The 57170-nt window shown below is 73.8% G+C and carries 51 protein-coding genes, 3 pseudogenes and 1 riboswitch (1 of these 55 running past the window's edge); of the genes and pseudogenes, 27 read left to right on the top strand and 27 right to left on the bottom strand.

Annotated features, from left to right (window positions below; all coding sequences use genetic code 11):
• From ABD324_RS04185 to ABD324_RS04170, 4 genes are all read left to right on the top strand, one after another.
• The coding region (locus ABD324_RS04185; RefSeq protein ID WP_344412506.1) for a histidine kinase at positions 1–615 on the top strand (615 nt) is incomplete at its 5' end.
• A gap of 102 nt (positions 616–717) precedes the next feature.
• A complete protein-coding gene (locus ABD324_RS04180) occupies positions 718–1452 on the top strand; it encodes a beta-phosphoglucomutase family hydrolase (RefSeq protein WP_344412503.1) in 735 nt (244 codons plus the stop codon).
• A complete protein-coding gene (locus tag ABD324_RS04175; RefSeq protein WP_344412501.1) occupies positions 1449–3809 on the top strand; it encodes a glycoside hydrolase family 65 protein in 2361 nt (786 codons plus the stop codon). The genes ABD324_RS04180 and ABD324_RS04175 overlap by 4 nt, the downstream gene beginning before the upstream one ends.
• An 82-nt stretch (positions 3810–3891) precedes the next feature.
• Positions 3892–4977 (top strand): DNA topoisomerase IB, encoded by a 1086-nt coding sequence (locus tag ABD324_RS04170; protein WP_344412498.1) that lies wholly within the window; start codon positions 3892–3894, stop codon positions 4975–4977.
• On the opposite strand, the gene ABD324_RS04165 is transcribed toward ABD324_RS04170, so the two are convergent.
• Positions 4967–5743 (bottom strand): RNA polymerase sigma factor SigF, encoded by a 777-nt coding sequence (locus tag ABD324_RS04165; RefSeq protein WP_344412496.1) that lies wholly within the window; start codon positions 5741–5743, stop codon positions 4967–4969. The genes ABD324_RS04170 and ABD324_RS04165 overlap by 11 nt on opposite strands.
• A gap of 153 nt (positions 5744–5896) precedes the next feature.
• Between ABD324_RS04165 and ABD324_RS04160 the strand changes: the two genes are divergently transcribed.
• Positions 5897–8164, top strand: coding sequence for a HelD family protein (locus tag ABD324_RS04160; protein WP_344413402.1), 2268 nt, complete (start codon positions 5897–5899; stop codon positions 8162–8164).
• A 405-nt stretch (positions 8165–8569) separates the two neighbouring features.
• On the opposite strand, the gene ABD324_RS04155 is transcribed toward ABD324_RS04160, so the two are convergent.
• Positions 8570–9553, bottom strand: coding sequence for a tyrosine-type recombinase/integrase (locus ABD324_RS04155; protein ID WP_344412494.1), 984 nt, complete (start codon positions 9551–9553; stop codon positions 8570–8572).
• A gap of 275 nt (positions 9554–9828) precedes the next feature.
• Here ABD324_RS04155 and ABD324_RS04150 point away from each other — a divergent pair, with 275 nt between their 5' ends.
• A complete protein-coding gene (locus tag ABD324_RS04150) occupies positions 9829–10938 on the top strand; it encodes a coiled-coil domain-containing protein (protein ID WP_344412492.1) in 1110 nt (369 codons plus the stop codon).
• Between the two features lie 810 nt (positions 10939–11748).
• On the opposite strand, the pseudogene recQ reads toward ABD324_RS04150, so the two are convergent.
• The 3 genes and pseudogenes from recQ to ABD324_RS04135 form a co-directional block, all read right to left on the bottom strand.
• Positions 11749–13572: pseudogene (gene recQ / locus ABD324_RS04145) on the bottom strand (DNA helicase RecQ); the annotation flags it as partial.
• A 155-nt stretch (positions 13573–13727) separates the two neighbouring features.
• Positions 13728–15611: an ABC transporter ATP-binding protein gene (locus tag ABD324_RS04140; protein ID WP_344412489.1), complete on the bottom strand. Its 1884-nt coding sequence runs from the start codon at positions 15609–15611 to the stop codon at positions 13728–13730.
• A complete protein-coding gene (locus ABD324_RS04135; RefSeq protein ID WP_344412487.1) occupies positions 15608–17443 on the bottom strand; it encodes an ABC transporter ATP-binding protein in 1836 nt (611 codons plus the stop codon). Before ABD324_RS04135 ends, ABD324_RS04140 begins: the two co-directional genes overlap by 4 nt.
• A gap of 189 nt (positions 17444–17632) precedes the next feature.
• On the opposite strand from ABD324_RS04135, the gene fgd reads away from it, so the two are divergent.
• Positions 17633–18637 carry a glucose-6-phosphate dehydrogenase (coenzyme-F420) gene (fgd, locus tag ABD324_RS04130; protein WP_344412485.1) on the top strand — a complete coding sequence of 335 codons (1005 nt, stop codon included), beginning with the start codon at positions 17633–17635 and terminating at the stop codon, positions 18635–18637.
• A gap of 99 nt (positions 18638–18736) precedes the next feature.
• Positions 18737–19201 carry an ATP-binding protein gene (locus ABD324_RS04125; RefSeq protein ID WP_344412483.1) on the top strand — a complete coding sequence of 155 codons (465 nt, stop codon included), beginning with the start codon at positions 18737–18739 and terminating at the stop codon, positions 19199–19201.
• A 61-nt stretch (positions 19202–19262) separates the two neighbouring features.
• Here the strand turns inward: ABD324_RS04125 and ABD324_RS04120 are convergent, their stop codons facing one another.
• From ABD324_RS04120 to ABD324_RS04100, 5 genes are all read right to left on the bottom strand, one after another.
• On the bottom strand, positions 19263–20132 hold the full coding sequence (locus ABD324_RS04120) for an AfsR/SARP family transcriptional regulator (protein ID WP_344412481.1): 870 nt from the start codon (positions 20130–20132) through the stop codon (positions 19263–19265).
• A 235-nt stretch (positions 20133–20367) separates the two neighbouring features.
• Positions 20368–21315, bottom strand: a complete 948-nt coding sequence (locus tag ABD324_RS04115) for an ATP-binding protein (protein WP_344412479.1) — start codon at positions 21313–21315, stop codon at positions 20368–20370.
• Positions 21312–22220: an MEDS domain-containing protein gene (locus tag ABD324_RS04110; protein WP_344412477.1), complete on the bottom strand. Its 909-nt coding sequence runs from the start codon at positions 22218–22220 to the stop codon at positions 21312–21314. Before ABD324_RS04110 ends, ABD324_RS04115 begins: the two co-directional genes overlap by 4 nt.
• A gap of 182 nt (positions 22221–22402) precedes the next feature.
• Positions 22403–23974: an acetolactate synthase large subunit gene (locus ABD324_RS04105; RefSeq protein WP_344412475.1), complete on the bottom strand. Its 1572-nt coding sequence runs from the start codon at positions 23972–23974 to the stop codon at positions 22403–22405.
• On the bottom strand, positions 23971–24471 hold the full coding sequence (locus tag ABD324_RS04100; RefSeq protein ID WP_344412473.1) for an OsmC family protein: 501 nt from the start codon (positions 24469–24471) through the stop codon (positions 23971–23973). The genes ABD324_RS04105 and ABD324_RS04100 overlap by 4 nt, the downstream gene beginning before the upstream one ends.
• Before the next feature lie 52 nt (positions 24472–24523).
• On the opposite strand from ABD324_RS04100, the gene clsA reads away from it, so the two are divergent.
• From clsA to ABD324_RS04075, 5 genes are all read left to right on the top strand, one after another.
• On the top strand, positions 24524–25150 hold the full coding sequence (gene clsA, locus ABD324_RS04095) for a cardiolipin synthase ClsA (RefSeq protein ID WP_344412471.1): 627 nt from the start codon (positions 24524–24526) through the stop codon (positions 25148–25150).
• A gap of 9 nt (positions 25151–25159) precedes the next feature.
• On the top strand, positions 25160–25567 hold the full coding sequence (gcvH, locus tag ABD324_RS04090) for a glycine cleavage system protein GcvH (protein ID WP_344412469.1): 408 nt from the start codon (positions 25160–25162) through the stop codon (positions 25565–25567).
• 113 nt (positions 25568–25680) lie between these two features.
• Positions 25681–26130 (top strand): glycogen accumulation regulator GarA, encoded by a 450-nt coding sequence (gene garA / locus ABD324_RS04085; RefSeq protein ID WP_344412467.1) that lies wholly within the window; start codon positions 25681–25683, stop codon positions 26128–26130.
• A gap of 121 nt (positions 26131–26251) precedes the next feature.
• A complete protein-coding gene (locus ABD324_RS04080) occupies positions 26252–26728 on the top strand; it encodes a bifunctional nuclease family protein (protein WP_344412465.1) in 477 nt (158 codons plus the stop codon).
• 161 nt (positions 26729–26889) lie between these two features.
• A complete protein-coding gene (locus ABD324_RS04075; RefSeq protein WP_344412463.1) occupies positions 26890–27465 on the top strand; it encodes a MerR family transcriptional regulator in 576 nt (191 codons plus the stop codon).
• A 303-nt stretch (positions 27466–27768) separates the two neighbouring features.
• Here the strand turns inward: ABD324_RS04075 and ABD324_RS04070 are convergent, their stop codons facing one another.
• Positions 27769–28650 (bottom strand): DUF559 domain-containing protein, encoded by an 882-nt coding sequence (locus tag ABD324_RS04070; protein WP_344413399.1) that lies wholly within the window; start codon positions 28648–28650, stop codon positions 27769–27771.
• 144 nt (positions 28651–28794) lie between these two features.
• Positions 28795–29091, bottom strand: a complete 297-nt coding sequence (locus ABD324_RS04065) for a YiaA/YiaB family inner membrane protein (protein ID WP_344412461.1) — start codon at positions 29089–29091, stop codon at positions 28795–28797.
• Between the two features lie 79 nt (positions 29092–29170).
• Positions 29171–29268: riboswitch (glycine riboswitch) on the top strand.
• A 143-nt stretch (positions 29269–29411) separates the two neighbouring features.
• Here ABD324_RS04065 and gcvP point away from each other — a divergent pair.
• A complete protein-coding gene (gene gcvP / locus ABD324_RS04060) occupies positions 29412–32270 on the top strand; it encodes an aminomethyl-transferring glycine dehydrogenase (RefSeq protein ID WP_344412459.1) in 2859 nt (952 codons plus the stop codon).
• Positions 32271–32362: 92 nt separating this feature from the next.
• Here gcvP and ABD324_RS04055 read toward each other — a convergent pair whose 3' ends face one another.
• From ABD324_RS04055 to ABD324_RS04040, 4 genes are all read right to left on the bottom strand, one after another.
• Positions 32363–33199, bottom strand: coding sequence for a 3-methyladenine DNA glycosylase (locus ABD324_RS04055; protein ID WP_344413396.1), 837 nt, complete (start codon positions 33197–33199; stop codon positions 32363–32365).
• Between the two features lie 159 nt (positions 33200–33358).
• Complete coding sequence (locus ABD324_RS04050; protein WP_344412457.1) at positions 33359–34405, bottom strand: hemolysin family protein; 1047 nt, start codon at positions 34403–34405, stop codon at positions 33359–33361.
• On the bottom strand, positions 34395–35714 hold the full coding sequence (locus ABD324_RS04045) for a hemolysin family protein (RefSeq protein WP_344412455.1): 1320 nt from the start codon (positions 35712–35714) through the stop codon (positions 34395–34397). Before ABD324_RS04045 ends, ABD324_RS04050 begins: the two co-directional genes overlap by 11 nt.
• 178 nt (positions 35715–35892) lie before the next feature.
• Complete coding sequence (locus tag ABD324_RS04040; RefSeq protein ID WP_344412453.1) at positions 35893–37026, bottom strand: winged helix DNA-binding domain-containing protein; 1134 nt, start codon at positions 37024–37026, stop codon at positions 35893–35895.
• A gap of 298 nt (positions 37027–37324) precedes the next feature.
• On the opposite strand from ABD324_RS04040, the gene coaA reads away from it, so the two are divergent.
• Positions 37325–38275: a type I pantothenate kinase gene (gene coaA / locus ABD324_RS04035; RefSeq protein ID WP_344413394.1), complete on the top strand. Its 951-nt coding sequence runs from the start codon at positions 37325–37327 to the stop codon at positions 38273–38275.
• A gap of 84 nt (positions 38276–38359) precedes the next feature.
• On the top strand, positions 38360–38812 hold the full coding sequence (locus tag ABD324_RS04030; RefSeq protein WP_344412451.1) for a MarR family winged helix-turn-helix transcriptional regulator: 453 nt from the start codon (positions 38360–38362) through the stop codon (positions 38810–38812).
• A gap of 3 nt (positions 38813–38815) precedes the next feature.
• Here the strand turns inward: ABD324_RS04030 and ABD324_RS04025 are convergent, their stop codons facing one another.
• On the bottom strand, positions 38816–39553 hold the full coding sequence (locus tag ABD324_RS04025; protein WP_344412449.1) for a DUF427 domain-containing protein: 738 nt from the start codon (positions 39551–39553) through the stop codon (positions 38816–38818).
• A 263-nt stretch (positions 39554–39816) separates the two neighbouring features.
• Between ABD324_RS04025 and ABD324_RS04020 the strand changes: the two genes are divergently transcribed.
• The 4 genes from ABD324_RS04020 (at position 39817) to ABD324_RS04005 (ending at position 44771) form a co-directional block, all read left to right on the top strand.
• Entirely contained in the window at positions 39817–40311 is a 495-nt protein-coding gene (locus ABD324_RS04020; protein ID WP_344413392.1) for a MarR family winged helix-turn-helix transcriptional regulator, read from the top strand.
• 184 nt (positions 40312–40495) lie between these two features.
• Positions 40496–42886 (top strand): protein kinase domain-containing protein, encoded by a 2391-nt coding sequence (locus ABD324_RS04015; protein WP_344412448.1) that lies wholly within the window; start codon positions 40496–40498, stop codon positions 42884–42886.
• 3 nt (positions 42887–42889) lie between these two features.
• Positions 42890–44074, top strand: a complete 1185-nt coding sequence (locus tag ABD324_RS04010) for a heparan-alpha-glucosaminide N-acetyltransferase domain-containing protein (RefSeq protein WP_344412447.1) — start codon at positions 42890–42892, stop codon at positions 44072–44074.
• A gap of 61 nt (positions 44075–44135) precedes the next feature.
• Positions 44136–44771, top strand: coding sequence for a DUF4232 domain-containing protein (locus tag ABD324_RS04005; protein ID WP_344412445.1), 636 nt, complete (start codon positions 44136–44138; stop codon positions 44769–44771).
• A gap of 81 nt (positions 44772–44852) precedes the next feature.
• On the opposite strand, the gene ABD324_RS04000 is transcribed toward ABD324_RS04005, so the two are convergent.
• Together ABD324_RS04000 and ABD324_RS37135 are read right to left on the bottom strand one after the other, a co-directional pair.
• Positions 44853–45773, bottom strand: coding sequence for an amidohydrolase family protein (locus ABD324_RS04000; RefSeq protein WP_344412443.1), 921 nt, complete (start codon positions 45771–45773; stop codon positions 44853–44855).
• A gap of 62 nt (positions 45774–45835) precedes the next feature.
• Positions 45836–46384: pseudogene (locus tag ABD324_RS37135) on the bottom strand (amidohydrolase family protein); the annotation flags it as partial.
• On the opposite strand from ABD324_RS37135, the gene ABD324_RS03990 reads away from it, so the two are divergent.
• The gene (locus tag ABD324_RS03990; protein WP_344412438.1) at positions 46373–46582 is read left to right on the top strand and encodes a hypothetical protein; all 210 of its coding nucleotides are present in this window, start codon (positions 46373–46375) and stop codon (positions 46580–46582) included. The pseudogene ABD324_RS37135 and the gene ABD324_RS03990 sit on opposite strands and share 12 nt — an antisense overlap.
• 136 nt (positions 46583–46718) lie before the next feature.
• Here ABD324_RS03990 and ABD324_RS03985 read toward each other — a convergent pair whose 3' ends face one another.
• The 3 genes and pseudogenes from ABD324_RS03985 to ABD324_RS03975 all read right to left on the bottom strand — a co-directional run bounded on the left by ABD324_RS03985 (position 46719) and on the right by ABD324_RS03975 (position 48914).
• Entirely contained in the window at positions 46719–47900 is a 1182-nt protein-coding gene (locus tag ABD324_RS03985; protein ID WP_344412436.1) for a CynX/NimT family MFS transporter, read from the bottom strand.
• A gap of 31 nt (positions 47901–47931) precedes the next feature.
• Positions 47932–48168 (bottom strand): hypothetical protein, encoded by a 237-nt coding sequence (locus ABD324_RS03980; protein WP_344412434.1) that lies wholly within the window; start codon positions 48166–48168, stop codon positions 47932–47934.
• A gap of 148 nt (positions 48169–48316) precedes the next feature.
• Positions 48317–48914: pseudogene (locus ABD324_RS03975) on the bottom strand (malonic semialdehyde reductase).
• A 162-nt stretch (positions 48915–49076) separates the two neighbouring features.
• Between ABD324_RS03975 and ABD324_RS03970 the strand changes: the two are divergent.
• Both ABD324_RS03970 and ABD324_RS03965 read left to right on the top strand, forming a co-directional pair.
• Positions 49077–49265, top strand: a complete 189-nt coding sequence (locus ABD324_RS03970) for an antitoxin VbhA family protein (RefSeq protein ID WP_344412432.1) — start codon at positions 49077–49079, stop codon at positions 49263–49265.
• A gap of 7 nt (positions 49266–49272) precedes the next feature.
• The gene (locus ABD324_RS03965) at positions 49273–49842 is read left to right on the top strand and encodes a Fic/DOC family protein (RefSeq protein ID WP_344412430.1); all 570 of its coding nucleotides are present in this window, start codon (positions 49273–49275) and stop codon (positions 49840–49842) included.
• A 5-nt stretch (positions 49843–49847) separates the two neighbouring features.
• Here ABD324_RS03965 and ABD324_RS03960 read toward each other — a convergent pair whose 3' ends face one another.
• Positions 49848–51557, bottom strand: coding sequence for an MFS transporter (locus ABD324_RS03960; protein WP_344412428.1), 1710 nt, complete (start codon positions 51555–51557; stop codon positions 49848–49850).
• 80 nt (positions 51558–51637) lie between these two features.
• On the opposite strand from ABD324_RS03960, the gene ABD324_RS03955 reads away from it, so the two are divergent.
• Positions 51638–52123, top strand: coding sequence for a MarR family winged helix-turn-helix transcriptional regulator (locus ABD324_RS03955; RefSeq protein WP_344412426.1), 486 nt, complete (start codon positions 51638–51640; stop codon positions 52121–52123).
• Between the two features lie 34 nt (positions 52124–52157).
• On the opposite strand, the gene ABD324_RS03950 is transcribed toward ABD324_RS03955, so the two are convergent.
• Entirely contained in the window at positions 52158–52706 is a 549-nt protein-coding gene (locus tag ABD324_RS03950; RefSeq protein ID WP_344412424.1) for an isochorismatase family protein, read from the bottom strand.
• A gap of 80 nt (positions 52707–52786) precedes the next feature.
• Between ABD324_RS03950 and ABD324_RS03945 the strand changes: the two genes are divergently transcribed.
• Positions 52787–53152, top strand: a complete 366-nt coding sequence (locus ABD324_RS03945; RefSeq protein WP_344412422.1) for a YdeI/OmpD-associated family protein — start codon at positions 52787–52789, stop codon at positions 53150–53152.
• 389 nt (positions 53153–53541) lie between these two features.
• Here the strand turns inward: ABD324_RS03945 and ABD324_RS03940 are convergent, their stop codons facing one another.
• The 3 genes from ABD324_RS03940 to ABD324_RS03930 form a co-directional block, all read right to left on the bottom strand.
• The gene (locus ABD324_RS03940; RefSeq protein WP_344412420.1) at positions 53542–53772 is read right to left on the bottom strand and encodes a DUF3072 domain-containing protein; all 231 of its coding nucleotides are present in this window, start codon (positions 53770–53772) and stop codon (positions 53542–53544) included.
• A 78-nt stretch (positions 53773–53850) separates the two neighbouring features.
• Positions 53851–54336, bottom strand: a complete 486-nt coding sequence (gene bfr / locus ABD324_RS03935; RefSeq protein WP_344412418.1) for a bacterioferritin — start codon at positions 54334–54336, stop codon at positions 53851–53853.
• Between the two features lie 81 nt (positions 54337–54417).
• Positions 54418–54615, bottom strand: coding sequence for a (2Fe-2S)-binding protein (locus tag ABD324_RS03930; protein WP_344412416.1), 198 nt, complete (start codon positions 54613–54615; stop codon positions 54418–54420).
• Positions 54616–54697: 82 nt separating this feature from the next.
• Here ABD324_RS03930 and ligD point away from each other — a divergent pair, with 82 nt between their 5' ends.
• On the top strand, positions 54698–56566 hold the full coding sequence (gene ligD / locus ABD324_RS03925; RefSeq protein ID WP_344412414.1) for a non-homologous end-joining DNA ligase: 1869 nt from the start codon (positions 54698–54700) through the stop codon (positions 56564–56566).
• 26 nt (positions 56567–56592) lie between these two features.
• Positions 56593–57170, top strand: the 5' portion of a protein-coding gene (locus ABD324_RS03920; protein WP_344412412.1) for a glycerophosphodiester phosphodiesterase family protein. Its footprint extends 199 nt past the window's final position; only the first 578 of its 777 coding nucleotides appear in the window; it begins with the start codon at positions 56593–56595; its stop codon lies off the right edge, out of view.

The raw sequence follows: 57170 nt of genomic DNA, 5'->3' as shown, positions 1-57170 counted from the left end.
GGCGGCCGCGCCGAGCCGCGCGTGCTGCCCCACCGGCAGGCCGGCCCACCGGCCAGGACCGGCGTGCCGGAACCGTCCGCGGCCGGGCCGGGCGCTCCCGAAGCGCCTCCCGAGCCCGCCGCCGCGGCGCCGTCGCCCGCCGGTCCGGCCGGCAGTGGGGTGCTCGGCCGCAGCCTCGAGCAGCACTTCGTCTACAACGCGTTCAACACGATCGCCTCGCTGATGCGCACGGACCCGGTCCGGGCACGCGACCTGCTGCTCGGCCTCGCGGACCTCACCCGCACCGCGGACCGGGTCGGCGCGCCGTCGATCCCGCTCGCGGACGAGCTCGCGGCCGTCCGCGCGTACCTGGCGATCGAGAAGGCCCGCTTCGGGCGCCGGCTGGGCTGCGAGGTGACCGAGCCGGCCGGGCTGGACGACGTCGTCGTCGCGCCGCTGCAGGTGCTCGCGGTGGTGCGGGACGCGGTGCAGCAGGGCGTCGAGCCACGCCCGGAGGGCGGGACCGTGACGGTCGTCGTGGAGCACGATCAGGCGGGTGGCGCGACCGTGATCGTCACCGATCTGGGGCACGGCGACCCCGTACGGTTACGACTGGGCGTCGGCGCCTCCGTCTAGGTCCCCTGCCTGCGTGAACACCGTGTGAAGACCTGCTCGCCACGGGTGTGACGGAGAGACGTCGGCGGCGCGTCGGCTGGGCCGGGACGCTACCGTTCGCGCATGCTGGGCTTGCCCGACTCCGCACGCGCCTGCCTGTTCGATCTCGACGGCGTCCTCACCGACACCGCGAGCGTGCACGCCAAGGCGTGGAAGACCATGTTCGACGAGTACCTCGAGAAGCGGGAGGGCCCCGGCTACCGGCCGTTCGACGTCTCGGCCGACTACGGCCCGTACGTGGACGGCAAACCACGCCTCGAGGGCACCCGCAGCTTCCTCGCCTCGCGCGGGATCGAGCTCCCCGAGGGCAGCCCGGACGACTCCCCGGACACCGAGACGCTCTGGGGCCTCTCCACCCGGAAGAACGACCTGGTCCAGGTGGTGATCTCCGAGCAGGGGGTCGACGTCTACCCGGCGTCGCGGCCGTACCTCGAGGCGGTCCGCGCGGCCGGGATGAAGACGGCCGTGGTGTCGTCGAGCGCCAACGCCGAGCAGGTGCTCCGGGTCGCGGGGCTCGACGGGCTGATCGACCACCGGGTCGACGGGGTCACCGCGCGGGAGCGGAAGCTGCCCGGCAAGCCGAACCCGGACACGTTCCTCGCCGCGGCACAGGATCTCGGGATCCCGGTCGAGGCGGCCGTCGTCTACGAGGACGCGCTGGCCGGCGTCGCGGCCGGCCGGGCCGGGGACTTCGGGCGGGTGATCGGTGTGGACCGGCTCGGGCACGCGGCGGCCCTGCGCGAGCACGGCGCGGACGTCGTCGTCACCGACCTGCAGGAACTGTTGGAGGACAAGTGAAGCCCGACGCCGGCCGCACCTTCGCCATCGAGCCGTGGGTGGTGCGGGAGCCCACCCTGGACATGGCGGCGATGGGCCAGACCGAGACCGTGTTCGCCCTGTCGAACGGCCACATCGGCCTGCGCGGCAACCTCGACGAGGGCGATCCGCACCACCTGCCGGGCACCTACCTGAACTCGTTCTACGAGATCCGGCCGCTGCCCTACGCCGAGGGCGGCTACGGCTACCCGGAGTCCGGACAGACGATCATCAACGTCACCAACGGCAAGCTGATCCGGCTGCTGGTCGACGACGAGCCCTTCGACCTGCGCTACGGCAAGCTGCGCCGCCACGAGCGGGTCCTCGACCTGCGCGCCGGCACGCTGACCCGCGAGGTCGAGTGGGAGTCACCCGCGGGCCGGGTCGTGAGGGTGCGCAGCAAGCGGCTCGTGTCGCTGACCCAGCGCGCGATCGCCGCGATCTGCTACGAGGTCGAGGTCGTCGACGAGCCCGCGCTGCTCGTCGTCCAGTCCGAGCTCGTGGCCAACGAGCAGCTCCCCACCCGCGGCGGCGACGATCCCCGGCTGGAGGCGGCGCTGACCAACGCGCTGCAGTCCGAGCTGTTCCGGGCGGACGAGGCCGGCGCCACGCTCGTCCACAGCACCCGCAAGTCACAGCTGCGGGTGGGCGCCGCGATGGACCACGAGGTCCACGGACCGGACGGGATCAAGATCACCTCGGACGCCACCGAGGACACCGGCTCCACCACGATCATCGGGCGGGTCAAGCCGGGCGAGACGCTCAGGGTCGTGAAGTACCTGTCGTACGGCTGGTCGTCACGGCGCAGCCTGCCCGCGGTGTACGACCAGGTCCGCGCCGCGCTGGCCGCCGCCCGCTACACCGGCTGGGACGGCCTGCTGCGCGAGCAGGAGGAGTACCTCGACGACTTCTGGGAGACCGCGGACGTCGAGATCGAGGGCGACGCCGAGCTCCAGCAGGCGGTGCGGCTGGCCACCTTCCACGTGCTCCAGGCCGGTGCCCGCGCCGAGCGCCGGTGCATCTCCGCGAAGGGCCTGACGGCGGACGGCTACGACGGCCACACCTTCTGGGACACCGAGACCTTCTGCCTGCAGGTGCTCTCGTTCCTCGCCCCGGACGCCGCGGCGGACGCGCTGCGCTGGCGGCAGTCCATCCTGCCGAAGGCGTTCGAGCGCGCCGAACAGCTGGGGCTCAAGGGCGCGGCGTTCCCGTGGCGGACGATCCGCGGCGAGGAGTGCTCGGGCTACTGGCCCGCGGGCACCGCGGCGTTCCATCTCAACGCGGACATCGCGGACGCCGTGCGCCGGCACGTGGCGGCCACCGGGGACACCCAGTTCGAGCTCGAGGTGGGGCTGGAGCTGCTGGTCGGGACCGCGCGGCTCTGGCGCTCGCTGGGGCACCACGACTCCAAGGGCGAGTTCCGCATCGACGGCGTGACCGGCCCGGACGAGTACTCCGCCATCGTGGACAACAACGTCTACACGAACCTCATGGCGCAGCTGAACCTGCGCTACGCCGCCGAGGTCGCCGCCAAGCACCCGCGCAGCGCGGCCAGGCTCGGGGTGAACTCCGAGGAGATGGCGAGCTGGCGGGACGCGGCCAACTCGATGCGCATCCCGTACGACGAGGACCTCAAGGTCCACCCCCAGTCCGAGGGCTTCACCAAGCACAAGATCTGGGACTTCGAGAGCACCCCGGCGGACACCTACCCGCTGCTGCTGCACTACCCGTACTTCGACCTGTACCGCAAGCAGGTGATCAAGCAGGCCGATCTCGTCCTGGCGATGCAGCTGCGCCCGGACGCCTTCACCCCTGAGCAGATGCGCCGCAACTTCGCCTACTACGAGGCGATCACCGTGCGGGACTCGTCGCTCTCGGCGTGCTCGCAGGCTGTGGTGGCCGCCCGCACCGGGCACGTCGAGCTGGCCTACGACTACCTGGCCGAGGCGGCGCTGGTCGACCTGAACGACCTGCAGGGCAACACCGACCACGGGATGCACATCGCCTCCAGCGCGGGCAGCTGGGCGGCGATCACCACCGGGTTCGGTGGCATGACCTGCGACCAGACAGGGCTGGCGTTCTCGCCGGTCCTGCCCTCGGCGCTGTCCAAGCTGTCGTTCGGGCTGCGCTGGCAGGGCAGGCTGCTGCGGATCACGATCACGCAGGACGAGGCGGAGTACCGGCTCGTCAGCGGCCCGCCGATGCGGCTGCGGCACTACGAGGAGCCGGTCGCGCTGGCCGACGAGCCGGAGATCCGCCCGCTCCCCGAGCTGCCCTTCGCGGAGCCCGTCGAGCAGCCCTACGGCCGCGCCCCCCGCCAGCGCCAGCACGGCAACTGACTCCCGTGAGTGGCAATAGTCGCTATAGCGACTATCGCCACTCACGAGGGTTCGCGGGTGATCTTCCGGGTATCTGCCCGGCGTGAGCGTCGCCGTGATCGATCCGCCGCCCGGGCTCGTGCGTTCCGACCCCTCGGGGCCCGGGCTGGGGCGGCGGCGGTCGGGGCGCGGGTTCACCTATCTCGACGCCTCCGGGGAGCGGCTCGACGACCGGGCCGCGGTCGCGCGGATCCGGGGCCTGGTGATCCCGCCCGCCTGGCAGGACGTGTGGATCGCCCCGGATCCGAAGGGGCACATCCAGGCCGTCGGCACGGACGCGGCCGGCCGCCGCCAGTACCGCTACCACGACGACTGGCGCCTGGCCCGGGACTCCGCGAAGCACGACCGCGTCCTGGCCCTCGGCCGGCGCCTCGGCGAGGCCCGGGTCGAGGTCGCGGCGCGCCTGAACGGCACCGGCCTGACCCGGGAACGGGTGCTGGCGGGCGCGGTCCGCATGATCGACATCGGGGTCTTCCGCGCGGGCGGCGAGCAGTACGCGCCGACCTGCGGCGACGAGTGCGGGCACGACGGCGACGACCACGACGAGGCCGGCACCTTCGGCCTCGCCACCCTGCGCCGCGAACACGTCACGCTACGGCGGGGCACGGTGCGGTTCTCCTACCCCGCCAAGGGCGGCATCCCGCGCACCCTGGACCTGACGGACCCGATGCTGCACCGGCTCGTCACCGGGCTGTTGCGGCGCAAGGGCGGCGGCGAGGACCTGCTGGCCTACCGGGTGCGGCGGGACTGGCACGACGTCACGTCCGCGGACCTGAACGTCGCGGTCAAGGAGCTCGTGGGGCAGCGCTTCACCTGCAAGGACCTCCGCACCTGGAACGCCACCGTGCTGGCCGCGGTCACCCTGGCCGCGGCGGTCGCGGAGGAGGGGCGGGTGCCGCGGGCGCAGCGGGCCCGCACCCGGCTGGTGCGCCGCGCCGTCGAGACGGTCGCCGACCACCTCGGCAACACCCCGACCGTCGCCCGCAACTCCTACGTGGACCCGCGGGTGATCGAGCGGTTCGAGGAGGGCCGCACCGTGCTGGTGGCCGTCCGCCGCGGCGGAGACCTGACCGATGACCGGCAGCGGGCCGCCGTCGAACGCTCCGTGGTGCGGCTGATCAGGGGCTAGTGTCCTCGCCCATCCGTTCGCGCAGCTGGGCGAGGGTGCGGGCGAGCAGGCGGGAGACGTGCATCTGGGAGATGCCGATCTCGTCCGCGATCTGGGTCTGGGTGCGGTGACCGAAGAAGCGCAGCACCAGGATCGTGCGTTCCCGGCTGGGCAGCTCGTCGAGCAGCGGGGCGAGGGTCTGGCGGTACTCGACCTTGTCGAGCTCCGCGTCGGCCTCCCCGAGGGTGTCGGACAGCGGCGAGTCGGCGCCCGCCACCATCTCGTCGAGCGAGGGGCCGCGGTAGGCCTGCTGGGCGTCGAGACCCTCGAGGACCTCCTCGGTGTCGAGGCCGAGCCGCTCGGCGATCTCGCTGGGCCGCGGCGCGCGCCCGAGCTCCTGGGAGAGCGGGCCGATCGCCCCGTTGATGGAGCTCTGCATCTCCTTGAGCCGGCGCGGCACCCGCATCGCCCACGTCCGGTCCCGGAAGTGCCGGCGGACCTCGCCGGTGATCGTCGGGATGGCATAGGAGAGGAAGTCCACACCGCGGTCCGGTTCGAAGCGGTCCACGGCGTTGATCAGGCCGACGGTGCCGGCCTGTTCGAGGTCGTCGACGGGCTCGCCGCGGTTGGCGAAGCGGCGGGCGATGTGCTGCACGACCGGCAGATACCCGGTGACCAGCTGGTTCCGCAGGGCCTCCCGGCCGGGGTCCTCGTCGCCGAGTGCGCAGAGCTTGTCGAACAGGGGAGCGAGATGCGCGTACTCGGAGTCGTCCCCATCCGCTGCCACACGAGGATCTACCCGGGTGGGCACAGCGGGAAACCCGCGCGGACGCTGGTAGGTTGTTCAGCCGCCGTCCTGTCCATCCCGGTGAGGAACTCCCCGCTCGTGTCGAGCCCTGAATCTGCGTCAGCCCTGGAGCACGAGCGTGCCTACGTGGCGATGCTCTACGACCGGCTGGACCAGCGCCGCCGCGAGACCGCGCAGCGGCTCACCGACGTGCTGCACGGCGAGACCGTCGGCACCCCGCAGGCCCTCACGGAGCGGGACGCCGCCGCCGCGATGTACACGGACCGGCTGGCCGCCCTGCGTGCGGCCGAGCACGGTCTCGCGTTCGGGCGTCTGGACGCGCTGCCCCTCCCCGACGGCGCCGACGGGGAGGTGCGCTACATCGGGCGCCTCGGGCTGCTCGACGAGGAGCGCGAGTACGAGCCGCTGCTGATGGACTGGCGGGCCCCCGCCGCGCAGCCCTTCTACACCGCCACCGCGGCCAGTCCCGAGGGCATGCGGCGGCGCCGGCACCTGCGCACCCGCGGCCGCTCGGTCGTCGCCGTGGACGACGAGGTGCTCGACCTGTCGGACGCCGCGGCGGCCGACTCCGGCTCGGGCCTGACCAGCGAGGCCGCGCTGATGGCCGCCGTCGGCGAGGCGCGCACCGGGCGGATGGGCGACATCGTCGCCACCATCCAGGCCGAGCAGGACCGGATCATCCGCTCCAAGCCCTCGGGCGTGCTGGTGGTGCAGGGCGGGCCGGGTACGGGCAAGACGGCCGTGGCGCTGCACCGCGCGGCCTACCTGCTCTACACCCACCGGGACCGGCTGGCCCGCCGCGGCGTGCTGGTGATCGGGCCCAACCCGACCTTCCTCAAGTACATCGGGCAGGTCCTGCCGTCGCTGGGGGAGACCGCCGTCGTGCTCGCCACACCGGCCGAGCTGTTCCCGGGCCTGCACGCGCGCCGCGTCGAGGACACCCGCACCGCCGAGGTCAAGGGGCGGGCGGAGATGGCCGCCGTCGTCGCCGCCGCCGTGAAGGAGTACCAGCAGCTGCCGCGCCGACCGATCGAGCTCGTCGTGGAACGCCAGCAGGTCCGCATCGACCGGGACCTGGTCAACGCCGCCCGCTCGCGCGCCCGGCGCTCCCGCAAGCCCCACAACGAGGGCAAGCGGATCTTCCGGCGGGAGGCGCTGCAGCTGCTGGCCCAGCAGGTCGCACGCACGCTCGGCGCGCGGAACCTGATCGGCAAGCTCGACGTGGAGGACATCCGCGAGGAGCTCGCCGAGGATCCCGCGGTCGTCCGGGAGCTCGACGCGCTCTGGCCCACCCTCTCCCCGGAGCGCGTCCTCACCGAGCTGTTCGCGGACCGTCGCAAGCTCAACTCGATCGCCCGGCGCATCCCGGCCGAGGACCGCGCCCGGCTGGAACGGGCAGCCCCCGCGGACTCCCTGCCGCCGGCGCTGCGCTGGACCGCGGCGGACGTCCCGCTCCTCGACGAGATCGCCGAACTGCTGGGCGACGACGGCGCCGCGGCCCGGGCCGCCGAACAGGCCGCGATCCGCGCGGAGATCGAGTACGCCGAGGGCGTGCTCGACGTGCTGGACCTCGAGGAGGAGCTCGATCCGGAGCTGCTGCGCGCCGCGGACGTCGTCGACGCGGACCGGCTCGCCGAGCGGATGCAGGTACGCACCTACGAGTCCACGGCCGATCGCGCCTCCGCGGACCGGGAGTGGACCTACGGGCACGTGATCGTCGACGAGGCGCAGGAGCTCTCGGCGATGGCGTGGCGGCTGGTCATGCGGCGTGTGCCGTCCCGGTCCATGACGATCGTCGGGGACGTGGCACAGACCGGCGACATCGCCGGGGCCTCGACCTGGGGGCAGGTGCTCTCGCCGTTCGTGCAGAACCGCTGGAAGCTCGAGCAGCTCAGCGTGAACTACCGCACCCCGGCGGAGATCGCGGACGTCGCCGACGACGTGCTGGCCGTGATCGACCCGGGCCTCGCCCCGCCGCGGTCCGTCCGCAGCACCGGGGTGCCGCCGCGGGCGGTGCCGGTGGCCGCCGGCTCGCTGGAGGGTGCGGACGGGGTGCTGCTCGAGATCGTCCGCGAGGAGCAGGCGGCCGTGGGGGAGGGCCGCACAGCGGTGCTCGTCCCCGCCGGCCGGCTCGACGCGCTCCGCCGGGCGGTGCTCGGTGGTGTGCCGGAGGATCCCGAGGACCTCGAGGCCTCCGTCGTGGTGCTGCCCGTGGGAGCGTCGAAGGGCCTGGAGTTCGACTCGGTCGTCCTCGTGGAGCCCGCGGAGGTTCTCGAGGAGAGCCCGCGGGGGATGAACGACCTCTACGTCGCGCTCACCCGGGCCACCCAGCGGCTCGCGGTGGTCCACGCCCAGGACCTCCCGGAGCCCCTGAAGCGCCTGCGCCGCACGGGGGCCTGAGGCTCGCCCGCCCGGGTGCTCGCCGGAACGCCGCGTCCGGGCGCTCGCGGGAGCGCCGGCGTCCGGTGATCATCAGGACCTCCGTGCGGTTCTTCCATGATCATCCGACAGTGGTGTCCTGATGATCACTCGCCGGCCTGATCATCAGGACGTCACTGCTCCGCGGGTGATCATCAGGACACCAGTGTCCGCCCACAGTGATCGGGCTGACCCCAGGGCTCGCCCAGGTGGTCATCAGGACCTCTGGGCCCGCCTGCGGTGATCAGCAGGACCGCGGGGCCCGTCCCAGTGATCATCAGGACCTCAGGGCCGCCCGTGATGATCAGCAGGACGCTGCGGTTCTTTTTCCTTGATCATCGAGCGCTGAGGTCCTGGTGATCACGCCGACCGGTGATCATCAGGACCTCAGGGGTCGAGGTCGAGGCCGTCCGCGGCGTTGTGGCGCCACTGGTCCACGGTCCGGATGTAGCGGAACAGCTCCTGGGAGCCGGGGGCCCAGCGGCCCTGCGTCGCGATGTCGAGCAGGCTCGCGCCCGCGCGGTAGGACTCGGTCGCGAATCCTGCGCGCAGCGAGTGGCACGTCACCGCGTGGTCGAGGCCCGCACGAGCCCCCGCGCGGGCGATCACCGCGGTGACGGCGTCGGGGGAGAGCGGTGCGTCGTGCACCGTGTCGTGACGGTCGACGCGCCGGAACGCCGGCCCGCCCGGCCCGGTGACCTCTCGCCAGGCGAGCCAGGCGGCCCGCGGGCACAGCAGGGGATGCCGACGGCGGGGCAGCGCGCTGCGGCCGGTCGTCTTGCCGACCCGGACGTCGAGGACCACACCGTTCTGCTCGACCGTCACGTCGGTGGCGAGCAGGTGAGCCTGGTCGCTGGCCCGGGTGGCGCCGTAGAAGCCGAGCGTGATCATGGCGCGGTCGCGGCGGCCGCAGCGGGTGTCGGGGCAGGCCGCGGACATGGCCAGGACCGCCTTCAGGTCCACGGCGTGCGCCTGGCCGCGGCCGCGCGCGATCCCGCCCTCGGTGAGGCGGCGGCGGTAGATCACGAGCGCCTCGCGGGCGGCGGCGGGGGCGCGGGCGTCGAGGTCGGCCCCGAAGCGGCGCAGCCCGTGGAGCGCCCCGGCGAGGCGTCTGCGGATCGTCGCCGGCGCCGCCGGCTCACCGGCGGGGCGCCCGGCGCGCGGTGAGCCCTGTTCGTGCCACAGCACGAACCCGACCAGCGCTCCGCGCCCGCCGGACAGCAGGGGGATGCCGGCCCAGCGGGTGTAGTCCTCCCACGCCGTCCAGTCCCGGGCGTAGGCCTCGCGGGTGCTCGCGACCCGCTCGGCGTCGAGATAGTGGTCCGCAGCGGCATCGAGAGCGGTGATCCGGGCGGTGACCTGCGGATCCACGTCGGCTGGTCGGGGGCGGCGGGGGAGGGGTGGGGTGCGACGGGCGAGGAGTCGGCCCTCTGCACGAGGCGCCACGACGATCTCTCCGCCGGGTTCGGGTGCGTTCTCGCCGGGCACCTCCGCAGCCTAGGTCCCTCTTCCGGCGGCGCTCTCGCGGCGCGCCGGTCGTCTGACCCGGGATAAGAGGTGTTCTCCCCGGTTGATCAAGTGCAGCAATCACGACTCGCCGATCTCCAATACGAGATAGAAATCTGTAGTTGCGAGAGGATCGTCCGGTGACCGCCGTGATGCAGCCCGAGACGCCCGAGACCGCTCCGGGAGACCCCCGCCGCTGTGCGTTCCGGCGGTGCCGGGAGCCGCTGCCCGTCCTGAGCGGGCGGGGCAACCGGCCGCGCTACTGTCAGGACGGCCGGACCTGGGGCACCAAGGACCTGAGCTGCAAGGACGCGGAGGCCGCCCTGGTCGCGGTCGACTCGCTGCGGGAGGGAGCGGGGGACACCGACACGGCGGTCGACGAGCTCGGGACCCGGCTGGCGGCGGCCGCGGCACCGCTGCGGGAGGTGCTGGGCGGGGTCGAGGCGTTGAGCGAGCGGCTCGACGGTGAGGGGCGGGAGGCGCTCGCGGAGCGTGACGCGGCGATCGCGGCGGCCGCCGAGGACCGGGGCGCGCGGCTCGCCGCAGAGGAGCGGGCGGCGCGGGCGGAGGAGTCGGCTGCGGAGGCCGGCGGCCGGGTGGCGGACGCCGTGGGCTTGCGGGCGGAGGCGGAGAAGAGTGCCGCGGCGGCTCACGACCGTGCCGTCGCCGCCGAGAGGGAGGCCGTCCGCGCGGAGGGCCGGGCGACCGCGCTGGAGGAACGGGCGCTACGGGCCGAGGAGCTGGCCGACGCGGCCGCGACCCGGACGGCCCAGGTGCGGGAGGAGCTGACCACGGCCACCGCGACCCTGCACGCACGGGACACGGCCCTCGAGGAGGAGCGTTCGCGGACCCGGTCGATCACAGAGGAACTGGCGCGCAGGGAGGCGGCGGCCCAGGAGCGTCTCGCCGCGGCCGAGGAGAGCGCCCGCGCCGCCCGGGAGGAGGCAGACCGTCACCGTCGGGAACGTGAGGCGGAGGTGCGGGCCGCAGATGACCGGGGCCGGGCGCGGGAGGAGGAGCTGCGGGCCGCCCACGACCAGCTGCTGGGAGAGCTGCGCTCGGCTCACGAGCAGGAGCAGGCCCGCCGCCGTGACGACACCGAGGCGACCCACCGTGAGGCCCTGGTCCAGCTCCGCCGGGAGGCCACCGAGGACCTCGAGCGGCGAACCCGCACCCACGCGGCCGAGGTCGCCGACCTTCACCGTCAGCTCGGCGCCGCGGAACACGAGATCCGCACGCTCCGCCCGTGAGCCCGTGAGCCCGTGAGCCCGTGAGCCCGTGCGGTTGTGGTGACCCCGGAGGCCGTGACCGCCATAGGGGCGCGGCTGGCAGTCCGGTCCTCGGCAATCGCCCCTGCTCCGCAGGAGGGCAGCCGGGACGCCGCTGAGCAGAGAGGTCAGTCCGGGGCCGGAGTGCACCGACGTCCTCTCGAGCGACCCTGGAGCGATCGGAGAAAGTCCGACCATCCGACCATCCGACCCTCGGCCCTCGGGCCCTCCGAGGGTGGAGCAATTCGATTGCTGAGCATCTCCAGGGCATTGCCGAGCCCGCCCGGCATGATCACGGCGTCTGACCCTGAACCCGCCCAGGGTTGGCGTCGGACGGTCAGAGGTAGTGATCAAGGGCGCGCCCGTGACCGCGACGCTCCGTCGAGCAGCCCGAGATCAGCGCCTGTGACCGAAGAACCGCCAGGATCGGCGTCTTCCGGTCACAGCTGACGATCAGGCCTGTACCTGCCGGCCGCCACCCGACGATCACGAACCCCAGGGATCGTCCTCGGGGTAGTCGGGCTCGGGAGGTTCCTCGAGGGGCCAGGGCTCCTCGTCGGCGGCCCTTGCCCCACCGCTCGCTCCGCTGCTGGTCGACGCTCGGCTGGTGGACACCCCACCGCTCGCCGCGCCGGGGCCGGCAGCGTGGCCGCTCACACTCCCGCCCGGGGATGCGCTGCCGCGAGAGGAGCTGCCACTCCCCGCACTGCCACTCCCGGCCTCGCCCGCGGAGGTGCTGCGAGCCGCCGGCGAGGCACCGGGCGTGTCGACCGCGGCGGGCTCACCCGCCGCCGCCCCGATCGCCTCCAGCACCCCCGGGCCGTACTTCGCCAGCTTGTTCTCGCCCACCCCGCTCACCGTGCCCAGTGCCGCCAGCGACGCGGGGGCGAGCGAGGCGATGGCGCGGAGGGTGGCGTCGTGGAAGATCACGTAGGCGGGGACGCCCTGCTCCTTCGCCGTGGCTCCCCGCCAGGCCCGGAGCTTCTCGAAGAGCGGGGCGGCGCCGGCCGGGAGGTCCGCCGGGGGAGCCGAGGACCGGGAGCTGCGACGGGTGCGGGTGCGCTCGGGGTCCTTGCGCAGCATGACCTTCCGCTCGCCGCGCATCACCTCGCCGCTGCCGTCCGTGAGCTGCAGGGTGTTGTAGGCGCCACCCACCTCGAGCACCCCGCGCGCCAGCAGCTGCCGGACGACCCCGCGCCACTCGTGCTCCGACAGGTCCGCGCCGATGCCGAAGGTGCTGAGCTCGTCGTGGCGGAACTGCTCGACCCGCGCCGTCTTCTTCCCGATCAGGATGTCGACGGACTGCTGCGCGCCGAAGGACTGGTTGCGCTCCTTCTTCAGCCGCCACACCGTCGAGAGCAGCTTCTGCGCCGGCACCGTGCCGTCCCAGGACTCCGCCGGCGTGAGGCAGGTGTCGCAGTTCCCGCACGGCTCGGACGCCTGCCCGAAGTACTTCAGCAGCTGCACCCGCCGGCACTCGACGGTCTCGCACAGCCCGAGCATCGCGTCCAGGTGCTGCCCCAGCCGCTGCTTGTGGGCGCGGTCGCCCTCGGAGTCGTCGATCATCTTGCGCTGCTGCACGACGTCCGCCAGCCCGTACGCCAGCCAGGCCGTGGACGGCTGCCCGTCGCGGCCCGCGCGGCCGGTCTCCTGGTAGTAGCCCTCGACGGACTTGGGCAGGTCCAGGTGGGCGACGAACCGGACGTCCGGCTTGTCGATGCCCATGCCGAACGCGATCGTCGCGCACATGACCAGGCCCTCCTCGCGGAGGAACCGGGCCTGGTGGTCGCGACGCACCGCCGCGTCGAGCCCCGCGTGGTACGGCAGCGCCGGGATGCCTTGTGACGCAAGGAACTCGGCGGTCTGCTCGACCGACTTCCGGGACAGGCAGTAGACGATCCCGCAGTCCCCGGCGTGCTCGGTGCGCAGCAGCTCGAGCAACTGCTTGCGGGGCTCGGCCTTGGGCACGATCCGGTATTGGATGTTGGGCCGATCGAAGCTGTCGACGACCTGCTTCGCCCGCGTGAGGTCGAGCCGCTCGGCGATCTCGGTGCGGGTGTGCGCCGTGGCCGTGGCGGTGAGCGCGATCCGGGGGACGGAGGGCCAGCGCTGGTGAAGCTCGGAGAGCATGAGGTAGTCGGGCCGGAAGTCGTGGCCCCACTGCGCCACACAGTGCGCCTCGTCGATCGCGAAAAGGGCGATCTCGCCGCGGTCCAGCAGCTCGACGGTCGAGGCCACCCGCAGCCGCTCGGGCGCGAGGTAGAGCAGGTCCAGCTCGCCGGTGAGGAAGGCCTGCTCGGTCTCGCGCCGCTCGGGAGGAGTCTGGGTGGAGTTGAGGAACCCCGCCCGGACGCCGAGGGTGCGCAGCGCGTCGACCTGGTCCTGCATGAGCGCGATCAGCGGCGAGATCACCACCCCGGTGCCGGGCCGCACGAGCGCCGGGACCTGGTAGCACAACGACTTCCCGCCGCCGGTCGGCATGAGGACGAGCGCGTCCCCACCCGCGACGACGTGCTCGACCACCTCGGCCTGCGGCCCGCGGAAGGCCTCGTACCCGAACACGCGGTGCAGGACGTCCAGGGCGGCGGTTGCGGGGGGAGCGCTCACCCGCCCGATCGTAGGCGGCCCCCCGCGGCCCGCGGGGCGAAACCCACGGATGCGTGCGAGGGCCGACCGACGGACCTTCTCGACGGGTGACGTCGTCGGCGCACAGCCGCCGGCCACCTCGTGAGTGGCGATAGTCGCCGGAGCGACTATCGCCACTCACGGGCTCAGCGGAGGCTCGACTCCCAGGCCGCGTGGAGGTCGGCGAAGTCGCCGCCGGTGCGCAGGAGCTCCGCGGGGGTGCCGTCCTGGATCACGCGGCCCTCGGCCAGGACCAGGACGCGGTCGGCGATCGCGACCGTCGACAGCCGGTGGGCGATGATCAGGGCCGTGCGGTCCGCCAGGACCGTCTCCAGGGCGGCCTGCACCGCGCGCTCCGAGGGGATGTCCAGGCTGGAGGTCGCCTCGTCGAGCAGGACGACCGCCGGGTCCGCCAGGACGATCCGGGCCAGGGACACGAGCTGGCGCTGGCCCGCCGAGAGCCGGCCGCCCCGCTTGCGGACGTCCGTGTCCAGGCCCTCCGGCAGCTCGTGCACGAACCCGGCGCCCACCGCGTCGACCGCCGCGGCGATCTCCGCACGGGTGGCCCCCGGGCGGCCGAGAGCGACGTTGTCCGCGAGCGAACCCGAGAACAGGAACGGCTCCTGGGTGACCATGACCAGGGCCCGGCGCAGGTCGGCGTCGGCCAGGTCGCGCAGGTCGACGCCGTCGAGGCGCACGTGGCCGGACACCGGGTCGTGGAACCGGGCGGCCAGCTTGGCCAGCGTGGTCTTGCCCGCGCCCGTCTCCCCGACGAGCGCGATCGTCTGCCCGGCCGGGACCTCCAGCGAGAACTCCGGGAGCACGATCCGCTCCGGCGCGCGCGGGTACGCGAACGTGACGGCCTCGAAGCGCAGCTCGCCCCGCGGACGGTCGAGCGGGGCCGGGTCCGTGGGCTCCGCCACCGTCACCGGCGTGTCCAGGACCGACGCCAGCTTCTCCAGCGCCGCGGCCGCGGACTGGTAGGCGTTGAGGAACTGGGCGAGCTGGTCGAGCGGGTCGTAGAAGCGGCGCAGATAGAGCAGGAACGCGACGAGCGCGCCGATCTCCAGCGCGCCGCCCGTCACCCGCAGGGCACCGAGCAGCAGCACCAGCGCGAGGGTCAGGTTCCCGACGGCCCGCACACAGGCGACGAACCAGGACAGGGTGAGCAGCGCGTCGGCGTTGGCGTCCCGGTACCGGTTGCCGAGCTGGTCCATGATCGACTCGTTGCGGGCCTCCCGGCGGTAGGCCTGGACCGCGCGGATGCCGTTCATGGACTCCACGAAATGCACGATCACGCGCGCCACCCAGGTCCGGGTGATCCGGTAGCTCGCGCGCGAGCGCTGCTGGAACCACCGGGTGACGACGACGAGCGGCACGAACCCGGCCAGCACGACGGCCGCGAGCACCGGATCGATCAGCAGCAGGACCGTCGTGATCCCGCCGAGGGTCAGCAGCGCGCCGAGCAGCCCGTCGAGCCCCTGGTCGAGGAGGTCGTCGATGGACTCCAGATCACTGGTCAGCCGCGAGATCAGCCGGCCCGACGTGTACGACTCGTGCCACTCCAGGGCCAGCCGCTGCGCGTGCCGGAACACGCGGTCCCGCAGTACCAGCAGCACGTCCTGGCCGAGCCGCCCGGAGACCAGCAGGAACGCCGCCCGCAGCCCGGCCGCGGCCAGGCCGGACGCCGCGTAGCCCGCGACGGCCCAGGCCAGCGGGGCCGGGCGCCCGTCGAGCGCGGCCGGGACGCCGGTGTCGATCGCCAGCGCCACCAGCAGCGGGCCGGTGAGCATCACGGCGTTCTCGAGGACGAGGATCACCAGGGCGAGCACGACCGGCTTCATCCGGGGCCGCAGCAGCCCGGCCACCAGGGTCCGGGCGCTGCGGGCGAGCTTCAGCCCGGCGGCGCGGGTCACCTCCTCCGAATCGTCCCCGACGCCCCTCCATTCGAGATCCGTCTCGATGGTCGACTCCGCGGGCTCCGTCTCCGTGCCGATGGTCGACTCCGCGGGCTCCGTCTCCGCGCTCATGACCGCACCAGCTCCCCGGACAGCAGGTTCCGGTAGGTCTCGTTCTCCACCAACAGCTCCCGGTGCGTCCCGACCGCCGTGATCCGCCCGCCGTCGAGCAGCGCCACCCGGTCCGCGAGCTGCACGGTCGACGGCCGGTGCGCCACCACCAGCGCCGTCACCCCACCCAGCACGGACCGCAGGGCGGCCTCCACCTCCGCCTCGGTGTGCACGTCGAGCGCCGACAGCGGGTCGTCGAGCACCAGCACCGGCGGGCGGCCGATCACCGCGCGGGCCAGCGCGAGCCGCTGCCGCTGCCCGCCCGAGAGCGACAGCCCCTGCTCGCCGATCCGGGTCCGCAGACCCCAGGGCAGCCTCTCCACGAACCCGGCCGCCCCGGCGATCCGCAGCGCCTCCCACACCTCGTCGTCCGAGGCGTCCGGCACGCCGAGCGCCACGTTCTCCCGCACGCTCGCGGAGATCAGCACCGGGTCCTCGAACGCCGTGGCCACGGCCCGGCGCAGGTCCGCGAGCCGCAGCGACCGCACGTCCACGCCGTCGAGCAGCACGGCACCGGAGGTGACGTCCGCCAGCCGCGCCACCAGCGACGTCAGCACGGACTTCCCGGAACCGGTGGCCCCGACCAGCGCCATCGTCTCGCCCGGCTCGACCACCAGGTCGACGCCGTCGAGCACCGGCCCGGCGGCCTCGGTGCCGATGGCCGGGTCCGCAGGCCCCGCCTCCGCGTACCGGAACACGACGTTCCGGAACTCCAGCCGCCCGCGCACGGCGGGCAGCGCGACGGGCGACGGCGCGTCGACGATCGCCGGGGAGACGTCCATGACCTCCCAGTACCGCCGGCTCGCCGCCGCCGCGTTCCCCGCCTCGGTGAGCAGCCAGCCGAGCGACGCGATGGGCCAGTACAGGTAGGTCATGATCGTGACGGCGGCGACGAGCGTGCCGACCGTCAGCACGCCGGTGGCGACCCCGTAGGTGCCGAGGCCGAGGATCACCGCGATCGCCAGCTCCGGGAGCAGCACGAGCACGCACCACAGCGCCGCCCGCAGCCGCACCATCCGCAGCTGCGTGCCGCGCAGGCCCCGCGAGTCCGCGAGGAACCGGGCGGAGATCTCCCGGCCGCGCCCGAGCGAGCGCAGCACCCGGATGCCCAGCGCCGACTCCTCGACCACGGTCGCGAGGTCCCCCGCCTGGTCCTGGGCGCGGCGGGCCACCGCCGTGAAACGCTTCTCGATGCGCAGGGTCAGCGTCACCAGCGGGACGGCGAGGACCAGGATCGCCACCCCGAGGAACCACGACAGGGCGCCGAGCACGGCGATGCCCACGATCGCGGTGATCGTGTTGACCACCAGGAAGACACCGGCGAACGCGAGGAAGCGGCGGATCGTGGACAGGTCCTGGATCGCCCGCGACAGCAGCTGGCCCGAGGGCCACCGGTCGTGGAAGGAGATCGGCAGCCGCTGCAGGTGCGCGTAGAGGTCCGCGCGCATGCGGGCCTCGATGGCGGTGGTGGGCCGGGCGACGAGCCGGCGGCGCAGGAACAGCAGCGCGGCCTCCACCAGGCCGAGGGCGACCACCCCGGCGATCAGCCAGGGCAGCGGGGAGAGGTCGCCGCGGGTGATCGGCCCGTCGACGATCCGCCGGGTGACGAGCGGGACGACGAGCGCGGCCAGGGTGCCGGCCAGTGCCGCCGCGCCGGATCCGAGGAGCGCGCGGCGGTGGGGACGGGTGTACGGGCGGAGTCGGCGCAGCGCACCCAGCGTCGAACCGGCGGGGGTGACCGCCGGTGGATCGGGGGGCTCGGACGACTGCGCCTGCGATGACGGAGCAGGCATGGTTTCCCCCACGCTACGAGCGCGCGGCGCCGCGCGCATCCGACTTCCGTCCGCAACGATCACACGGACGACGGCTCTGACGATCACTCCTCGACCCTGCGACCTGCACCACGGTTCAGGTCAAGTGTTGTCACCGCGCCCCGGCGGGCCGTGTAGTAGACCTGTGCCAGACCCAGTGGAAGGACGAGCGTGGACCTGAAGATCGGTTACAAGGCCTCGGCGGAGCAGTTCGGGCCCCGTGACCTGGTGGAGTACGCCGTGCGGGCCGAGGAGGTGGGTCTGGACAGCGTCTGGGTGTCCGACCACTTCCTGCCGTGGCGGCACGAGGGCGGCCACGCGCCGTCCGCGCTGACCTGGATGGCGGCCGTGGGGGAGCGCACCCGACGGGTGCAGATCGGCACGAGCGTGACCACGCCGACCTTCCGCTACAACCCCGCGGTGATGGCACAGACCTTCGCCACGATGGCCCTGCTGTACGACAACCGGATCATCCTGGGCGCGGGCACCGGCGAGGCGCTCAACGAGATCGCCGTCTCGGGGCGGGAGTGGCCGGAGTTCAAGGAGCGCTTCGCCCGGCTGCGCGAGGCCGTGACGCTCATGCGGCTGCTGTGGACCGAGACCGAGGTCGACTTCTCCGGCGACTACTACACGCTGGTCAACGCGTCGATCTACGACCGGCCGGAGACTCCGGTGCCGGTCTACATCGCCGCGGGCGGGCCCGTCGTGGCCCGGTACGCCGGCCGCTCGGGCGAGGGCTTCATCTGCACCTCGGGCAAGGGCATGGACCTCTACACCGAGAAGCTGATCCCGGCCGTCAAGGAGGGGGCGGAGAAGGAGTCCCGCTCGTTCGACGCCATCGACCGGACCATCGAGATCAAGCTCTCCTACGACCGGGACGCGGACGTGGCGCTGGAGAACACGCGCTTCTGGGCACCGCTGTCGCTGACCGCGGAGCAGAAGCACACGGTCGACTCGGCCGTGGAGATGGAGCGCCTGGCCGACGAGCTGCCGATCGAGCAGGTGGCGAAGCGGTGGATCGTGGCCAGCGACCCGGACGAGGCCGTGGCGCAGATCAAGCCCTACCTCGACGCCGGGCTCAACCACCTGGTCTTCCACGGCCCCGGCCACGACCAGGAGCGCTTCCTCACCCAGTTCACCGAGGACGTCGTCCCGACGCTGCGCGCGCTCGCCTGACCCGGCGGGCGCCACGGTTTGCGGGGAGCCCCGGGCGGGGATACCTGCGGCGGACGCACACCCCACGCGTCCCCGACCGGACCCGGGAGCCTCCCGCACGTGAACGCCCACGGCCAGCCAGACGGCCACCCCGCGGACCGGCCCGCCCCCCTGCGGGCGGTCCCGGGAGTGCTGCGGATCGTGCATCCCGCCCGCGCCGGTGAGCTCGCCCTGATCCGGGCGGCCGTCTCGGGATGGGGGAGGCAGGCACAGCTGCCGGCCGACGTCCTGGTGGACCTGCTCCTCGCCGTGGGCGAGGCGGCGGCCAACGCCGTCGACCACGCCTACGCCGGGACCGATCCGGGACCGGTCGAGGTCGACCTGCGGGTCCGGGCGGGCACCGGGGGAGATCGGGTGGTGGCCGCGCGGATCACGGACTCGGGCCACTGGCGTCCGCGCGCCGCCCCGGCGCACGACCGGGACCGGGGCCGCGGGCTGCCGATGATCCGGGCGCTCGCCACCCGTCTCGACATCACGCCCACCGGGCACGGCACCGAGGTGTGCCTGGAGATCCCCGTCCCCTGAGCGATGCCCGGGAACGGGAGAAGCCCCGTCCCAACCGGACGGGGCTTCTCACCACAACGAATCAGCGGACGGGCGAGGTGCCCCCGGCGACCAGCCGTCGCGGCGCGCCCGGGGTCGCCGGACGGGCGGCGCGCAGGCCCGGGAGGACCACGGCGGAACGCTGCAGCGGGCGGCGGAAACCACCGGCGGCGGTCCGGATCGGCCAGGCCCCGGCGGACGGGAACAGGCCCTCGAGGGCACCGCTCTCCGGCCCGACGCTGGTGCGCAGCAGCTCCTGGAAGGCGTCGTACTGGGCGACCGCGTCGACGACGTCGCCCTTGGCGAGCAGCGCCTCGATCAGCGCGCGGCGGGCGCTCTCCCGGCTGGGGGCGGCGGTGACGGCGAGCTCGGCGATCTCCACCGCGTCCGCGTGCAGGCCCGTGGCGGTGAGCTTGAGGCTCACCTCCTCGAGCGCCGCGAGCCGGAGCTGGCGGAACCGCTCGCGCTCGATCGCGATCCACGGCGCCGTCCACGAGGGGAGGATGTCCTCGGAGAGCAGCTCGACGGAGGGGCGCTCGGTGAGCCGGCCACCCCCGGAGAAGGCGCGCACGAGGAGCATGGCGTCGGACAGGTCGACCTCGACCTCGTCCGCCAGGGCCAGCGGGCTCTGCTCGTCGGTGATGTCCCCGGCGAGCAGGCCGGGTACGTCGACGCCGGCCACGGCCTCGGCCAGGAGCCGGGCGGCGGCCTCGGCGGGCACACCCGGCCACAGGTCCGCGGCCAGTGCGGCGCGGGGCTGGGGCCGGCGGTGCAGGGCGAGGTAGGCGACGACGCGCCGTGGGTCGACACCCAGCGGCACGGTGGCGCCGTCAGAGGTGAGACCGAAGGCTCCGAGCACCGTGATGCGGTGGCCCGGACAGTCGTCGAAGGATCGGCGGTGACCGTCAGACATGGTTATCCCGTATGTTCGGACGTGCTGATCAATGCTGTCGTGACGCGCGCTCCGGTGCGTCCACCGGGCCGGGTCGGCGGCCGTGCACACCCCATGGCGTCCGGCCCGTCGAACAGTGTTCTCCGACCTGCCCTGATTTGCCAAGGGGCTGTTTCGTCACAGTTACGCCCTGCATAAACATATCTGATGAACCGCAGGTACAGCCGGACGGGTGACGATCCGTAGCGATCTTAGCTCAGGGCGTGGCGTGCAGTCGCACGTGGGTCCCGGAGGCGTCCCGCCACACGTGCAGCAGGTCGCAGAGCTGCCGCGCGATCCACACCCCGCGGCCCCGCGGCTCGGCCGGGTGCGGCGCCGTCAGCCCCGGCAGGGGCTCCCCGAGCGTGCCGGTGTCGTGGATCTCGCAGACGAGCCCGCGGGAGGTCTCCCACAGCTGGATCTCGGCCTGCGGCGCCCCGTGCTCGACGGCGTTGGTGGCGATCTCGTTGACCGCGAGCACCAGGTCCTCGGTGCGGACCGGATCGAAGCCCAGCCCCGGGACCAGCCGCGCCACCAGCCGCCTGACCTCGTGCAGCTGCCAGGAGTTGTAGCGCAACGCGTGGTCCGGCGGCCCCAGGACCAGCGGCGCGGCCCGCTCGCGTCCGGTGAGCACCTCCAGCGGGCAGCGGTGCTCGGGGTTGCCGCGCAGCCGGCCGTCGACCAGCAGGTAGGGGTGGTTGACCCGGGCCCCCTCCAGCACCTCGAGGTGCAGCGGGAAGCCGGGATAGAGGCAGACGAAGTCGACGGGCAGGTCCGCGAGCGCCACGTTGAGCGCCGCGTCGAGCTCCGTCCAGTAGCTGCCGTCCACGCCGTCGTGCTGGGGGTCGTGGGCGGACAGCACGGTCGCTCCCGCGTCGCTCTGCACGAGCGAGCGCAGCTCCCGGGCCCGCAGTGCGGCCGTGGTCTGGCCGGAGCCGCCGCTGGGCCCGTGCGGCGCCGCCAGGCTCACGACGCCGGCGTGCCCGACCGCGTCGAACACGGCCCGCTCGATCGCCGGCGGCACGGCGAGCGCGAGCCGCTCGCCCCGCCCGACACTCTCGCGCGCGAACGCGACGGCCCGCTCGAGCTGGTCCGCGGTGCCGTCGTGGAACTCCACGGCGTGCCGCAGGCGGGTGCGCTCGGGGATCCGGGTCTCGACCTTCACCGTTCCTCCTCCGGGCCGGCCGTCCTGCTCGGTCCCTGCGCCTCGCGCACCGTCAGCTGGGCCGCGAAGGGGGCCCCGCAGCGGTCCAGGACCCGCTGCACCGCGGGCCGGACGTCGCCCAGGACGAGGCGGTGGCTGCTCGGGAACTCCTCGGCCGCGTGCACCAGGGCCACCGCCCCGGCGACGTCGAGGAACCGCAGCGAGGCGAGGTTCAGCTCGATCTCCGTGGGGGCGTCGCCGGAGCGCAGCGCCCGGTCGAGGGTGTCGACGATCAGCTTGTGGATCACGGGCCGGTTGCTGTGGTCCGCCTCGCCGGCCAGCCGCACCGAGGTGGGGCCGGTCTGGGTGATCCGCAGCAGGCCGTCGTCGTACGCCGCCGCGGCGACGAGCTCCTCGCGGTGCACACCGCGCATCTGCTCGATCTGCCGGTCCGTGTAGTGGGCGTGGTCGTAGAGGCAGAGCGCGGTGCAGGAGCGCTCGGCGACCAGCTGGTCCAGCGCGCGGTCGTAGTCGGCGAGCGGGATGCCGGCCGGGGCGGCGGCGCCGTAGCTCATCTGGCCGGTCATCCGGAAGCCGGACCAGCCCTGCGTCACCGAACCGTCCACATAGGAGTCGAGCAGGGCCCGGACGTCGCTGACGGGGGAGTGGAAGGCCTGCCGGGTGACGTCGGCCGAGACGACCTGCAGCTGCCCGCTGCGCAGCGAGCCCGCGACCGGCACCCGGTCCTCGACGAGCCGGTCCAGCACGCGCTCGGACGTGCCGTCGTCGAAGTAGACGACCTTCTCCCGGCGCCGGAGGCCACCCGCGAGGAACCGGGCGGTGAGCTCCCACAGCTGCTCGTCGCTCACCGGCACCGCGCACACGTGATCCCCGGAGCGCAGGTCCTCTGCGACTCGTGGGGTCATGGGCGGTCCCGACTGCCGGTCGTCCGGCTGCTGCGGTTCCCTGATCGATTCGGGTGATCAGAGCGGTGCGTGATCAGACGGCCACTCTACGACCGCTTCCGGGGGGCACCCGTCCCGCGGACGGGGGAAGCCGCGCCGAAGCGACGTCCGTCCGCGACGAGTGGCAGGCCCAGCGGCACGGTTCAGGGGACGAGCGGCGGCACGGCGGCGACGACCAGGTGCGGGCCGGGTTCCGAGGCCGCCCGGCGGAGGGCCCCGGCGAGCTCGGCCGGGGTCGTCGCCCGCTCGGCCGGGACGCCCATCCCGGTGGCCAGCGCGGCGAAGTCCAGCCGCGGGTTCCCGAGATCGAGCAGGCTCCGGGCGGGAGAGTCCGGCGACAGCTGCGCCCCCACGCCGAGGAGCTCGGCCCGCAGGATCGCGTACGCGCCGTTGTCGAACAGCACGGTGGTGATGTCGAGGTTCTCGCGGGCGTGGGTCCAGAGCGCGGAGATCGTGTACATCGCGCTGCCGTCCGCCTGCAGCGCCCAGACCGGCCGGTCCGGGCAGGCGACGGCCGCGCCGGTGGCCACGGGCAGGCCGAAGCCGATCGCGCCGCCCGTCAGCGTCAGCCAGTCGTGCCGCGGGGAGCCGGCCGTCGCGTCCGGCAGGCCGAGGCTCGACGTGATCGCCTCGTCGACGACGATCGCGCCCTCCGGCAGCTCGGCACCGATCACGGCGGCCGCGGTGACCACGGTCAGCTCCCCGTCGGGGATCTCCGGGCGGGCGAGGGCGGCGCGGGGCACGTCGTCGGGGGCGACGTCGGCGGCCACGAGATCGGCCAGCGCCTCCAGGGCCACGGCGCCGTACGCCCCCTGCTCCGCGATGCGGTGCACCGCGGCACCCTCGGGCACGAGATCGCCGCGCTTGCCGGGATAGCCGAAGAAGGTGACGGGGGAGGGGGCGCCGGCCAGCACGACGTGCCGGGAGCCGGAGAGCTGGTGGGCCGCGGCGTCGCCGAGGTAGGCGAGCCGGGTGAGCGGGGGGAGGCCCGCGCCGCGCTCGATCCGCGGCGGGAAGGTCTCCGCCAGCAGGCGGGCGCCGGTGGCCAGGGCGATGCGATGGGCGGCGACGAGCCCGCGCTCCCGGCAGGCCGTGCCGCCGATCAGCAGCGTGCAGGGCTCCCCCGACCAGAGCGCCTTGGCGGCGGACTCGAGACCGTCGGCGTCCAGGGCGCCGCGGCCCGGTGGGGCGGGCTCCGCCACGGTGCCGACGGGCCAGTCGCCCTCCGCCCAGGAGACGTCCGCGGGGACCAGCAGGGTGGAGATGCCGCCGGCGGCCGCCGCGATCGCGTCCGCGGTGTCCGCGCCGAGCTCCTCGGGCGCGGTCGAGCGGTGCACCCGGACGGACACGGTGCCGGCCAGGGCGTCGATGTCCGACTCGAGCGGGGCGTCGAGGGGCTTGTGGTCCAGCGCGTGGTCGCCCACGACGGTGACCATCGGGGTGCCGGCGCGCCGGGCGTTGTGCAGGTTGGCGAGGCCGTTGGCCAGGCCCGGGCCCAGGTGCAACAGGGTCGCCGCGGGTCGGTCGGCCATTCGCGCGTAGCCGTCCGCCGCGCCCGTCGCCACCCCCTCGAAGAGCGTGAGCACCGCCCGCATCGCCGGCTCGGCGTCGAGCGCCGCCACCAGGTGCATCTCGGACGTGCCGGGGTTGGCGAAACAGACGTCCACGCCGCCGTCGAGCAGGGTGCGGAGCAGGACCCGGGCCCCGGTGGTCATGCCACGGTCACCGAGGTGCTCGGGTTTCCCTTGATGGTCTGGAGGACCACGCAGTACCGCTCGGTGAGCTTGATGAGGCTCGCGACCTGGTCCTCGGTGGCGGAGGTGTCGAGCGCGAAGGACAGCCGGATCTCCCGGAACCCGACCGGGGCCTCCTTGTCGACGCCGAGGGTGCCCCGGAAGTCGAGATCGCCCTCGGCCCGCACGGTGCCGGACACGTCGAGCCCCATCGACGTCGCCACCGCCCGCAGGGTGACCCCCGCGCAGGCGACCAGGGCCTCCAGCAGCATGTCGCCGGAGCAGAGCTGGGTGCCGTCGCCACCGGTCGCGGGGTGCAGGCCGGCCTCGGCCAGTGCGGTCGCGGTGCGGACCCGGCAGGCGACGCCGCTGCCGTCGAGCTCGCCGTCCGCGTGGAGGGTGACGAGCGCGGAGCCCGGATCGTCCCGGTACTGCTGTTTCAGCGGGGTCTGGATGTCCTTGAGGGTGCTCGCGTCCATCGCCCCATCGTCGCCCTCCGGGCCCCGCGATCACCACCGGTACTCTCCCGTCGTGCCAGGAGATGTGTCGGAGGCGGCCCGGGAACAGCGGATACTGACCGTTCCCAACCTGCTCAGCCTGCTGCGGCTGGCGGGCGTGCCGCTGTTCCTCTGGCTGCTGCTCGGGCCGCGGGCGGACGGCTGGGCCATCCTCGTGCTCGCCGTCGGCGGGATCACGGACTGGGCGGACGGCAAGCTCGCCCGGCTGCTGGACCAGTACTCCCGGCTCGGGGCGCTGCTCGATCCCGCCGTCGACCGGCTCTACATCCTCGCCGCCCTGGTCGCGCTGGGTGTCCGCGAGGTCGTGCCGTGGTGGGTCGTGATCGTGCTCGTGGCGCGGGACCTGGTGCTCGGCGTGTGCGTCACGGTCCTGCGGCGCTTCGGCTACGGCCCCTTCCCGGTGACCTACCTCGGCAAGGCCGCCACGTTCCTGCTGCTCTACGCCTTCCCGCTGCTGCTGCTCGGTACCTCGACCGGGTTCTGGGGCGATCTCGCCCGGCCGTTCGGGTACGCGTTCGCGGCCTGGGGGGTGGCGCTCTACCTCTGGTCCGGGCTGCTCTACCTGGCCCAGTTCGTGCTGGCGATGCGGGCCGGGCGGGCAGCCGCCCTGCCGGAGGAAGACCCCCGGACCTCCCGCTAGGCTGCCCCGGTGAGCGCCGAGCAGACCATTACCCCGGGTGACCTGAAGTACACCGAGGCCCACGAGTGGGTGCGCTCACTCGAGGGCGGCCGGGTGCGCGTCGGGGTCACCGACCACGCGCAGAGCCAGCTCGGGGACGTCGTGTTCGTCCAGCTGCCGGCCGTCGGCGCCGAGTTCACCGCGGGCGACGCGGTGGGTGAGGTCGAGTCCACGAAGTCGGTGTCGGACATCTACGCGCCCCTCGCGGGCACCGTCGTCGCCGTCAACGAGGCGCTCGACGCCACCCCCGAGCTGGTGAACTCCGCCCCCTACACGGACGGGTGGATGGTCGAGCTGGAGCTCGGCGAGGGCGCGGCGGAGGCCGTGGAGGCGCTGCTCGACGCGGCCTCCTACCAGCAGCTCGTCGACGGCTCCTGAGCACTCCCCGCACCACACGCGCGGGCCGTCGGCACGATAGGTTCGCCGCATCGCCCGGGGCATCGGACCGGGCACGAGATCAGGCCAGCACCACCGCAGGAGGAGACCCCGAGGTGACCACCAACGACGGGCCCGGCGTGCCGCCGGAGCGTTCCCCGGAGACCACGTCGGTCTTCCGCGCGGACTTCCTGGCGGACGTCGAGCCGCCCGCGCAGGAACAGCCGGTCTCGGGGGTCGACGGGCTGCCGCCCGGCTCGGCGCTGCTGGTCGTGCGCCGCGGCCCCAACGCCGGCTCGCGGTTCCTGCTCGACCGGCCGACCACGAGCGCGGGCCGGCACCCGGACAGCGACATCTTCCTGGACGACGTCACCGTCTCCCGGCGGCACGCCGAGTTCCGCCGGGACTCCGGCGAGTTCGTCGTGGTCGACGTGGGCAGCCTCAACGGCACCTACGTGAACCGGGAGCCGGTGGACACCGCGGTGCTCGCCAACGGCGACGAGGTGCAGATCGGCAAGTTCCGGCTGGTCTTCCTCACGGGCCCGGTCGAGACCGCAGGGGGCTGAGCCCGGAACCGGGCGGCCCGGGGCGGGACACACCGGCCCGACGCCCGTCCGGAGGCGCGCGAACGTCGGGGCGCGCGTGTAGCGTCGAGGTAGTCGGACCCCAGGATGAGGAGGCGGGCGCATGAGCGAGATGCGCGTCGTGGGAGTCAGGGTCGAACTGCCCGCCAACCAGCCCATCCTCCTGTTGCGGGAGACGCAGGGCGACCGCTACCTGCCGATCTGGATCGGGTCGGTCGAGGCCACCGCGATCGCCCTCGAGCAGCAGGGGGTCAAGCCCGCCCGCCCGTTGACGCACGACCTGCTGAAGGACGTGATCGGCGCACTCGGGCGGCGGCTGGAGCAGGTGCGGATCACGGACCTGCAGGAGGGCACCTTCTACGCCGAGCTGGTCTTCGACGGCGGGGTGACGGTGTCCGCCCGGCCCAGCGACTCGGTGGCGCTCGCGCTGCGGATCGGCGTGCCGATCCACGCGGACGAGAGTGTGCTCGCCGAGGCGGGGCTGGTCATCCCGGACGAGCAGGAGGACGAGGTCGAGAAGTTCCGCGAGTTCCTCGACTCCGTCTCGCCGGAGGACTTCCGGGGCGCCCAGCCGGGCTGAGAATCCGGGCCGTGGATACGGTCGTTCGCCGACACGCCCGGCCGGGCCGGGCGTGCGGCGGCGTGGCGCGTTGACCGTCGGCGCACGTCCGCTTACCGTCTGGTCTGTCAGTGCGTGAGAGGGTCGTCGGGGTTCCACCCCGGCCGGCGGGAGGGAGTTCCGTGGACGACGTGTCCGACGGGCCCGAGCAGGGCGAGCTCTTCCCGGACCCGCTGGTCGGAGAAGGTCTCGACGGTCTGCCGGACCAGCTCGTCGGCTTCCGGGGACCCACCGCGTGCCAGGTCGTGGGCATCACCTACCGCCAGCTCGACTACTGGGCCCGCACCGGCCTGGTCGTGCCGTCGATCCGCAGTGCCGCCGGCTCCGGCTCGCAGCGGCTCTACTCCTTCAAGGACGTCCTCGTCCTGAAGGTGGTCAAGCGACTGCTCGACGCCGGGGTCTCCCTGCAGAACATCCGGGTGGCCGTGGAGCACCTGCGCCGCCGCGGCATCCGCGACCTCGCCCAGATCACGCTGTTCTCCGACGGCACGACCGTCTACGAGTGCACCAGCCCGGAGGAGGTCGTGGACCTGCTCCAGGGCGGCCAGGGCGTCTTCGGCATCGCGGTCTCGGGCGCGATGCGCGAGATCAGCGGGAGCATCAAGGACTTCCCGGTCGAGCGCGCCGACGGAGGCACGGTCGACGAGTCCCCGGAGGACGAGCTCTCCAAGCGCCGCGCCCGCCGCGCCATCTCCTGACCCCTACACCGTCAGCGCCGGTTCGCCGGCGCGGCGCCGTCAGCGCGGTCTACACAGCGCGGTCTACACAGCGCGGTCTACACAGCGCGGTCTACACAGCGCGGTCTACACAGCGCGGTCTACACAGCGCGGTCTACACAGCGCGGTCTACACAGCGCGGTCTACACAGCGCGGTCTGCACAGCGCGGTCTGCACAGCGCGGTCTGCACAGCGCGGTCTGCACAGCGCGGTCTGCACAGCGCGGTCTCGCCCGCCGAGATGAACCTCAGGGCGATTCGATCATGGTCGGAATCGCCCTGACGTTCATCTCGACCGGAGGGCTCGGCCTACGGTGGCGATCACGTACTCCGGCCTGCGGAACAGGTCGTCGCGGGTGAAGCGGAGCATGCGCCACCCGCGGTCGGTCAACATCGTCGTGCGGGCGATGTCGCGGAGGACCTGCTCCGGCTCGACGTGAGGAGCGCCCTCGTACTCGATGCCGACGAGCGCTCCGGGATACGCCAGGTCGAGCCACACGGCCTCCCTCGCGCCCGGATCCTGCACCACCCACTGCACCTCTGGTCGCGGCAGGCCGGAGTCGACGAGGAGCTGGCGGATCAGCGACTCCGGTCGGGAGCCGGAGCGATAGTCGGCGAGGTCCACCACCTCCTCCAGCCGGGCGCAGCCGCGCATCGCGGGGTGGAGATCGTCGAGGTGCAGGATCGCGGCAGGCCGGAACCGGCACTCGTTCGCCAGCCGGTCGACGGCGGCCACCGCCTCCCGCCGGTCCCGCGCCCAACGGGCCAGGTCGAAGGCAGTCCGGACCGGAGTCGTGACCGTCATGCCGTCGACCTCGGTGATCTCGTCCGGGAAGAGCCTCTCGCGGTGCAGCCACAGCCCGGCGCACGCCCGGAAGCCGCCGCCCGGCACGGTGATGTCGGGCAGCACGTCCGCGGTCGGGGCGCAGCCGGCCCCGTGCAGCTCGGCGGCGGCGTAGCCCGAGAGCACCCCGCGCGTCTGCATCAGCAGGAAGGCGGCGCGGGAGCGAAGCCCCAGATCGAGGACGCTGCCCGCGGGCACGTAGACGTCCGGGAAGACGCGCACGAACCGCGACCCGTTCACCTGGGCGGCCGAGACCATCCCGGCGCGGACCGCCCACGAGCCCCGGAACACGGCCGGCCAGCCCGGCACCGCGGTGGTGATCATCACCCGCCGAGCATGGGGCAGAGAGCTGCGATCCCGTGGCGTTTCCGGAAAACCCACCGCCGAGATGAACCTGAGGGCGATTCGATCATGGTCGGAATCGCCCTGAGGTTCATCTCGGCGCCCGCCGTCGCGGCTGGGGTGGGGTCAGGCGGCGGGGCGGAAGGGGTCGTGTTCGGCCAGGAGCTTCTCCAGCCTCGCCTGGTCCACGCGGCTCAGGACCGTGGTGCGTTCCTGCTTGTCGCGGACGGTCTTGGCGAGGGTGAAGGCGCTCGTCGTGACGTAGAGGACGCTGACCGCGAGGAAGGCGCGGACCCAGGGGTCGGCGGGCATGTAGATCACGCCGACGACGACCGCGGCCAGCGCGATGCCGAACGACAGGACCGCCTGGAGGTGGAAGGCGGCCGTGGTGGGGGACTCGGTGGCGCGGTCGCTGCTGCTCATGGCGGAAGTGTGACCGTGATCCCCCGCGCGGTCCTCGGTGGAACTACGGCCCTCGGCGCTACGCTGTCCGGGTAGTCGCCGATCCCACGCGGGAGAGACCCGGCCGAGGTCAGGCCGGGCGCCGAAGGAGCAACTCCTCCCCGGAACCTCTCAGGCACCCGAGACCGCGTGGGCGAGACGCCTCTGGAAAGCGACGCGCGAGCGTCCGCCGACGGGGAAAGCCCTGATCACCGGGGTGAATCTCTCAGGCGCCCGGGTACTCGGGCAGGGACAGAGGGGGAGGGCAGCACGCCCCTGCCCGTCGCGCCCCCGGAGGTCCCGTGAGCCAGCCCCGACCGTCCCTCGCCGAGCTCGAGGCCGGTGTCCCGTTCGCCGACCGGCACATCGGGCCGCGCCCGGCGGAGCTGGACCGGATGCTGGAGACGATCGGGCTGTCGTCACTGGAGCAGCTGGCGGACCGCGCCCTGCCGCCCAGCATCCGCGACTCCGGGACCGTGACGACGTCGATCCCGGCCGCGGCCTCGGAGACCGAGATGCTCGCCGAGCTGCGCCTGCTCGCCGCACGCAACACCGTGACCGTCCCGATGATCGGGCTGGGCTACTCGGGCACCGTCACGCCGCCGGTGATCCTGCGCAACGTGCTGGAGAACCCGGCCTGGTACACGGCCTACACGCCCTACCAGCCGGAGATCAGCCAGGGCCGGCTCGAGGCGCTGCTCGCCTTCCAGACCACGGTCGCGGACCTCACCGGCCTGCCCGTTGCGGGCGCCTCGCTGCTCGACGAGGCCACCGCGGCCGCCGAGGCGATGACGATGCTTCGCCGCGCCGGGAAGGCGAAGAGCCCCCGGTTCGTCGTCGACGCCGACACCCTGCCGCAGACCATCGAGGTGCTGCGCACGCGCGCCGAGCCGCTGGGCATCGAGCTCGTGGTCACGGACCTCGGCGCCGGGCTGCCTGTCGGTGAGTTCTTCGGGCTCCTGCTGTCGTACCCGGGTGCGTCGGGGCGGATCGTGGATCCGTCGGCGCTCATCGAGACGGCGCACGAACGGGGCGCACTCGTCGCCGTGGCCGCGGACCTGCTGGGTCTCACGCTGCTCACCCCGCCCGGCGAGCTCGGGGCGGACGCGGCCGTGGGCACCACGCAGCGCTTCGGCGTGCCGCTCGGCTTCGGCGGCCCGCACGCCGGCTACCTCGCCGTGCGGGAGGAGTTCTCGCGGCAGCTGCCCGGCCGGCTCGTCGGCGTCTCCCGGGATGCCGACGGCAACCCGGCCCTGCGGCTCGCCCTGCAGACCCGTGAGCAGCACATCCGCCGGGAGAAGGCCACGTCGAACATCTGCACCGCGCAGGTGCTGCTCGCCGTCGTCGCCGCCTGCTACGCGATCTACCACGGGCCCGAGGGCCTGACCCGGATCGCGCGGCGCACCCACCGCATGGCGTCCGTGCTGGCCGGCGGCCTGCGGGCGGGCGGCGTCGAGATCGTCCACGACGCGTTCTTCGACACCGTGGTCGCCCGGGTGCCCGATGCCGGGAAGGTCGCCGACGCCGCCCACGCCGCCGGGATCGCCGTCCGCCGGATCTCGGCGACCGAGCTGGGCCTGGCCTGCTCCGAGCTGACGACGGTCGCGCACCTGGAGGCCCTGTTCGCCGCGTTCGGGGTGCAGGCCGACGTCGCGGCGCTCGACGAGGCCACCGAGGACGCCCTGCCGGCCGGCCTGGTGCGGACGTCGGAGTTCCTCACCCACCCGACCTTCCACGACCACCGCTCCGAGACCTCGCTGATGCGCTGGCTGCGCCGCCTCGCGGACGCGGACCTGGCGCTCGACCGCACGATGATCCCGCTGGGCTCCTGCACGATGAAGCTCAACGCGGCGGCCGAGATGGAGCCGATCACCTGGCCGGAGTTCGCGGACCTGCACCCCTTCGCGCCCGATCGGGACACCGAGGGCACCCGCGAGATGATCGCGCAGCTCGAGCGCTGGCTGGCCGAGCTGACCGGGTACGCGGCGGTCTCGGTGCAGCCCAACGCCGGTTCGCAGGGCGAGCTCGCGGGCCTGCTGGCCATCGAGGCCTACCACCGCTCCCGCGGCGACGCCCAGCGCGACGTCTGCCTGATCCCGTCGAGCGCCCACGGAACCAACGCCGCCTCCGCGGTGATGGCCGGGATGCGGGTCGTCGTGGTGGCCACGGACGCCGAGGGCAACGTCGACCTCGACGACCTGCGCGCGAAGATCGCCCAGCACGCGGACTCGCTGGCCGCGCTGATGATCACCTACCCGTCCACCCACGGCGTGTACGAGACCGAGGTGCGGGCGGTCTGCGACGCCGTGCACGAGGCCGGCGGCCAGGTCTACGTCGACGGCGCCAACCTCAACGCGCTGGTCGGGCTGGCCCGCCCGGGGGCGTTCGGCGGCGACGTCTCGCACCTCAACCTGCACAAGACCTTCTGCATCCCACACGGCGGCGGCGGGCCGGGTGTCGGGCCGGTGGCGGTCGCCGAGCACCTGGCGCCGTTCCTGCCGGGTCGCGGAGTGGTCGGGGCGGTCTCCGCGGCGCCCTTCGGCAGCCCGGGCGTGCTGCCGATCTCGTGGGCCTACATCCGCATGATGGGTGTCGACGGCCTGCGGCGCGCGACCCTGACGGCCGTCGCGGCGGCCAACTACGTCGCCGCGCGCCTCGGCGAGCACTACCCGGTGCTCTACGCGGGCCGGGACGGTGCGGTGGCCCACGAGTGCATCCTCGACCTGCGGGGGATCACCAAGGAGTCCGGCGTGACCGTCGACGACGTCGCGAAGCGGCTCGCGGACTACGGCCTCCACGCGCCGACGATGTCCTTCCCGGTGGCGGGCACGCTGATGGTCGAGCCGACCGAGAGCGAGGACCTCGCCGAGATCGACCGCTTCGTCGACGCCATGATCGGCATCCGCGCGGAGATCGCGCGGGTGCAGGCGGGGGAGTGGCCGGTGGAGGACAACCCGCTGCGCGGGGCGCCGCACACCGCCGCCAGCCTGGTGGACAAATGGGACCACCCGTACTCCCGCGACCTCGCGGCCTACCCGACGGGCAGTACGCCGGGGGTGCACGACCGCAAGGTGTGGCCGCCCGTGCGCCGGATCGACCAGGCCCACGGCGACCGCAACCTCGTCTGCTCCTGCCCGCCCATCGAGGCGTACAGCAGCTGATCCCGTGAGCGGCGATAGTCGCCATGACGACTATCGCCACTCACGAGGTGGCTGGCGTCGGTGTCGCCGACAGGGACGTGCCGCGGGCCCGGTCAGGCGGTGCGCGCTGGTGCGCAGGAAGGGACGGCCGCCGGCTCGGACAGGGCTGCGCAGAGGGCGAGCAGGCGGGTGCGGAGGGGGGCGGCGCGCTCGGCGAAGGCCTGCTGGGCCCTGGCGTAGTCGGCGCGGCCGGCCGGGGTCTCGATCCGGACGGGATCGTAGCCGTGGGCGGCGAGGTCGTAGGGGCTGGCGCGCATGTCGAGCTCCCGGACCTCGCTCGCCAGCGCGAAGCAGCCCCCGAGGAGCTCGGCGGGCGTGGCCGGGAGCAGCTTGTACGCCCACTTGTAGAGGTCCATGGTGGCGTGGAGGCAGCCCGGCTGCTCCAGCTCGGCCTGGTCCTCGCGAGCCGGCTGCAGGGCGTTCAGGGGCCGGGCGGCGGCGGTGAAGAACCGGAACGCGTCGTGATGGGTGCAGGTGACCTGCATCGACTCGACGACGGCGTCGGTACCCGTGGATCCCAGGCGGAGCGGCACGGCGTCGTGGCGCGGGCGGTCGGTGCGGTAGACCATGGCCCACTCGTGGAGGCCGAAGCACCCGTACCGCGCCGGGCGGGCGGCGGTGGACGCGACCAGGCCGTGGACGAACCCGGCCGTGCGGCGCACGCGTTCGGGCAGCAGAGCCGGGTCGAGGACGATCCCGTCCCCGTCGGGGCGGTAGCCGAGCCGCTCGGGGAACTCCCCGGCGTCGCCGAGGAGCCGCACGCCGGGTCCGGGCTGCCACTGCTCCAGCTGAGCCGGGCGCAGCGAGTAGTAGGTGAAGAGGAAGTCGTGAACGGGGTGCGCCTCGCGCAGCCGGCTGCGCTCGCGGTGGGGGAGGGTCCAGCGCTCCATCCGTGAGCGGTGGGCGGCGGCACGGGCCCGCCACACGGGCTCCGCCAGCTCCTCGATCACGCGGGAAACCGTACGCGGGAAGGTTCGGGGTCGGGACGCCCGTCCGCCCGACGTCGCAGATGTCTGGTTCGGCCTACGGAAAGTGCCGACTCGCGGGGGTCAGTCGTCGCGGGTGTGGGTGGCGTCGCGGACGGTGCCGACGTAGTGCTCGATGAGGTCCTCCATCGCGATCATCCCGACCGTCGCGCCGAGGCGGTCGACGGCGCGGGCGAGGTGGGCACGAGTGGTGCGCAGCGCGGCGACCGCCTCGTCGAGCCGGGCGTCGGCGGGGACCTCGGGCAGGCCCCGGACCCGGGCCGCCGGGATGATCGCCTCCGGATCGTCGATCACGTCGAGGACGTCCTTGACGTGCAGGTACCCGGTGAACCGGCCGTCCGGGGCGCGGAGCGGGAAGCGGGAGAACCCGGTCTGCTCCACCGCCCGGCTCACGTCCCCGACGCGGGGCTGCACGGGCAGGGAGACGAGATCGTCCGGGCGCACCAGCACGTCCGCCACGGTGGCCTCGGCCGAGCGCAGGGTGCGGGAGAGCCGGGTGGACTCCTCGTCGTCGAGCAGGCCCTCGCGCCGCGAGTCCGCGATCATCTCGGACAGCTCGCCGGAGGTGAACGCGCTCTCCAGCTCGTCCTTCGGCTCGATCCGCAGCAGCCGCAGCACGCCGTTGGCCATCAGGTTGAACAGCTCGATGAAGGGCCGCATCACCGCCGTGAACACGAGGAACGGCGGCACCAGCAGGATGGCCGCCCGCTCCGGGCCGGCGATCGAGATGTTCTTGGGCACCATCTCGCCCAGCAGGATGTGCGCCACCGACACCACGGCCAGGGAGAACGCGAAGGCGATCGGGTGCAGCACCGCCTCGGGCGCGCCCACCCAGGTCAGCGGCGCCTCGATGAAGTGCGCGACCGCCGGCTCGCCGAGCCGGCCCAGCAGCAGCGAGCTGATCGTGATGCCGAGCTGGGAGGCCGCGAGCATCCGGGACAGGTCCGCACTGGCCCGCAGCACCGTGCGGGCGCCCGCGGTGCCGCTCTCGGCCATCGCCTCGAGCCGGTCCTTGCGGGCGCTGATCAGCGCGAACTCGGCGCTCACGAAGAAGGCGTTGGCCAGCAGCAGGAGGATCGCGAACAGGAGCGCGAGGAGGTCACCGCCCACCGGGGAGCACCTCCTCGGTCGGCCGGGCCAGGCGCAGCTCGGCCACCCGGTTGCGGTCCCGGCGCATCACGGTGATCCGCCAGCCGTGCACGGTCACGTCGTCCCCCACCGCGGGGATCCGGCCGAGCTGGTCGACGACCAGGCCGGCCAGCGTCTCGTACTCGCCCTCGGGCATGTGGAAGCCCGTGGCGTCGGCGACCTCGTCCGCCCGCATGAGCCCGGAGACGAGCCAGCTGTCCCGGCCCAGCGGCCGCACCCTGGCCTGCTCGGCGCGGTCGTGCTCGTCCCGGACGTCCCCGACGATCTCCTCGATCAGGTCCTCCAGCGTGACCAACCCGGCCGTCCCGCCGTACTCGTCGACGACGACGGCGGTCTGGAGCCCGGACTCACGCAGGCGGGAGAGCAGCTCGTCCCCGTCGAGGGACTCGGGGACGGTCTCGGCGGGCAGCGCGAGCTCGCGCATCGTGGTGCCCGGCGCGGCCCCGAACGCCTGCTTGACGTGCACGAGCCCGAGGACGACGTCCGGGTCCCCGTCGTGCACCGGGAAGCGGGAGTGGCCGCTGCGCCGGACCAGCGCCACCAGGTCGGCGACGGTGTCGTCCGCATCCAGGGTGTCGACCCGCACGCGCGGGGTCATCAGGTCCTCGGCGACCCGATCGGTGAACCGCAGCGAGCGGTCGAGCAGCGTCGCGGTGCCCTCGTCGAGCGTGCCGTGCTGGGCGCTGGAGCGGACGAGCGAGCTGAGCTCGTGCGGCGAGCGCGCCGACCGCAGCTCCTCCGCGGGCTCGACGCCGAGCCGCCGGACGACGGCGTTGGCGGAGCGGTTGAGCAGGTCGATCAGCCAGCGGAAGGCGCGGGCGAACCCGCTCTGCAACCACACGACGGCCCGAGCCGTGGCCAGCGGGCGCGCGATCGCGATGTTCTTGGGCACGAGCTCCCCGAACACCATCGACACGGTGGTGGCGATCACCAGCGACGTGATCGTGGCCGCGCCCGCGGACACACCGGCGGACACGCCGAAGGACTCCAGCGCCGGCCGGATCAGCTCGGCGATGGCAGGCTCGGCGATGTAGCCCGTGGCCAGCGTGGTGACGGTGATCCCGAGCTGGCTGCCCGACAGCTGGAACGACAGCGAGCGATGGGCGCGCTGCACGGCGCGGGCGCGCCGGTCGCCCACCTCCGCGACGTGCGCGTCGACCTGGCTGCGCTCCAGCGCGGTCAGGGAGAACTCCGACGCGACCGAGGCCGCGGTGCCCGCCGTGAGCGCGACCACTGCGAGCAGGCCCAGCACGGAGAGCAGCACGCTCATCGCCGTCCCTCGCCGAGCGGGGGTGCACCGGGCGGCACGGGATCTCCTGGCGGATCGGCGTCGGACGGGTCGGGATCACGAGAGGCTGAGATCGGGCGAGTCTAGGACCGGGCCGCGGCGCCCCGCCCGGTGGACGGGCCCCGGAGTGCGCCTGCTCACCCCCGCATCCGCGCGTCCCTCACGGCTCCCCGTCCCGCACCCGCACGGACCCGGCCCCGCGGACCGCACCGATCCGCTCCGCCTCCTCGCCGACCGCCCCGCGTTCGGCTCCGGTGAGGGCGCGGAACGCGTCGACGGTGATCTCCAGGGTCTTCCCCCGCTGCTGCGTACGCCAGGTGCCGGCCACCTCGCCGTCGACCAGCACGGCGCCGGGCGGGCCGATGGAGCGCCAGACCTCCTTGCGCCGCGCCGGGTCCGGCACGAGCGTCTCCCGGTCCCGCGCCTGCAGGAAGGGGTCCGACGGCGGGACCAACCGCACGACGCCCGCGGGCTCCGGTGCCGCGGACAGCGCGTCCACCAGCCCGGGCGGGCACAGGGCGGCCCGGCCGTCCACGGTGACCTCGACCAGGTCGTCCGGCAGGGCCGGCCGCAGCGCCGTGACCGAGGTGCCGACGAACGACGCCAGGTCCCCCGCCGCGGCGGGCCCGAAGAACTCCAGGTAGGCGGCGACGACCGGCGCCGGATCGCCTTCCTCCGGAGGCCCGGCCCACCCCTCCACCGCCTCGGCCACCACCGGTTTCGTCCCCGGCCGCAGCCGCGCCCCGCCGGGCAGCCCGGCCAGCCGCAACAGCTGCTCCGCGACGTGGTGGGTGCCGCAGGGGCGGCAGTAGGGCGAGAGCGGCGCCGGGACGATCGCCGTGATCTCCGCGCTGAGCTCGCCCTTCACCCGCGGGCCGCCCGCCAGCACCTGCCCCACCGCCTCCGCGACCGTGCGGATCGCCCGCCGGGAGGCCATGCCGACCTCCGCCAGCCGGGCCCGCTGCCACCCGAGCCGGGCCGCCGCGTCCGCCTCCGACGCCGGCCAGCACGCCGTCGCCAGGGCCGGGAGATCGCCCGCGGGATGCAGGTGCGGGGCGCCGCGGTGCGACCAGACCACCGCGTAGCCCGCGCCCGGATCCGCCGGCGGTTCCTCGAGCCGCGCCGCCAGCGCGACGCGCAGCGACCCCGGCGGCGAGTCCTGGATCCCCAGCCGCAGCACCGCGAGATCGGCGAGCCCGCCGGCCCGGGCGGCCAGGCCGAGGGCGGCCGCCCGCCACGCGAGGACGCGACCGCGGTGCAGGATCGGGGCGGCGGAACCGGCCATGGCGGACATGGCGGACATGCTGCCGCACACCCCCGACAGTTCCGGGACGCACGCCCGACCCGCCCGGCCCACCGCTCGACGATCACGGCGGAGTGGCCCGTCCCACGTCGGGGGGTCAGGCGCGCGCACGGCGTCTAGGTTGAACGACCATGTCGACGGGACACGACGGGCAACGGCGGCCCGGGCCCCTCCCACCCCGGGTGCACCGGCGGGTGACCGGCCGGGGCACGGCGCCGTGACCGCGCTGCACGGGCCGTACGGCGCCGCCGGCACGGATCCCGACTTCCAGGACGACCTGCCCCCGGGCGTGCCCCGCGCGAACCAGCACCGCACGGGCGGCCACTCGCCCTTCGTGGACTTCGACCGCGCCTCCTGGGCGAAGCTGGGCGAGACCAGCCCGCTGCCGCTCACGGCGGGGGAGCTGGAGCGTGTCCGGTCGCTGGGCGACAACATCGACCTCGACGAGGTGCGGCAGGTCTACCTGCCGCTCTCCCGGCTGCTGAACCTGCACGTGCAGGAGGGCGGGCGGCTCTACCGCGCCTACCGCACCTTCCTCGGCGGCACCGCGGCGCGCACGCCGTTCGTCATCGGCATCGCGGGCTCGGTGTCCGCCGGCAAGTCGACGACCGCCCGCCTGCTGCGGCTGCTGCTGGCGCGCTGGCCCCAGCATCCCCGGGTCGAGCTCGTCACCACGGACGGTTTCCTGTACCCGAACGCGGAGCTGGAGCGCCGCGGGCTCATGCAGCGCAAGGGTTTCCCCGAGTCGTACGACCGGCGGGCGCTGCTGCGGTTCGTCACGGAGATCAAGGCGGGCCGGGCCGAGGTGACCGCGCCCGTCTACTCCCACCTGGTCTACGACATCGTGCCCGGCGAGCGGCTCGTGGTGCGCCGCCCGGACATCCTGCTGATCGAGGGCCTCAACGTCCTGCAGCCGGCGACCCCGCACACCGCGCTGACGGTCAGCGACTTCATCGACTTCTCGGTCTACGTGGACGCCGCGACGGACGACCTGCGGCGCTGGTACGTCGAGCGCTTCCTGCGGCTGCGGGAGACCGCGTTCCGGGACCCGCAGTCGTACTTCCGTCGCTACGCCGAGCTCGACCACGACGCCGCGATCCGGCACGCGCACAGCATCTGGGCCTCGATCAATGGGCCCAACCTGGAGGAGAACATCCTGCCGACGCGCAGCCGGGCGAGCCTCGTGCTCACCAAGGGGCCGCAGCACGACGTGACCCGGGTACGGCTGCGCAAGGTCTGAGCCGGAGGTCCGGGCCGCGAGGTCCGGGCACGGCGTGACCGGGCGGCCCGCCGGCCGGTCACGGGTGGATGGCAGGATGGGCGGATGACCGGGCAGGACACCCCGAACAAGCAGGCCGACTGCCTCACGGACGAGGCGACGCGGCTGCGGTTGGCGGTGGGCCGGCTCAACCGGCGGATCCGGATCGACGGGCGCGAGTCCGTGCCCCCGCTGCAGCTCTCCGCGCTCGTGACGATCAGCCAGTTCGGGCCGCTGCGGCTCTCCGAGCTGGCGAAGCGGGAGGCGGTGACCGCCCCCACCATGTCCCGCGTGCTGGGCGCGCTGGACGAGGCGGGCTACGTCAACCGGACGCCCGACCCGCAGGACGCCCGCGGCGTCCTGATCACGCTGTCGGACCTGGGCCGCAGCAAGCTCGACGAGATCGCGCAGCACCGCACCGCGCTCGTCGCGCGCCGGCTCGAGCGGCTCGACACCGAGCAGCGCGCCGCGATCCGCGCCGCCCTGCCGGCCATCGAGTCCCTGCTCGAGGACGAGTAGCGCTCAGGGGTCGACCACGACCTCGACGTCGTCGCCCCAGAAGGACAGCAGCCCCGCCACCCGGGCGGACTCCGGCAGCGGCGTCTCGTACTCCCAGGCCGCGTCGGCGACCTGCGTGCCGTCCGGCAGGGTCGCCGTCCAGTAGCGCGCCTCGCCCTTGTACGGGCAGCGCGAGCGCGTCCCCGAGGCGCTCAGCGGCACCTGCACCGCCTCCCGCGGCAGGTACCAGCGGTTCGGCAGCCCCGTCTCCGAGAGGACGGCGGGGGAGTGCGACTCGGCCAGCACCACGTCCTTGTACCTCACGACGACGTGGCGGCTCGTCGGCCGGACGTCGATCCGCGTGTAGGGGTCGGCGAGGTGGGCGAACACCTCCTCGTCCTCGTCGTACCAGGCGTCCATCCGGTCCCAGTAGAAGGCCGCGTAGCCCCGCAACCAGGGCGCCGCGGCCGTCGGCTCCGGGTAGGACCAGACGGCGTTCTCCGCGGTCCGGTCGCCCACGACCACCGAGTGGTAGCTCGCGTCGCCCTTGAAAGGGCAGTGGGTGCTGAGGTCGGTGGCCACGAGGACGCTCTCGTCGACGTCGGAGAACGGGACGTAGAGCACCGGCAGCAGCGCCGTCTCGTGGACGAGCATCGCCGCCCGGCTGTCGAGGACGGTCCGGCCGCCGAACTCGGCCCGGATCCGCCGCGGGAAGGGCTGGGCGAAGAGCTTGTGCGCCGGCCCGTCGATCGCGTAGTTCACGGTCGCGGGTGGTGTCGGGGACAGCGGTCCGTCGCGTCGGGTGAGGCCCATGTCACGGCCAACCGCCGTCCCCGCCCTTCTATTTCGGAGCCCGGAGCTCGTGCCCCGGGTGCGGCGCGTCGATCTGCCGATGGCGACGGGCCGCGTAACACGGACGTAACACGATCCGGCTTCAATTGCATGACGCAACATTGCGCGGGGGAACTGCTGTACGATCGATTCATGCCCGAAAGTCCAGATTCGTGGAGGGGTGGCCCGTGACCATGACCACCGGACCGGTTGCGACGACGGAGCCGGGCCATGAGTCCCATGGCTCCCTCGAGCAGCTCGAACACGAGATCACCGTGCTGATCCGGCGGACCGTCGAGCCCGTGTGGGCCGGCGGCTACGGCGCGCACGAGGCCGTCGACCGCTACACGTACCCCGTGCTGGCCAGCCTGGACGAGAACGGGGAGCAGTCGCTCACCGTCCTCACCGGTCGGCTCGGGGTGTCGAAGCCGACCGCCAGCCGCCAGGTCTCACGACTCTCCCGGGCCGGGCTCGTCGACGTCCGGCCGGACGAGCGGGACTCCCGGTCCGTGATCGTGTCCCTCACCGCCGCCGGCGTGGCCCAGCGCGAGGTCGTCCGGGGTGCCCGGCTGCGGCCGCTGCACGCCGTCATGGAGGGGTGGGGCGAGGAGGACCGGCACCAGCTCGGCAACCTGCTGGCCCGGTTCAACTCCGACCTCGACGACTACCGGGCCCGCGGGGGTCGCTGACCCCGTCCTGCGGGGACGGCCCGGGGTCCGCCGAGCGGTCGCCGGGCCGGGCCCCGGGAGCACCCGGCGCCCGCACGCGGCCGACACGCGGCGCTGCCCGTCCCCGCCGTCCCGCCGCCGGGTGATGCCATAGTGGGAGACCGGCGGCGGGGAGGTCCCGCTGCCCGCCGATCGGAGGGGACGCGTGGAGCCGGTCGTCGCGCTGGTCGGCCAGCTGTTGTCCGCCCTGCGGTCGACGGTGGCGCCCGAGGCGTGCCCCGGCGTGTGGGCGTGGGCCACCTCCGCCCTCGGTATCGGGGTCGGGCTGCTGCCCGCCCTGGGTGCCTTCGCGGTCGCCCTGGTGCGCAGGCGGATCGGGTCCGGCTACGGGGGCGGCCGCGGGTTCGTCCTGGCCGGGCTGGGGCTGCTGACCGCCGGGGCCCTGCCCCTGCTCGTGTTCGTCGCCGCCGGCCGGATCATGTCCGCCGCCGCGGGCCAGGGCGCGGTGCCCGGCCTCTCGGCGGCCGCCGCCCGGTCCGTGCGCACGGCGGCGTGCTTCGTCGGCCCGCAGAGCACCTACCTCGGCGACGGCTCGGTGGCCGGGGCGTTCGACCCGTCCGATCCGGTACGCCTCGGCGTCGCGGTGCTGCTGCTCGGCATCGTCCCGCTGTTCACCACCGCGTTCGTCGCGGTGCAGGCGCGGCTGGCGCTGCGCCGCGGGCCCAGCTGGCCGGCCCGCTTCTTCTGGCTGCCCACCCTCGCCCTGGTGGTGCTCACGGCCGGGGTGCCCGCCGGCACCGCCGAGCACCTGTGGCTGGGCGCCTGCCTCGGCGCGTTCGCTGGCATCGTCCTGATGGTCACCGTGCCGCCGCCGTCGCGGGAGACCGTCCGCCGCTCCCTCGAGCCCGCCGCCCGCAGTGCACCTGCCGGCGCCCGGCCCGCCACGTCGGGGTCGCGGCCGATGCCGCGCCAGCAGGTGCAGCGCACACCGCCGCGGGAGCCGTCCCGCCCCGCGCAGAGCCCGGCCCGGCCCGGGGCCCAGCAGTCCGGACAGGCCCGCGACGGGCAGGCCGTGAACGGCCGGAACCGGAACGGGCAGAACCCGGGGGTCCCGGCGGGGCAGCCGTCCGGGGCCGCGCCGTACGCGACCTTCGACAGCGGCCGGATCCCGGTCGCGCCGCCCCCGGGGGCCATCCCGGGCCGCGCCGGGTCCTCCGGGCCCGCCCGGCCCTCCGGCGCCCTGCCGCCCTCGGGTGCGGGGCTGCCTCCGGGCGGCGGCCCGTCCTCGGGTGGGGGACCGTCCTCCGGCGCCGGGCCGTCGTCCGGCGCGCCCTCCTCGGGCGCCGTGCCGCTCGTGCCCCGGCCGCGGGAGGCCGGCAACGCGCCCCTCGCCGCGGATCCCGGCGCGCTGCCGCCGATCCCGGGTCGGGGCACCGGCCGCGCCGGAGCGCACCCGGCGACGCCCTACGGCGGGGGCACCCGGCCCGGTGGTGCGGGACCCGGCGCCGCCCAGCAGGCAGCCGCCTCCGGCGCAGCCCCCTCCGGCGCGGCCCCGTCCGATGCGGCGCAGTCCGGCGCTCGTCCCGGAGCCGCCTTCGTGGCCGGCCCGAGCGGGCCCGGTTCGCACGGGTCCGGGTCGATCTCCGCAGGTCCGACCGCCGCAGGCCCGGGTGCCGCAGGCGCGTTCGCCGGCCCCGGCCCCGCTCCGCGCACCCCGCCCGGCGGCAACCGCGCCCCGCGCTTCCGCCTCATCGAGCGGATCGGGGCGGGCGGGTTCGGCCGCGTCTGGCTGGCGCACGACGCCAAGCTCGGCCACACCGTGGCGCTCAAGTCCGCACACGCCCCGGACCACGAGACCGAGGAGCGCATCCGCCGCGAGGCCGCCGCGCTGGCCGCGGTCCGGCACCCGCTCTGCGTCCGGATCCACGATCTCGTCCACGCGTCGTCGGATCCCGGCCTGGCCGCGCTCGACGGGCTCGTGATCGTCATGGAGCACGTCGAGGGCACGCCGCTCGGCAAGCTGGTGCAGGAGCGCGGCCCCGTCGACGACATCGCCGCCGCCCGGATCTGGAGCGGCATCGCCGGCGCCCTCGACGCGGCCCACAGTCATGGCGTGCTGCACCGGGACCTCAAGCCGGGCAACGTGATCGTCGATCCCGCGGGCCGCCCGCACCTGATCGACTTCGGCATCGCGCGGCGTACGGGCGACTCCACCATGACCATGACGGGGTTCGTCCTCGGCACCCCGGACTACCTCGCGCCGGAGGTGGCGGGCGGCAAGAAGGCCAGCACCCGCTCGGACGTGTGGCAGCTCGCGGCCACCGTGTCCTACGCCTTGAGCGGCTACCCGCCGCGCGGTGGGCACGCGGACGCGATCTCCGGGCTGCGCGCCGCGGCGGCCGGCGGCAAGCTCACCCACCTCCCGCGCCGGACCGCGCACCTCGGGATGCTCAAGCACGCCCTGCGGGCCGACCCGAACCGCCGCCCCGACCTGCGCGAGACCGCGCGCACGCTCGACGAGTGGCTGCGCCGCGCCGGTGTCCCGCTCGACGGGCCGGTGAGCACGACGGTGCCGCACGCCGGCTCCCCTCGCTGACCGGTGACCGGCCGAGTCGTCGAGGCCCCGGCCCTCCCGGTCCGCCGGGACCGGATCGAGGGGATCGACGCCGCCCGTGGGCTCGCGCTCGTCGGGATGATGGCCACGCACGTCCTGCCGCTGCACACCGCGTCGGGCGAGACGGTCACCGGGGCGGTCGCCGCCGGGCGGGCGTCGGCGCTGTTCGCGCTGCTCCTGGGCGTGGGCATCGCGCTGGGCAATCCCGTGCGGAGCGGCCGGGCGCATCTGGCGGCGGGCGCCGGGCTGCTGGTCCGGGCGGTCCTCACGGGCCTGCTGGGCCTGGTGCTGGTGGAGCTGCAGCCCCCCGCCGCGGTGATCCTGGCCTACTACGCACTGCTGATCGTCGTCGCGATCCCGCTGCTGCGGCTGCCCGCCCGGCTGCTGGGGATGCTCGCCGTGGTGGCCTGCGGCCTCACCCCCGTGGTCTCGGTGCTGCTGCGCCGGGGCCTGCCCCCGGGGCCCGGTGACCAGGTCGGCCTGAGCTCCCTGGCCGACCCGGGGGACGCCCTCCACACGCTGCTGGTCACCGGCTACTACCCGGTGCTGACCTGGGTGACGTACCTGTTCGCCGGCCTGGCCGTCGGCCGGCTCGACCTGCGGCGGGAGCGGACCGCGTGGTGGCTGCTCGGTGGGGGAGCGGCGCTGGCCGTCGTCTCGTGGGTGGTGTCGGCGGTGCTGATGGCGTCAGGCGGCTCCGCGGCGGTCGCCGGGGCGTCGGGAGCGGGCGCGCTCGCCACCCAGCGGTACGGGACCGTGCCGCCGACGACCTGGTGGTGGCTCGCCGCGGAGATCCCGCATTCCGGGACGCCGGCCGACCTCGCCCACACCACCGGCTGCGCGCTCGCGGTGCTCGGCGCCGCGTTGCTGCTGGCCCGGCGCGTCCCGCTGGTGCTCGCGCCGCTCGCCGCGATCGGGGCGATCCCACTGACCCTCTACACCCTGCACGTGGCGTCGCTGGCGATCCTCGGCGGGACCGGTGTCGTGACGCTGCTGTGGCACGTCGGGTGGTGCCTGTCGCTGGGGTTGGTGTTCCGGTCCCTCGGGCGCCGCGGACCGGCGGAGGCGGTGGTCTCGGGCGCCGCCCGGGCCGTGCGGCGAGCGGTCGCGGGGGCACCCGACCGGGGGACGGACGCAACCTCCGGGGCGGACGGGCCGTCTCCCCAGTAGGAGCCGGCCGCTCCCGGTCGGCTCCGACCGGAGATCCTCTCCGGGTCGGGGAGGCAGCGACATGAGAAGAACCGTTCTGCGCGGGCTCGTGGCGGCGGGGGCCGCCGTGACCGCGCTCCTGGCGGCCGGCTGTTCCGGCGGCGGCGACGAGGTCAACGGCGGCACCGTGACGGCCTCCGCCTCGGCGACGGCCGCCCCGTCCGCGACGACCGGCGCCGCGCCGGTCGCGAGCACCCGGCCCGCGGCTCCGACCGGGACGCCGTCGGGCACCCCTCCGAACTGCCCGACGGGCTCGCTGCGGCTCACGCTGGGTGCCTCGGACGGCGCCGCGGGCTCCGTGGTCCGCACGCTGGTGTTCACCAACACGGGCTCGACGACCTGCGAGATGCGGGGCTTCCCGGGCGTCTCCTACGTCGCGGGGGACGATGGGCACCAGGTCGGGGCCGCCGCCGTCATGGACGGGGCCCGGGGCGGCGAGGTGGTCCTGGCGCCCGGCGCCTCGGCGACCGCGCAGACCAAGGCGGCCGACGCGGGCAACTACGACGCCGCGACCTGCCGACCGACGCCCGTGCGCGGCCTGCGGGTCTACCCGCCGGGCGAGACGGCGTCGCTGTTCCTGCCGCTCGACACCACGGGCTGCGCAGGGGACACGGGCACCTCACCGCAGCTGTCGGTGCAGACGATGATGCCCGCGTGAGCGCGCCCGCGAGACCATCGAACCGGCCGGTCCTCACCTAGGGTGTCGGCTTCCTGGTGAGCGCCGCGCCGGACGGGCGGGTCAGCGCGGACCGCGGATCAGCTGTCCCGGGAGGGCGCCGGTGAACTCGTCGTCGGCGACGGTCTGCACGCCCGCCACGAACACGGCCCGGTAGCCCTTGGCCTCCTGCACCAGCCGGCGTCCGGAGGCAGGCAGGTCGAACGCCATCCGTGGGAGCTCGAAGGTGAGGTGGTCGTAGTCGATGAGGTTCAGGTCGGCGCGCAGCCCGGGAGCGACGAGCCCGCGGTCGCGCAGGCCGAACAGCTCGGCGGTCTGGCGGGTCTGCCGGTGCACGACGTACTCGATCGGCATTCGGGGTCCACGGGTGCGGTCGCGGGTCCAGTGGGTGAGCATGAACGTCGGCATGCCGCCGTCGCAGATGAAGCCGCAGTGGGCGCCCGCATCGCTCAGCCCCATCCGGGTGCGGGGGTGTTGTGAGGCCTCGTAGGTCATCGACAGGTCGCCGTAGTGGTAGTTGAAGAACGGCGCATAGATCATGCCGTGGCCCTCGCGAGACGTGAGGTGATCGAGCACCAGCTGCATCGGCGGAACGCCGAGGGCGTCGGCGCGGGCCTGGATGGACGCCTCGTACGCGGGCTCGTAGTCGATGTCGGCGCGCTCGACCAGGAACATGCGGCCGAGTCCGCGGGTGACGATGCGCGCGAACTGCTCGTCGTCGGGCACCTCCTCGATGATCCGACGCCGGCGCTCGGGCTCGGCGAGGGCGGCCAGCTGCTCCGGCATCGGCAGGTGGGCGATCTCGGAGTAGGCCGGGTGGAAGAACAGCGGGTGCATGCTGCCGTGCAGGCAGTACAGGGCACCGACCCCGCGGCCGGCGATCTGCGCGTAGAGCGACTCGTCCGCCGCGTGGGCGTCGTCGAGAAGCCGCAGGACGTCGCGCCACACCTCCGGCGCCCAGTCGGGCTGGCTGAGGTTGCGCACACCGGCTGCCCGGTGACCCCCGCGACCTCCCGCATCCACGGCCACTCCTGGACCGGCACGAGCGCCTGGTCGGGCGCGAACTGGAAGACACCGTGGCCGGCCCGCGCGATGGCCTCCGCCATGCCCATCAGCTCGTCGGCGCCGGCGGTGGTGCCCGGCACGAGCTCGCCCGCCTTGCTGCGGTGCAGCGGCGTGCGGCTGGTGCTGAACCCGAGCGCCCCGGCCCGGAGCGCCTCCTCGACCAGGGCCGCCATGCTCCGGATGTCGTCGGGTGTCGCGAACTCGTTCGAGGCCCCCCGGTCGCCCATCACGTAGGCGCGCAGCGGGCCGTGGGCGATCTGCGTGCCGATGTCGATGACGTGCGGCTGCCCGTCGATCGCGTCGAGGTACTCGGGGAAGGTGGTCCAGTCCCACGTGATGCCCTCGACCATGGCGGAGCCGGGAATGTCCTCGACCCCCTCCATCAGTTCGATCAGCCACTCGTGGCGATCGGGCGACGCCGGCGCGAACCCCACCCCGCAGTTGCCCATGACCGCGGTGGTGACCCCGTGCCACGACGACGGCGTGATCCAGGGATCCCAGCTGACCTGTGCGTCGTAGTGGGTGTGCACATCGACCCACCCCGGCGTCAGCAGGAGACCGTCGGCATCGAGGACCCGGTCGGAGCCGGCGGTCGACGCCGCGCCGGCCTCCTCGACGGCCTCGATCACCCCACCGGAGACGGAGACGTCGGCCATGCGCTCCGGCCCGCCGCTGCCGTCGACCAGCCGGGCGTTGCGGATGACGAGTTCAGCCATGCCCAGCAGTAAATCTACCTGCAGACATGCCAGCAAGCGTCGACATCCACTGGGCGCCATAGGCTGAGCCAATGGATGCCCGCTTTGCGGTGATGCGCCCGTGGAGCGGGTCGACGCCCCGTCGGCGCCCCGTCAGATCAGAGCCCCGTCAGAGAGGGGGGCCGACCAGCCGGTCCCGCGCGGCCAGGAGCCCGCACAGCAGCTGCGGCGCGAAGACCACGAGCAGGGCCAGCAGCGGCACCGTCCAACCGCCCGAGAGGTCGTGCAGCGCGCCGAAGAGGAACGGACCCAGCGCCGCGAGGCAGTAGCCCACGCTCTGCGCCATCCCGGACAGCTGCGAGGCCCGCAGCCCGTCCGGCGCCCGCAGCACGATCACGGTGAGCGCCAGGCTCAGCGACGAGCCCTGCCCGATCCCCATCAGGATCATCGAGGGCAGCTCGGCACCCGGCAGCGCGAGCACCCCCAGGACACCCAGCACGGTGACCGCGGTCGCGGCGATCACCGGCACCCGCTGCGTCCGGGTGCGGGTGGCCAGCATCGGCGTGACCAGGGAGCTCACGATGCCGCACGCGCTGGCGAGCGCGAGCAGCAGCCCGGCCGACGTGGGATCGGTGCCGCGCCCGGCGAAGATCGCCGGCAGCCAGGACAGCGACGCGTAGTAGGTCAGCGACTGCAGGCACATGAACCCGGTGACCTGCCAGGCCAGCGGGACCCGCCACAGCCCGCCGGGCATCCGGGCGCCGGCGGTGCGGACCTGTGGCCCGAACGCCCGCGGCGCCCACACCAGGGCCGGGATCGCCGCGAAGACGACCCACATCCCGACCGCGCCCCGCCAGTCGAAACCCGCGGCCTCGGCGATCGGGACGGTGAGGCCGGCGGCGAGCGCGCCGCCCGCGGAGATCGCCATCGTGTACAGGCCCGTCATGAGCCCGGCGCGGTCCGCGAAGTCCCGCTTGATCAGCGCCGGGAGCAGGACGTTGCCGACGGCGATCGCGCTCCCGCACACCACCGTCCCGAGGAACAGCGGCACCAGCCCGGGCACGAGCCGCAGCCCGAACCCCAGCAGCAGCACGCCGAGGGCGGCGATCAGCGTGCGTTCCGCCCCGATCCGCAGGGACAGCCGCGGGGCGAGCGGGGCGAAGGCGCCGAAGCAGAAGACCGGCAGAGCGGTGAGGACGCCGGCAGCGGTGGCGCTGAGCGACTCCGCCGCGCGGACCTGTTCAAGGACCGGCGACACCGCCACCACCGCGGGCCGCAGGTTCGCCGCCACCAGGACGATGCCGGCACCCAGCCACCACCGCGACAGCCGGCGTTGCGGGACATCGTGCACGCCCCCAGGCTGTCAGACACCGCCGCGGGGATCAGGCTCCGCCCTGGCCGACCGGACCGGTGCCGACCGGTGTGCTCCGACCGACGGCCAGGCGCAGGCCGACCTCGACGAGGCCCCAGCCGATCCGCGTGCGCAAGGGTGAGGGCGCCCGCGGGACCTCACGAGCGAGTCTCCGGAGCCGCCGCGCCTCGACCTCGCGCGCGATCTCCGCGTGCCGCTCGCGGACGAGCTCCTGGGCGAGGACGGGGTGCAGGAGAGGGCCGGTCATGGACGTCAGTCCTACTCGTCGCCCGGCATCCGGGTCGACGGGTTTTCCTCTCGGCGCACCCCGTCCGCTCCCCGCGAAACGCGCAGGTCGACGGGGGTCGTGCGGGGCGATGCCGCCGTCAGATGTCCCCGTCAGGGGGCACCGGCACTCACACGTAGGTGACGACGTCCGAGTGGTCCAGGCGGGGCAGGCGCGGGAACCAGGCGTCCGCGGCCGGGTGGCCCAGGTTGACGACGAGCAGCACCTGCTCGCGGCCGCCGGGGTAGAACTCCGTCGTGACGCCCTCGTGGTCGAAGCCGGCCATCGGGCCGGTGGCCAGCCCGTGGGCGGGCGGCGAGGAGGAAGTAGCCGATCTGCAGCGTGGAGTTGAAACGCGCCATCTGCTCGCGGCCCTCGCGCCCGGAGGCCTCGAAGGTCTCCTTCATCTCGGCGCGGGCCGGGAAGGTCTTCGGCACGAACTCGTGGAAGTCGAGGTCGGCCGCCAGGATCGCGACGGCCGGCGCGGCCTCGGTCTTGGCCCGGTTGCCCTCGGAGAGCAGGGGGAGCAGCCGCTGCTTGCCCTCCTCGGTGCGTACGAACGTCACGCGGAGCGGCTGGGTGTTCGCGGCCGTCGGCGGCCACTTCGCGAGCTCCCAGACAGCGGCGAGGGTCTCGTCGGAGACCGGGGTGTCGCTGAAGGTGTTCGCGGTGCGGGCCTCGGTGAAGAGCGCAGCGCGGCCGGCGTCGTCGAGGACGGGGAGGGTCACGTCGCTGTCGGCAAGTGTGGTCGTCACGAAATCATCCAACGCTCAACGGTCCGGCGGCCCTTCCGCCGCGTGATCAGCCTCACCGATCTTCGCGGAGGTCGGACGTCAGGTCCGACACGCCGGGAGCCGGGCCGGCGGCCCGCGTCCGGTACTCTGCCGAACGTGTCCGTGACCCAGGAGACCGCCACCGCCGTGCGCTGCCGCGCCGCGGTCGACGAGGCGCTGGGATCCGTGCGGGCCGAGGGCCTCGAGCCGAGCGTCACCGGGCTCGCCCTCTGCGAGGCGATCGCGCGCGGCGAGCTCGAGCCCGAGCAGGCCGTCGCCCGCCTCGTGGCGCACCACCGCCGGTGACGCGCGTGTGAGCTGGGATCCCTACCGGGATCTGCGCACGGGCGTCCTGCACAACCGGCTCGGCCTCACCGATCCCGCTGCGCTCGCGACCGCCGAGGCGGACTTCAGCGCCGCCCGGATCACGGCCCTGGCGTTGCGCCCGCTGCCCGGCGGCTACGACCTGCCGCACCTGCAGGCCTTCCACTGGCACGTGTTCGGCGACGTCTACCCGTGGGCCGGCCAGGTGCGCACGGTCTCCCTGGGCAAGGGGCGGCTGTTCTGCCCGCCCGGCGAGATCGAGGCCACCGCCGCCGTGGTCTTCGGCGACCTCGCCCGGGCGAACCATCTGCGCGGTCTGGACCGGAGCACGTTCGTCGCCGCCCTCGGCCTGCTGTTCGCACAGGTCAACGCCCTGCATCCGTTCCGCGAGGGCAACGGACGCACCCAGCGCGCCTTCCTCTCGCAGCTCGCGCGCGACGCGGGACATCCGGTGCGGTGGGCGGGCCTCGAGCCGGCCGAGAACGTGGAGGCGTCCGTCGCGGCCGCCGGGGGCGACCCGGAACCCCTGCGCGCCATGCTCGACCGGCTCGTGGTCTGACGGTCTCAGCGCTCCTCCGGCTCGGCCACGTACCGGTTCCCACGCGACAGGCTCGCCGCGGCCGCGATCAGGCAGGCGACGATGGCGAACCCGAAGGCCACGTGCAGCCCGGCCTGGAACGGCGCCGAGATCAGACCGGGGAAGAACGTGCTGCCGGTCAGGACGGCGGCGTCCGCGGGCGGTACCTGCGCCAGCACCTGGGCACCCACGAGATGCTCGATGGGGTTGTAGCCGAGGAACGCGGCGAACAGCACCGAGACGGGCGGGCTCTCGGCCACCTGCGTGGCCACCGCCGCGGGGACGTGGTGCGCCTCCAGGCCGCTCGTCAGTGCGCCCGGCAGCGTCGCGGCCAGGCCGGTGATCATCAGCGTGAAGAAGATGCCGATCGAGAAGACCTGCGCCGAGTTCTGGAAGGTCGAGTTCATGCCGCCGCCCGCGCCGCGGTCGCGCACCGGCAGGCTGTTCATCACCGCGGCCCGGTTGGGTGCGGCGAAGCAGCCCATGGACAGCCCGTTCAGCAGCAGGATCGCCGCGAACGCCGGGTACGGGAAGTCGATCGGCAGCAGCTCGAGCAGCCCGAAGGTCGCGGCGGCCCCGAGCATCCCGCCGGTGGCGAACGGGCGGGCGCCGAACCGGTCCGACAGGGCCCCCGACAGCGGCCCGGCCAGCAGGAACCCGACGGTGAGCGGCAGCATCGCGATGCCCGCCCAGAGCGGTGTCTCCTCGAAGCCGTAACCGTGCAGCGGCAGCCAGATGCCCTGCAGCCAGATGATCATCATGAACATCAGGCCGCCGCGGCCCAGCGCGGACAGGAAGGTCGAGAGCGTGCCGAACGTGAAGGCGCGGATACGGAACAGCGGCAGCCGGAACATCGGGAACCGCACCCGGGTCTCGATCACCGCGAAGGCCAGGAGCAGCACGACGCCGCCGATCAGGCAGCCGAGCACGGTGGGGGAGCCCCAGCCCATGGTGTGGGTCCCGTAGGGCTGGATGCCGTGCGTGATGCCGATCATCACGAGGATCAGCCCGACGGCGAAGGTGACGTTGCCGAGCCAGTCGATGGGCTCGCGGGAGCGCGCGCCGATGTCGCGCAGCCGCCGGTAGGCCCAGATCGCGCCGAAGAGTCCCGCCGGCACGGAGATCAGGAAGACCAGCCGCCAGCTGATCGGCGCGAGCAGCCCCCCGAGGACCAGCCCGATGAACGTCCCGGAGATGCCGGCGACGTTGTTGATGCCCAGCGCGAGGCCGCGCTGGTGGGCCGGGAACGCGTCCGTGAGGATGGCGCCGGCGTTGCCCACCAGGAACGCGCCGCCGACACCCTGCACGATCCGCCAGGCGAGCAGCCAGATCGCCGCCGCGTGCCCCGACATCCACGTGATGGTGAGCATGAAGGAGGCGAACGTGTAGATCACGAAGCCCAGGTTGTACATCCGGACCCGGCCGAACAGGTCGCCGAGGCGGCCGACGCTGACCACCAGCACGCTGCTCGTCACCAGATAGCCGAGGATCATCCAGAGCAGGTAGAAGCTGTTCTCGGGGAGCAGCGGGTCGAGCTGGATGCCGCGGAAGATGTCCGGCATCGCGATGAGCATGATCGACGAGTCGATGGTCGCGAGGAGCACGCCGACGGTGGTGTTGGTGAGGGCGACCCACTTGTAGCGGTCGGGTCTCTCCCCGAGATCCGCGGGGACCCCGGAGGCGCTACGGATGCTCATGGGACCATCATTGCTTGCCGGCAGGCAACAGGCCAGAGTCGGGCGGACGACGCGACGGGCGGTGTGCTGGGATGGCCGGGATGCACGAACACGGTGGTCCACCCGCGGCCTTCGGCTCCTTCGACGAGGAGGCCGTCGCCCGCCTGCGCAAGGCGATCGGGCGCATGGCGCGGGCACTCAACCAGTCCGCCACCCTCGAGGACCTCACGCCCACCCAGGCGTCGGTGCTCCAGCTCGTGGTCGTCCGCGGCCGGGTCGGGCTCTCGGAGCTCGCCGGCATCGAGGGCATCAACCCGACGATGCTCTCCCGGGTGGTCAGCAGGCTCGACACCCTCGGCCTGATCGAGCGCAGCGCCGACGAGGCGGACCAGCGCGCGGTCGTCGTCGCGCCCACGGAGGCGGGCCGGGAGGCCAGCCTCCACATCCGCGACCAGCGGACCCGGGAGCTGCTCGCCGTGGTGGAGCAGCTGTCGGGCGACACCGCCGCGACGTTGCTCGCCGCGCTGCCGGCCTTCGAGGCGCTCGCCGAGGCGATGCGCCGTCCCGCCACCGAGCGGACGCCCTGAGCTCTCGACCGGCCCGGCCCGACCCGATCCGGCGCTACGACCAGCTGACCTGCGCCGCCGGCACGGACTCCCATCGCCGCCCCGGGAGCGACCCGAACGTCGCGGCGCGGACCAGGTGCGCCACCAGCAGCTCCGCGGGCAGCTCGGCCCCGCCGAACCGCGTGTCCTCCGTGGTGTGCGCATCCTCGGCCAGCGTGACGTCGTAGCCCCGGTGCAGGCCGCCGTACATGGTCGAGGTGATGCAGACATCGGTCTGCGCGCCGCACAGGACGAACCGGTCCACGCCGAGGCCGCCGAGCACCTCGCCGAGCCGCGTGTCCGCGAACGAGTCCCCGTAGCGCTTGCCGACCCGCTCCTCGCCCTCCGTGGGCTCGAGCGCGCCGACGATCGCCCACTCCGCGGACCCGACCGGCATCTCCTCGTCCTCGTGCTGCACCCAGACCACGGGCACGCCCGCCGCCCGCGCCGAGTCCACGAGGCCGGAGATCCGGCCCACCACCTCGTCCCGCCGCCACGCGCTCCCGACGACGCCCTCCTGCACGTCCACGACGAGCAGTGCTGTCCCTCCACCGGCTGTGCTCATGAGCGGGACGCTAGACCCGACCGCCGACAGTTCCGCAGAAGTGCTCACAGGATGCGCACTTCGGCCCGCATGCTGGACGCATGGATACTCCCGACGTCCTCGACCTCCCGGATGCCGCCGCCTTCGAGGCCTGGCTGGGCTCCCACCACGACGACCGCAGCGAGGTCCACCTGCGGATCGCCCGCGCGGGTGCCGCGCACCGCACCCTCTCGATCACGGACGCCCTCGACGTCGCGCTGTGCCACGGATGGATCGACAGCGTCCGCCGCCGCGGCGACGAGGAGCACTACGTCCAGCGGTACTCGCCCCGGCGGCGGGGGAGCAGCTGGTCGGAGCGCAACATCGCCCGGGCCGGGGAGCTGATCGCCGCGGGCCGCATGCGGGAGCCCGGCCGACGGGCCCTGGAGGCAGGTACCGGGCGGGCAGCTCCGGCACGTCCGCGCTGACCGTCGCCCCCACGACCTCGTGAGTGCCGATAGTCGTTATGACAGCTATCGCCACTCACGAGGGGGTGGTGGGGGCGGAGCGGGTTTGGGGCCATGGCGCCCGTTCGTGGCTGTCCGTCGAGCCGGCCCGGGTCCGGTGGACGTCCGGGCAGAGGCCCGACGTGTCGGTGCACGGTGGACGCCACGAGAGCAGGTCGGCCGGTCGGTCACGGGTCACTCGGTCGATCGGTCACGACCTCACGTACGGGACGCAGGGCGGAGTGGGACCCGTTCCGACGATCGAACTGTCATAACGCAGATTATCGGCTCGACGATAATGGGCAGCTCAGGGGAGCACGTCACCGGGAACCGACCGTGCCGCGATGGACCTCAGCGGGCCTCAGCAGGTCTCAGCCTCGGCCGGCGGCATCCTGCAGCTCGTCGATCCGCTTGGACGCCTCGGCCTTCGTGAGCGTCTCGATGTCGTCCGGGACGTCCTGGCTCGCCTGCTGCGCCAGCGTCTCCAGATACGAGCGCTGCGGCCCGGTGATCGGCTCGTCGCCGGTGGTCCAGTCGTCCGGGTCCTTCTCGACGGGGCCCGTCGATCCGGCGGCCGCCTGCTGCGTGTCGTGGTCCGTCATGGGTTCGAACATATCTTCGATCCCCGGTCCCCGCGACCCGAGCCGGCAGCCGCCGGATGTTATGACAGGAGGGTCGGATCAGCCCGGGGTCGGCGGCTGGTCCACGAGCTGGGCCAGGTAGAGCTGCTCGCCCAGGCGGTCCATCAGCTCGAGGTTCGTCTCGATGTAGTCGATGTGGTGCTCCTCGTCCGCGAGGATCTCCTCGAACAGGTTCGCCGTGGTGATGTCGCCCTTGGAGCGGCACAGCGCGACGCCCGGCCGCAGCCGCTGCACGACCTCGAGCTCGATCGCCAGGTCGGCCTGCAGCATCTCGCGCACCGTGGTGCCGATGCGGAGCTGGAACATCCGCTGGTAGTTCGGCAGGCCCTCGAGGAACAGAATGCGGTCGGTGATTTTCTCCGCATGCTTCATCTCGTCGATGGACTCGTGCCGGGTGTACTCGGCGAGCTTCGTCAGGCCCCAGTTCTGCTGCATCTTGGCGTGCAGGAAGTACTGGTTGATGGCGGTCAGCTCGCTCGTGAGCTGCTCGTTGAGCAGTGAAATGATTTCCGGGTCCCCGCGCATGGAACGGAACCGTAGTGGGTCCGGGAATGTGCGATCCACGAAGGACCGACTGACGAACGCGCAGGCTGACCTAAGGAATGGTTAGGCCGTCAGGGGGAGATCCGCCACGACGGACGGCGCCATCTCGGCCGCGAGCAACACGTCCACCCGGTCCAGGCAGGTGCCGCACCCCGTGCCGGCACCACACGCCTCGCCGATCTCCTCGACCGTGCGGGCGCCTCCGCCGATGCAGTCGCGGAGCTCGATCTCCGTGACCGCGAAGCAGATGCAGGCGTACATTCAGCCCACCCTTTCTTCAGGTAAGGCTATGCTCTCATTCGATCATCGGGTGACGCAAGACCTTCTGGGTAACCTGTGGCGCGTGCCGCTCGACGAGTACCGCCGCAAGCGCGACCGCGGGCGGACACCGGAGCCCATTCCGGACACGGACCCCGAGCGGTCGGGTCCCGGCGAGCGGTTCGTGATCCAGGAGCACCACGCCCGGGCGCTGCACTGGGACCTGCGCCTCGAACGGGACGGCGTGCTGGCGTCCTGGGCCGTGCCGAAGGGTCTCCCGGTCGACACGGAGACACTGCGGCTCGCCGTCCGCACCGAGGACCATCCGATGGAGTACCTGGAGTTCTCCGGCGAGATCCCGGCGGGCGAGTACGGCGGCGGGCGGATGGCCATCTGGGACACCGGAACCTACGAGACGTCGAAGTGGTCGGCCCGCGAGGTCGCGTTCACCCTGCACGGCGAGCGTGCCCGCGGCAGCTACGTGCTCGTGCGCAGCGACCAGCAGCGCCGGGACGGCTGGCTGCTCAAGCGCACGGACCGCACCGACCGCTCCCCTCTCCCCCGCGAGACCTCCCCCATGATCGCGGCTCCCGGCGAGCTCCCCACCGGGGACGACTGGCTCCTGCAGGTGCGCTTCGGCGGCCGACGGGTCCTCGTGGCCGTCGACGGCGGCCGCACGGTGGTGACCCACGAGGGCGACGAGATCACCGTGAAGACCCTGGAGGGCCTCGGCCCGTCCCTGGGCGCGACCACGCTGCTGCTCGACGCCGAGCTGACCGGCTCCGGCGAGCTGTGGATCTCCGACCTGCTCTTCCTCGACGGCCACGACACCGCCGCCGTCGGGTTCGCGCAGCGGCACCGGCTGCTGGAGGGCCTGCCGCTGGCCGGCGCGCACTGGCGGCTCGCCCCCGTCTATCCCGGGGACACCGGGCCGGCGGTCCTCGACGCCGTCCGCGGCCAGGGGCTGCCGGGCCTGACCGCCAAGAGGGCCGACTCGCCGTACCTGCCCGGACGTGCGGACCCGTCGTGGATCGCGGTGGGCGAGGCCGCGCCCGCGCCGGCGACCCCGCCGGGCCGCGCCCGGCTCACGAACCCGCGGAAGGTGCTCTACCCGCTCACCGGCACCACGAAGTCGGACGTCCTCGCGCACTACCGGGCCGTCGCGCCCGTCATGCTCCCCCATCTCGCCGGCCGGCCGGTGACCATGGTCCGGTGGCCCGACGGCGTCGAGAAGCCGTCGTTCTTCGAGAAGGACGTGTCCCGCCACGCGCCCTCGTGGATCCGCACCGAACGGGTGGGGACGCCCGGCGGTCGGTCGGAGTCCGCCGACTTCCCGCTGATCGAGAGCGAGGAGGGGCTGGCGTGGGCGGCCAACCTCGCCGCGCTGGAGCTGCACGTCCCACAGTGGACCGTCGGCCCCCGCGGCGGCCGGCACCTCCCTGACCTGGTCGTCTTCGACCTGGACCCGGGCGAGGGCACGACCGTGGTGGACTGCTGCCGGGTGGCCGAGGCGATCGTCGACGTGCTCGCCGAGGACGGGCTCGTGGGCTACCCCCGGACGTCCGGCGGCAAGGGGCTGCAGCTGTACCTGCCGGTCTCCGTGACCCGCGCCGAGCAGACGATCGAGTTCGCCCGCGAGGTCGCCGAGACCCTCGCGGAGCGCTCACCGCGGACCGTCACGTCCGTGATGGCCAAGGCGCGCCGGCGCGGCAAGGTGTTCGTGGACTGGAGCCAGAACAACACCGCCAAGACCACGATCGCCAGCTACTCGCTGCGCGGCCGCGCCCGCCCGACCGTCGCCACGCCCGTCACCTGGGACGAGGTGCGGGCCTGCCGGAAGCCCGAGCAGCTCACCTTCACCCTCGACGATCTTCCGGCCCGCCTCGACGAGTACGGTGACCTGCTCGAACCCCTGCTGTTCACCGATCGGCAACGGCTGCCCCGTCGCGGCTGAGCGGGACCGTCTGGAAAGGTGCGGCTGTGACCGACCGGCACCCGTACCTCGACGGGCCCCATCCGCGGCGCTACGCCCACCGGGGCTGGCACATCGGCCCGCTGGCCGGCTGCGAGAACACCCTGGCGGCCTTCGAGCACGCCGTCGGCGAGGGTTTCGCCTACATCGAGATGGACGTGCACGCCTCCGCGGACGGCGTCCCGATGGTCCACCACGATCACTCCCTCGACCGCACGACGGACGGCGCCGGCCCGCTCGCGGGCCTGCCCGCCGCCCAGATCGAGGACGCCCGGGTCGCCGGCCGCGAGCCCGTCCCGCGTCTGGAGTCGGTGCTCTCCGCGCTGCCGGAGACCCGGTTCACCATCGAGCTGAAGTCCGCCGAGGTCGTCCTGCCGACCCTCGCCGTGCTGGAGCGCCTCGACGCCTGGCACCGCGTCTGCCTGGGCTCGTTCAGCGAGACCTGGCTGCAGCGGGCGCGCGCGGGCGGCGGCGAGCGGTTGCTGACGTCGATGGGCATGCGTTCGGTGCTCGGCCTGCGGTCGCGGGCGTGGCTCGACGCGCTGCCGGTCCCGGGCGTCCTTGCCGAACCGCTGCTCCCGCCCGT

It is taken from the genome of Pseudonocardia ailaonensis (genome assembly GCF_039531635.1).
Classification (GTDB): domain Bacteria; phylum Actinomycetota; class Actinomycetes; order Mycobacteriales; family Pseudonocardiaceae; genus Pseudonocardia; species Pseudonocardia ailaonensis.
The sequence above is the reverse complement of the archived record's forward strand: the minus strand, read 5'-3'. Positions and strand labels throughout refer to the sequence as shown.

Coding starts and splice junctions, on each gene's coding strand:
- ABD324_RS03950 (WP_344412424.1), bottom strand. CDS start 52,706: ATGAGCACAGCCGGTGGAGGGACAGCACTGCTCGTCGTGGACGTGCAG.
- ABD324_RS04100 (WP_344412473.1), bottom strand. CDS start 24,471: ATGGACGCGAGCACCCTCAAGGACATCCAGACCCCGCTGAAACAGCAG.
- ABD324_RS04140 (WP_344412489.1), bottom strand. CDS start 15,611: ATGAGCGCGGAGACGGAGCCCGCGGAGTCGACCATCGGCACGGAGACG.
- ABD324_RS04005 (WP_344412445.1), top strand. CDS start 44,136: ATGAGAAGAACCGTTCTGCGCGGGCTCGTGGCGGCGGGGGCCGCCGTG.
- ABD324_RS04030 (WP_344412451.1), top strand. CDS start 38,360: ATGACCGGGCAGGACACCCCGAACAAGCAGGCCGACTGCCTCACGGAC.
- ABD324_RS03960 (WP_344412428.1), bottom strand. CDS start 51,557: ATGAGCATCCGTAGCGCCTCCGGGGTCCCCGCGGATCTCGGGGAGAGA.
- ABD324_RS04080 (WP_344412465.1), top strand. CDS start 26,252: ATGAGCGAGATGCGCGTCGTGGGAGTCAGGGTCGAACTGCCCGCCAAC.
- ABD324_RS04070 (WP_344413399.1), bottom strand. CDS start 28,650: ATGATCACCACCGCGGTGCCGGGCTGGCCGGCCGTGTTCCGGGGCTCG.
- ABD324_RS04020 (WP_344413392.1), top strand. CDS start 39,817: ATGACCACCGGACCGGTTGCGACGACGGAGCCGGGCCATGAGTCCCAT.
- bfr (WP_344412418.1), bottom strand. CDS start 54,336: ATGCGCGGGGACCCGGAAATCATTTCACTGCTCAACGAGCAGCTCACG.
- ABD324_RS04135 (WP_344412487.1), bottom strand. CDS start 17,443: ATGCCTGCTCCGTCATCGCAGGCGCAGTCGTCCGAGCCCCCCGATCCA.
- ABD324_RS04180 (WP_344412503.1), top strand. CDS start 718: ATGCTGGGCTTGCCCGACTCCGCACGCGCCTGCCTGTTCGATCTCGAC.
- ABD324_RS04120 (WP_344412481.1), bottom strand. CDS start 20,132: ATGTCTGACGGTCACCGCCGATCCTTCGACGACTGTCCGGGCCACCGC.
- ABD324_RS03940 (WP_344412420.1), bottom strand. CDS start 53,772: ATGACGGACCACGACACGCAGCAGGCGGCCGCCGGATCGACGGGCCCC.
- ABD324_RS04110 (WP_344412477.1), bottom strand. CDS start 22,220: ATGACCCCACGAGTCGCAGAGGACCTGCGCTCCGGGGATCACGTGTGC.
- ABD324_RS04045 (WP_344412455.1), bottom strand. CDS start 35,714: ATGAGCGTGCTGCTCTCCGTGCTGGGCCTGCTCGCAGTGGTCGCGCTC.
- ABD324_RS03945 (WP_344412422.1), top strand. CDS start 52,787: ATGGATACTCCCGACGTCCTCGACCTCCCGGATGCCGCCGCCTTCGAG.
- ABD324_RS03980 (WP_344412434.1), bottom strand. CDS start 48,168: ATGACCGGCCCTCTCCTGCACCCCGTCCTCGCCCAGGAGCTCGTCCGC.
- ABD324_RS03955 (WP_344412426.1), top strand. CDS start 51,638: ATGCACGAACACGGTGGTCCACCCGCGGCCTTCGGCTCCTTCGACGAG.
- ABD324_RS04105 (WP_344412475.1), bottom strand. CDS start 23,974: ATGACCACCGGGGCCCGGGTCCTGCTCCGCACCCTGCTCGACGGCGGC.
- ABD324_RS04160 (WP_344413402.1), top strand. CDS start 5,897: ATGCTCTACGACCGGCTGGACCAGCGCCGCCGCGAGACCGCGCAGCGG.
- ABD324_RS03930 (WP_344412416.1), bottom strand. CDS start 54,615: ATGTACGCCTGCATCTGCTTCGCGGTCACGGAGATCGAGCTCCGCGAC.
- ABD324_RS04055 (WP_344413396.1), bottom strand. CDS start 33,199: ATGGAGCGCTGGACCCTCCCCCACCGCGAGCGCAGCCGGCTGCGCGAG.
- ABD324_RS04040 (WP_344412453.1), bottom strand. CDS start 37,026: ATGTCCGCCATGGCCGGTTCCGCCGCCCCGATCCTGCACCGCGGTCGC.
- ABD324_RS04065 (WP_344412461.1), bottom strand. CDS start 29,091: ATGAGCAGCAGCGACCGCGCCACCGAGTCCCCCACCACGGCCGCCTTC.